General features: G+C 66.4%; 49 protein-coding genes (2 of these 49 cut by a window edge). 20 read left to right on the top strand and 29 right to left on the bottom strand.

Annotated features, from left to right (window positions below; translation table 11 throughout):
- The 3 genes from BXU09_RS14815 to BXU09_RS14805 form a co-directional block, all read left to right on the top strand.
- Window positions 1–726: the 3' end of an EAL domain-containing protein gene (locus BXU09_RS14815; protein ID WP_144012261.1), read on the top strand. Its footprint begins 3,378 nt before the window's first position; only the last 726 of its 4,104 coding nucleotides appear in the window; its start codon lies off the left edge, out of view; it ends in the stop codon at window positions 724–726.
- A 111-nt stretch (window positions 727–837) separates the two neighbouring features.
- Entirely contained in the window at window positions 838–2,532 is a 1,695-nt protein-coding gene (locus BXU09_RS14810) for a diguanylate cyclase (RefSeq protein WP_078305122.1), read from the top strand.
- A gap of 127 nt (window positions 2,533–2,659) precedes the next feature.
- Window positions 2,660–4,102, top strand: coding sequence for an ATP-binding protein (locus BXU09_RS14805; protein WP_168174626.1), 1,443 nt, complete (start codon window positions 2,660–2,662; stop codon window positions 4,100–4,102).
- Window positions 4,103–4,117: 15 nt separating this feature from the next.
- Here BXU09_RS14805 and BXU09_RS14800 read toward each other — a convergent pair whose 3' ends face one another.
- The 4 genes from BXU09_RS14800 to BXU09_RS14785 all read right to left on the bottom strand — a co-directional run bounded on the left by BXU09_RS14800 (window position 4,118) and on the right by BXU09_RS14785 (window position 8,330).
- Window positions 4,118–4,642 (bottom strand): hypothetical protein, encoded by a 525-nt coding sequence (locus BXU09_RS14800; protein ID WP_144012260.1) that lies wholly within the window; start codon window positions 4,640–4,642, stop codon window positions 4,118–4,120.
- Between the two features lie 72 nt (window positions 4,643–4,714).
- Complete coding sequence (locus tag BXU09_RS14795) at window positions 4,715–4,984, bottom strand: hypothetical protein (protein WP_078305119.1); 270 nt, start codon at window positions 4,982–4,984, stop codon at window positions 4,715–4,717.
- Between the two features lie 118 nt (window positions 4,985–5,102).
- On the bottom strand, window positions 5,103–6,740 hold the full coding sequence (locus BXU09_RS14790) for a polysaccharide biosynthesis tyrosine autokinase (RefSeq protein WP_078305118.1): 1,638 nt from the start codon (window positions 6,738–6,740) through the stop codon (window positions 5,103–5,105).
- A gap of 120 nt (window positions 6,741–6,860) precedes the next feature.
- The gene (locus BXU09_RS14785; RefSeq protein WP_078305330.1) at window positions 6,861–8,330 is read right to left on the bottom strand and encodes an exopolysaccharide biosynthesis polyprenyl glycosylphosphotransferase; all 1,470 of its coding nucleotides are present in this window, start codon (window positions 8,328–8,330) and stop codon (window positions 6,861–6,863) included.
- 243 nt (window positions 8,331–8,573) lie between these two features.
- Between BXU09_RS14785 and BXU09_RS14780 the strand changes: the two genes are divergently transcribed.
- The 3 genes from BXU09_RS14780 to BXU09_RS21970 all read left to right on the top strand — a co-directional run bounded on the left by BXU09_RS14780 (window position 8,574) and on the right by BXU09_RS21970 (window position 11,123).
- Window positions 8,574–9,104, top strand: a complete 531-nt coding sequence (locus tag BXU09_RS14780; RefSeq protein WP_078305117.1) for a hypothetical protein — start codon at window positions 8,574–8,576, stop codon at window positions 9,102–9,104.
- 106 nt (window positions 9,105–9,210) lie between these two features.
- Window positions 9,211–9,795: a tetratricopeptide repeat protein gene (locus BXU09_RS14775; RefSeq protein WP_240501383.1), complete on the top strand. Its 585-nt coding sequence runs from the start codon at window positions 9,211–9,213 to the stop codon at window positions 9,793–9,795.
- Complete coding sequence (locus tag BXU09_RS21970; protein WP_078305116.1) at window positions 9,792–11,123, top strand: O-antigen ligase family protein; 1,332 nt, start codon at window positions 9,792–9,794, stop codon at window positions 11,121–11,123. Before BXU09_RS14775 ends, BXU09_RS21970 begins: the two co-directional genes overlap by 4 nt.
- Before the next feature lie 72 nt (window positions 11,124–11,195).
- Here the strand turns inward: BXU09_RS21970 and BXU09_RS14765 are convergent, their stop codons facing one another.
- The 11 genes from BXU09_RS14765 to BXU09_RS14725 form a co-directional block, all read right to left on the bottom strand.
- Complete coding sequence (locus BXU09_RS14765; protein WP_144012258.1) at window positions 11,196–12,173, bottom strand: GDP-L-fucose synthase; 978 nt, start codon at window positions 12,171–12,173, stop codon at window positions 11,196–11,198.
- Complete coding sequence (gene gmd, locus BXU09_RS14760; protein ID WP_078305115.1) at window positions 12,173–13,219, bottom strand: GDP-mannose 4,6-dehydratase; 1,047 nt, start codon at window positions 13,217–13,219, stop codon at window positions 12,173–12,175. Before gmd ends, BXU09_RS14765 begins: the two co-directional genes overlap by 1 nt.
- On the bottom strand, window positions 13,216–13,965 hold the full coding sequence (locus BXU09_RS14755; protein WP_240501381.1) for a WecB/TagA/CpsF family glycosyltransferase: 750 nt from the start codon (window positions 13,963–13,965) through the stop codon (window positions 13,216–13,218). Before BXU09_RS14755 ends, gmd begins: the two co-directional genes overlap by 4 nt.
- A gap of 53 nt (window positions 13,966–14,018) precedes the next feature.
- The gene (locus BXU09_RS20360; protein ID WP_144012256.1) at window positions 14,019–15,170 is read right to left on the bottom strand and encodes a glycosyltransferase family 4 protein; all 1,152 of its coding nucleotides are present in this window, start codon (window positions 15,168–15,170) and stop codon (window positions 14,019–14,021) included.
- Complete coding sequence (locus tag BXU09_RS20985) at window positions 15,163–15,744, bottom strand: glycosyltransferase (RefSeq protein WP_168174625.1); 582 nt, start codon at window positions 15,742–15,744, stop codon at window positions 15,163–15,165. Before BXU09_RS20985 ends, BXU09_RS20360 begins: the two co-directional genes overlap by 8 nt.
- A gap of 482 nt (window positions 15,745–16,226) precedes the next feature.
- A complete protein-coding gene (locus tag BXU09_RS14740; RefSeq protein WP_144012255.1) occupies window positions 16,227–17,273 on the bottom strand; it encodes a glycosyltransferase family 4 protein in 1,047 nt (348 codons plus the stop codon).
- Window positions 17,274–17,341: 68 nt separating this feature from the next.
- Window positions 17,342–18,571, bottom strand: a complete 1,230-nt coding sequence (locus BXU09_RS14735) for a glycosyltransferase family 4 protein (RefSeq protein WP_078305325.1) — start codon at window positions 18,569–18,571, stop codon at window positions 17,342–17,344.
- Entirely contained in the window at window positions 18,568–19,695 is a 1,128-nt protein-coding gene (locus BXU09_RS20355; protein ID WP_144012253.1) for an O-antigen ligase family protein, read from the bottom strand. Before BXU09_RS20355 ends, BXU09_RS14735 begins: the two co-directional genes overlap by 4 nt.
- Entirely contained in the window at window positions 19,676–20,344 is a 669-nt protein-coding gene (locus tag BXU09_RS20350) for a hypothetical protein (protein WP_144012251.1), read from the bottom strand. Before BXU09_RS20350 ends, BXU09_RS20355 begins: the two co-directional genes overlap by 20 nt.
- 538 nt (window positions 20,345–20,882) lie before the next feature.
- Window positions 20,883–21,851 (bottom strand): NAD-dependent epimerase/dehydratase family protein, encoded by a 969-nt coding sequence (locus BXU09_RS14730; RefSeq protein WP_078305324.1) that lies wholly within the window; start codon window positions 21,849–21,851, stop codon window positions 20,883–20,885.
- A gap of 40 nt (window positions 21,852–21,891) precedes the next feature.
- A complete protein-coding gene (locus tag BXU09_RS14725; protein ID WP_078305112.1) occupies window positions 21,892–23,277 on the bottom strand; it encodes a UDP-glucose/GDP-mannose dehydrogenase family protein in 1,386 nt (461 codons plus the stop codon).
- A gap of 356 nt (window positions 23,278–23,633) precedes the next feature.
- On the opposite strand from BXU09_RS14725, the gene BXU09_RS20345 reads away from it, so the two are divergent.
- Together BXU09_RS20345 and BXU09_RS14720 are read left to right on the top strand one after the other, a co-directional pair.
- Window positions 23,634–23,831 carry a hypothetical protein gene (locus tag BXU09_RS20345; protein ID WP_144012250.1) on the top strand — a complete coding sequence of 66 codons (198 nt, stop codon included), beginning with the start codon at window positions 23,634–23,636 and terminating at the stop codon, window positions 23,829–23,831.
- Window positions 23,828–24,979 (top strand): acyl-CoA dehydrogenase family protein, encoded by a 1,152-nt coding sequence (locus BXU09_RS14720; protein WP_078305111.1) that lies wholly within the window; start codon window positions 23,828–23,830, stop codon window positions 24,977–24,979. The genes BXU09_RS20345 and BXU09_RS14720 overlap by 4 nt, the downstream gene beginning before the upstream one ends.
- A gap of 139 nt (window positions 24,980–25,118) precedes the next feature.
- Here BXU09_RS14720 and BXU09_RS14715 read toward each other — a convergent pair whose 3' ends face one another.
- The 9 genes from BXU09_RS14715 to BXU09_RS14675 form a co-directional block, all read right to left on the bottom strand.
- A complete protein-coding gene (locus tag BXU09_RS14715; RefSeq protein ID WP_078305110.1) occupies window positions 25,119–25,814 on the bottom strand; it encodes a histidine phosphatase family protein in 696 nt (231 codons plus the stop codon).
- Between the two features lie 133 nt (window positions 25,815–25,947).
- Complete coding sequence (locus BXU09_RS14710; RefSeq protein WP_078305109.1) at window positions 25,948–27,090, bottom strand: phosphotransferase family protein; 1,143 nt, start codon at window positions 27,088–27,090, stop codon at window positions 25,948–25,950.
- Entirely contained in the window at window positions 27,087–27,902 is an 816-nt protein-coding gene (locus tag BXU09_RS14705; RefSeq protein WP_078305108.1) for an SDR family oxidoreductase, read from the bottom strand. The genes BXU09_RS14710 and BXU09_RS14705 overlap by 4 nt, the downstream gene beginning before the upstream one ends.
- Window positions 27,903–28,055: 153 nt before the next feature.
- Window positions 28,056–28,268 (bottom strand): hypothetical protein, encoded by a 213-nt coding sequence (locus tag BXU09_RS14700; RefSeq protein ID WP_078305107.1) that lies wholly within the window; start codon window positions 28,266–28,268, stop codon window positions 28,056–28,058.
- A gap of 6 nt (window positions 28,269–28,274) precedes the next feature.
- Window positions 28,275–29,507 (bottom strand): acyl-CoA dehydrogenase family protein, encoded by a 1,233-nt coding sequence (locus BXU09_RS14695; protein WP_078305106.1) that lies wholly within the window; start codon window positions 29,505–29,507, stop codon window positions 28,275–28,277.
- Window positions 29,504–29,848 (bottom strand): hypothetical protein, encoded by a 345-nt coding sequence (locus BXU09_RS14690; protein WP_078305105.1) that lies wholly within the window; start codon window positions 29,846–29,848, stop codon window positions 29,504–29,506. Before BXU09_RS14690 ends, BXU09_RS14695 begins: the two co-directional genes overlap by 4 nt.
- Entirely contained in the window at window positions 29,845–30,270 is a 426-nt protein-coding gene (locus tag BXU09_RS14685) for a PaaI family thioesterase (RefSeq protein ID WP_230289714.1), read from the bottom strand. Before BXU09_RS14685 ends, BXU09_RS14690 begins: the two co-directional genes overlap by 4 nt.
- Window positions 30,267–30,734, bottom strand: coding sequence for a MaoC family dehydratase (locus BXU09_RS14680; protein WP_078305104.1), 468 nt, complete (start codon window positions 30,732–30,734; stop codon window positions 30,267–30,269). Before BXU09_RS14680 ends, BXU09_RS14685 begins: the two co-directional genes overlap by 4 nt.
- Window positions 30,731–31,507 carry an SDR family oxidoreductase gene (locus BXU09_RS14675; RefSeq protein WP_078305103.1) on the bottom strand — a complete coding sequence of 259 codons (777 nt, stop codon included), beginning with the start codon at window positions 31,505–31,507 and terminating at the stop codon, window positions 30,731–30,733. The genes BXU09_RS14680 and BXU09_RS14675 overlap by 4 nt, the downstream gene beginning before the upstream one ends.
- Window positions 31,508–31,725: 218 nt before the next feature.
- Here BXU09_RS14675 and BXU09_RS14670 point away from each other — a divergent pair, with 218 nt between their 5' ends.
- The 7 genes from BXU09_RS14670 (at window position 31,726) to BXU09_RS14645 (ending at window position 39,583) form a co-directional block, all read left to right on the top strand.
- Window positions 31,726–32,802, top strand: a complete 1,077-nt coding sequence (locus tag BXU09_RS14670) for an ABC transporter permease (RefSeq protein ID WP_078305102.1) — start codon at window positions 31,726–31,728, stop codon at window positions 32,800–32,802.
- Window positions 32,803–32,863: 61 nt separating this feature from the next.
- A complete protein-coding gene (locus BXU09_RS14665) occupies window positions 32,864–33,592 on the top strand; it encodes an ABC transporter ATP-binding protein (protein ID WP_078305101.1) in 729 nt (242 codons plus the stop codon).
- A gap of 398 nt (window positions 33,593–33,990) precedes the next feature.
- Window positions 33,991–34,434 (top strand): spore coat protein U domain-containing protein, encoded by a 444-nt coding sequence (locus BXU09_RS14660; protein WP_078305100.1) that lies wholly within the window; start codon window positions 33,991–33,993, stop codon window positions 34,432–34,434.
- A gap of 5 nt (window positions 34,435–34,439) precedes the next feature.
- Window positions 34,440–35,027, top strand: coding sequence for a fimbria/pilus periplasmic chaperone (locus BXU09_RS14655; RefSeq protein WP_078305099.1), 588 nt, complete (start codon window positions 34,440–34,442; stop codon window positions 35,025–35,027).
- 121 nt (window positions 35,028–35,148) lie between these two features.
- Window positions 35,149–37,368 (top strand): hypothetical protein, encoded by a 2,220-nt coding sequence (locus tag BXU09_RS20980; RefSeq protein ID WP_168174624.1) that lies wholly within the window; start codon window positions 35,149–35,151, stop codon window positions 37,366–37,368.
- Window positions 37,359–37,880 (top strand): spore coat protein U domain-containing protein, encoded by a 522-nt coding sequence (locus BXU09_RS20975; protein WP_168174623.1) that lies wholly within the window; start codon window positions 37,359–37,361, stop codon window positions 37,878–37,880. The genes BXU09_RS20980 and BXU09_RS20975 overlap by 10 nt, the downstream gene beginning before the upstream one ends.
- Window positions 37,881–38,134: 254 nt before the next feature.
- Entirely contained in the window at window positions 38,135–39,583 is a 1,449-nt protein-coding gene (locus BXU09_RS14645; protein ID WP_078305098.1) for an NAD-dependent succinate-semialdehyde dehydrogenase, read from the top strand.
- Between the two features lie 408 nt (window positions 39,584–39,991).
- On the opposite strand, the gene BXU09_RS14640 is transcribed toward BXU09_RS14645, so the two are convergent.
- Window positions 39,992–40,186 (bottom strand): hypothetical protein, encoded by a 195-nt coding sequence (locus tag BXU09_RS14640; RefSeq protein ID WP_078305097.1) that lies wholly within the window; start codon window positions 40,184–40,186, stop codon window positions 39,992–39,994.
- Between the two features lie 136 nt (window positions 40,187–40,322).
- On the bottom strand, window positions 40,323–42,119 hold the full coding sequence (locus BXU09_RS14635) for an acyl-CoA dehydrogenase (RefSeq protein WP_078305096.1): 1,797 nt from the start codon (window positions 42,117–42,119) through the stop codon (window positions 40,323–40,325).
- A 208-nt stretch (window positions 42,120–42,327) separates the two neighbouring features.
- On the opposite strand from BXU09_RS14635, the gene BXU09_RS14630 reads away from it, so the two are divergent.
- Window positions 42,328–43,302, top strand: coding sequence for an NADPH:quinone oxidoreductase family protein (locus BXU09_RS14630; RefSeq protein ID WP_078305095.1), 975 nt, complete (start codon window positions 42,328–42,330; stop codon window positions 43,300–43,302).
- Window positions 43,299–43,781 (top strand): MerR family transcriptional regulator, encoded by a 483-nt coding sequence (locus BXU09_RS14625; protein ID WP_078305094.1) that lies wholly within the window; start codon window positions 43,299–43,301, stop codon window positions 43,779–43,781. The genes BXU09_RS14630 and BXU09_RS14625 overlap by 4 nt, the downstream gene beginning before the upstream one ends.
- A 118-nt stretch (window positions 43,782–43,899) precedes the next feature.
- Here BXU09_RS14625 and BXU09_RS14620 read toward each other — a convergent pair whose 3' ends face one another.
- The 3 genes from BXU09_RS14620 to BXU09_RS14610 are packed head-to-tail and all read right to left on the bottom strand — an operon-like array spanning window position 43,900 to window position 47,662.
- Window positions 43,900–46,107 (bottom strand): xanthine dehydrogenase family protein molybdopterin-binding subunit, encoded by a 2,208-nt coding sequence (locus BXU09_RS14620; RefSeq protein WP_078305093.1) that lies wholly within the window; start codon window positions 46,105–46,107, stop codon window positions 43,900–43,902.
- Window positions 46,104–47,069: a xanthine dehydrogenase family protein subunit M gene (locus tag BXU09_RS14615; RefSeq protein WP_078305092.1), complete on the bottom strand. Its 966-nt coding sequence runs from the start codon at window positions 47,067–47,069 to the stop codon at window positions 46,104–46,106. Before BXU09_RS14615 ends, BXU09_RS14620 begins: the two co-directional genes overlap by 4 nt.
- Window positions 47,066–47,662 carry a 2Fe-2S iron-sulfur cluster-binding protein gene (locus tag BXU09_RS14610; RefSeq protein ID WP_078305091.1) on the bottom strand — a complete coding sequence of 199 codons (597 nt, stop codon included), beginning with the start codon at window positions 47,660–47,662 and terminating at the stop codon, window positions 47,066–47,068. The genes BXU09_RS14615 and BXU09_RS14610 overlap by 4 nt, the downstream gene beginning before the upstream one ends.
- Before the next feature lie 466 nt (window positions 47,663–48,128).
- On the opposite strand from BXU09_RS14610, the gene BXU09_RS14605 reads away from it, so the two are divergent.
- The 3 genes from BXU09_RS14605 to BXU09_RS14595 form a co-directional block, all read left to right on the top strand.
- Window positions 48,129–50,924 carry a DUF11 domain-containing protein gene (locus BXU09_RS14605; protein WP_078305090.1) on the top strand — a complete coding sequence of 932 codons (2,796 nt, stop codon included), beginning with the start codon at window positions 48,129–48,131 and terminating at the stop codon, window positions 50,922–50,924.
- 340 nt (window positions 50,925–51,264) lie between these two features.
- Window positions 51,265–54,015 (top strand): DUF11 domain-containing protein, encoded by a 2,751-nt coding sequence (locus BXU09_RS14600; RefSeq protein ID WP_078305089.1) that lies wholly within the window; start codon window positions 51,265–51,267, stop codon window positions 54,013–54,015.
- Window positions 54,012–57,671: the 5' portion of a DUF11 domain-containing protein gene (locus tag BXU09_RS14595; RefSeq protein WP_078305088.1), read on the top strand. It continues 1,296 nt past the right edge of the window; only the first 3,660 of its 4,956 coding nucleotides appear in the window; its start codon is at window positions 54,012–54,014; its stop codon lies beyond the right edge, outside the window. Before BXU09_RS14600 ends, BXU09_RS14595 begins: the two co-directional genes overlap by 4 nt.

Below are 57,671 nucleotides of genomic sequence, written 5' to 3'. Positions count from 1 at the left end.
GTGCGCGAAGGCGTGCTCACGGCGCAGGGCAGCGGGTACTTCCGTGGGGAGCAGTGGACGCCGGAAACCCTGCCGAGCCTGCAGGGCATCACGGCGAACATCGGGGCGCCCATTCTGTACGCCGGGGAGGTGTACGGGTTCCTGAACATCGACAGCGCCTCGGACGCGGACGCCTTCGCGGAGGACTCGCTGGAGGTGGTGCGGGCGTTCGCGGCGCAGGCGGCGCTGCTGCTGCACGAGGCGAACCTGCGCGAGCAGATTCACCTCGCGGCCCGCACGGACCTGCTGACGGGCCTCCCGAACCGGCGCGCGTTCACGGAGACGCTCGAGCGGGAGGTGTCGCGCGCGCGCCGGCACGGGGAGCCGCTGTCGCTGATCGTGGCGGACATCCGGCGGTTCAAGAGCGTGAACGATCAGCTGGGTCACCCGGCGGGCGATGAGGCGCTGACGCTGGTCGCGCGGGTCGTGCGGGCGACGGTGCGTACCGAGGACACGGTGTTCCGCTGGGGCGGTGACGAGTTCGCGCTGCTGCTGCCCCGCACGGACGCCGCGGCGGCCGTCCTGGTGCGGGAGCGGCTGCGGGCGGCGTTGCGGGCGGCGCCGTTCACGCTGGGGCCGCTGGAACTGAACATGGGCATCGCGACCCTGGCCGGCGGGCAGGGCAGCGGCGAGCAGCTGCTGCACGAGGCGGACGCCGCGATGTACCGGGAGAAGCGCGGCGCGTAGGCCTGTGCTCGCAGGCGGCCGGGCCGCGAGCCGGTTTCTCTGGGTTGCGTAAACGTCACGGTCGGTCCGGCCGTATCCACGACCTTTCGACGTGGCGTAATCTGGAATTCTATGCCTGTGCGTCGGTCCCTGGAACGGCAGCTTCTGCTGGGGTTCACCCTGCCGGTGCTGGCCATTATCACTGTGACGGTCCTGAGCCTGACCGCGTTTTACGAGTACCGCCGTCACGCCCAGACGGTCACGCACACGCGGGACGTGATCAATCAGGTCCGGACGCTGCAGATTCTGGAACGGCAGTGGCTGGTCGCGCCGACGGACGACCGGCGCGAGGCGTTCGACCGCGCCTGGGCCGAGACGTTCGCGCTGGTGCGGGACGATCCGGCGCAGCGGCGGCGGTTGCAGGCGTGGCGTGACGACCTGCGGCGCTCCGAGGGTGAGGCCCTGAGCGTGCGTCTGCAGCGGACGCTGCCGGTCGCGCAGGAGATGGTGGACGTGGAGAATACGCTGCTGGCGCGGCGGCGGGCGGTCACGCAGGAGCGGGTCGACGCGGCGCAGTGGGCGGTGCTGATCGGCCTGCCGCTCACGGCGGCGCTCGGGGCGGGCCTGGGCATCCTAATGCTGCGGCGCGTGCGGTCCCTGACGACGCCGCTGCTGCTCGCCACGGAACGCGTGCAGGCCGGTGATCTGAACGTCCGCGTGCCTGTGACCGGGCAGGACGAACTCAGCGTGATCGCCCGGCATTTCAACGACATGACCGCGTCGCTGCAACGGACCGTGCAGGAACAGCGGGCGCTGCAACGGACGCTGGAAGCGCGGGTGGACAGCCTCGTGGAGGCCAGCACCACCGAGTTGCAGGTCCTGAGTCAGCTGGGTCTGTTCATGCAGGCCTGCGAGACGCAGGGCGAGGCGGCCGAGGTGATCGCGCGGGTCGCGCCGGCCCTGTTCCCGCTGGGGGGCAGCGTGTCGCTGCTGGCCGAGTCCCGCAACATGCTCGAGCGGTTCGCGGCGTGGGGGGACGCGCCGGGAGGCGGGACGTGGCTGCCCGAGGAGTGCTGGTCGTCCCGTCTGGGCACCGATCACGCGGCCGGGCCGGGCCTGAACGCGCCGCGCTGCCGGCATGACCGGAGCGGGCTCGGCACGCTGTGCCTGACCCTGAACGCCCAGGGGGAGACGCTGGGCGTGGTGACGCTGCACTTCCCGGACGGACCGGCCGCCGCGCAGGCGCAGGCGCTGGCGCGGCGCTTCACGGACCGGCTGGCGCTGTCGCTGGCCAACCTGCGCCTCAAGGAGACGCTGCGCCACCAGAGTGTCCGTGATCCCCTGACGGGCCTGTACAACCGCCGGTACTTCGAGGAGACCGGCGGGCGGGAACTGGCCCGCGCGCACCGGCAGGGCTGGCCGCTGAGCCTGCTGATGCTGGACGTGGATCACTTCAAGCAGTTCAACGACGTGCACGGGCACGCGGTGGGGGACATGGTCCTGCGGCGGCTGGGGCACGTCCTGGGCCGGCAGTTCCGGGAGGAGGACGTCGTGTGCCGGTACGGCGGCGAGGAATTCATGGTGATGCTCCCGAACTGCTCGCCGCAGGCGGCGCTGGAACGGGCCGAGGCGCTGCGGACCGCGACCGAGGCGCTGGTGCTGGCCGCGCCGGACAGCAGCGGCCTGACCGTGACCGTGTCGGTGGGCGTGACCACCACGACCGGCGACCGCAGCGACCTGGGTGTCCTGGTGCGGCAGGCGGATCAGGCGCTGTACCGCGCCAAGGCGCAGGGCCGTAACCGGGTCGCGACCTACCGCGCGGAGTGACGGCGGCTACGGAGTGACGGCAGCTTCGGCACCGGGGTTGGGGCGGCCGTCCCTCTCCGGCACACCTGACCTGACCCGACGAGTCATACTTCAGATCATCATACTCTAGACTATGATATTCTGGAGTATGCTTCCACGTTTCGTCGGGCGTGACCGCCAGCTGGCGGCCCTGCAGACCTTCTACAACGCCCCGGACACCCACCTCGCCACCCTGCGGGGACGCCGGCGCGTCGGCAAGAGCCGGCTACTCCTGCACAGTCTGGAACCCGGCCGGAGCGCGTACCATCAGGCTGCCCAGCTCACTCCCGACAGCAACTTCGGACGGTTCCGCGAGGACATGCACGCCGCCCTGCACGCCCTGCTGCCCGACGACCTCGCCAGCGACCTGACGCACGCGACCACCTGGCGCCCGCTGCTGCTGAGCCTCGCTCAGGCCGCGCAGCACCTGGGACGCCTGAGCATCGTCATCGACGAGTTCCCGTACCTCACCCGCAGCGACCCCACGCTCGAATCCGTCCTGCAGGAAGTGCTCGGCCGGATCGAAACGCTCGGGCAACCCCTGAAACTCGTGCTGTGCGGCAGCTCCATCAGCCAGATGGAAGCGCTGCTGGAACACAGCTCTCCCCTGTTCGGGCGCAGCGACCTGAACCTCACGCTGCACCCGATGGATTACCTGGAAAGCGCCGCCTTCACGCCCGCCTGGTCCCCAGCCGAACTCCTGCACGCCCGCACCGTGTTCGGCGGCATGCCCCGCTACCTCAGCCTGCTCGACGACCGCTCGGGCGTGGGCGACAACTACGAACGGCTGGTCCTGGACCCGGACGGCGCGCTGCACGAGGAGACCACCCGCCTGCTGAACGCGGAACTGAGCGAACCGCGCGTGTACGCCTCGATCCTGATGGCGGTCTCGCAGGGCCGGACGAAAGCCGGGGAGATCATCACGGCGGCCGGCCTTCCTCCCAGCAGTCTGCAGAAGTACCTGGAGCGGCTGGAGGAACTCGGGCTGGTGCAGCGGCGGCGTTCCGTGAACGCCACGCCGGCCGCGAAGAACCTGCGTTACCGGCTGGCGGACCCCTTCATCGCCAGCTGGCACCGGTACGCCCTGCCTCACCTCAGCGCCCTGCGGGTCCGGGGCAGCCAGGGCGCCTGGGCGCGGTTCGTCGCGCCGACCATCGACCTGGACCCGGCCGCCGCGCCGGCCACGTTCGAGGACGTGAGCCGCACGTGGGTGGCCCGGCACATGGATGAATTCTGGACGGGTGAGCACGGCGAGATCGGCACGCTGATCCAGGGCAGCGGACAGCAGGCCGCCGAACTGGACGTCGCGTGCGCCCTCGGGCGCGGGCAGCAGCGGCGCTGGCTGCTCGGGGAATGCAAGTGGCAGGAGCAGCCGGTGGATCACTGGGCGCTCCGGCAGTTGCAGGACAACGCCGCCCGGCACCTGGGCACCGCCGAGGTGGAGCGGTGGCTGCTGTTCAGCAGGGCTGGATTCCACGCGAGCCTGACCGCAGCGCCGCACCTGCGCCTCGTCACGCTGGACGAACTGTACGCTCCCGCGACCGGCCCGTGATGCGGCCAGGAGCGGTCAGCGGGTGCGGGTCAGGGTGCAGGTGGGCTGGCTGATCAACGCGCCCGTGTTGATGTACAGTTGCGCGGCCCTGACGGTCGCGGGTTGCATCAGGTCGCCCGTGACGAACAGGCCGCGCTGGGCTTCGTTCAGGCGGGCGTGCGGCGTCCGGACCAGGCAACTGTAACTGGCGGGTGGGACCTTCCCGGCCGGCTGGGAGATCAGGCGGGTCGCGGCGATGAAGACCGGGTCGCGGTCCTCGGGATCGTAGAACATGTCGTCCTGGAACCGCTGGTGGCCGGCGGTGGTCACGGTCGGCTGGAAGGCCGCGCCGCCCCGCCCGACCGCGCGGGACGCGCCGAGGGTGAAGGTCACGGCGCCCGGCAGGGCCGCGACGGGCACGTCGGCTTTCATGGTCCACGTCTGCCCGGCCGCGAGGACCGGCGTAACAGGAGCGGGACCAGCCGGGGCGGGCGGCCTGGCCAGGGCGAAGGAAGCGAGCGCCAGCGCGGCGCAGGGCACACCAGGATGGAGACGGGGCATCGGTAGGGCGGAGTACCACCGTCCATCAGGGGCGCGGAGGGCCGCCAAAGCCGGACGGCGGCCCGTCCCCGGTCAGGGCGCGCGGACGGGCCGCGTTTCGGGCAGGTCGTCCCGGTGGCGGAGGTACGCCCGCCAGGTGACGCGCCCGGCGAGGACGGTGGCGGCGCCCACGCTGGCCGCGACACCCGCGAGCGGCGGGAGGGCCAGCAGCGCAGCGGTCACGCCGGTACCCGCGCCCGCCACGACGATGACCGGCAGGCGGCGACGCAGGGCGCGCTGAACGCAGCGGCGGGTGTGAGCGTGACGGCGACGGTGGTTGGATTCGAAGATGACGGAACTCACGCTGGGCAGTATGGCAGGGAACGGCGTTCCGGTCGGTTGTTGTTGACCGGCCCCGACGGCGAGCGCCCCGGGCGGGTGGGCCTGGGGCGCGTGAGGGTGGGCTGTGTTCAGGGGGCGTTCAGTTGCTGGGCGTGGCGGGCGGGGTCAGGCGGTGGTAGTTGTAGTTGTAGTAGTAGCCCTGGTTGCTGCGGTTGACCTTGTTGATCACGACGCCCATCAGGGGCGCGCCGGTGCTGGCGAAGGTGGTCAGGACGCGCTGCACTTCCGGGACGCTGGTCTCGCCGCTCTCGACGACCAGGATCATCCCGTCCAGCTGACGGCCGATCACGTACGCGTCGGCCAGCGCGAGGACGGGGGGCGTGTCGATGATGACGATGTCGTAGTTCTGGGCCCAGCGGCGCAGCAGGTCCGGCAGGTCCGGGCGGGACAGCAGGCTGGCGGCCTTACGGCCGGTCTCGCCGGCGGGGAGGACGTGAATGCCGCCGCCGACATCCAGGGCGCTGGCCTGGTTGGGATGCTCGATGGCGATGGTGACGTCGCAGCGCAGCGGGACGGTGTTGCCGGGCAGCGCGACCCAGGGGCGACCCGCGACGGACCAGTACTCCTGCTGCGATGGGCGGTGCAGGTCCAGGTCGATGACGAGGACGCGTTTCCCGGCCGAGCTGTAGGAGGCGGCGGTGGTGGCGACGACGGTGCTTTTGCCCTCGGCGGGGCGGGGGCTGGTGACGGCGATGATGGCGTTCTGCTCGGGGAGGCTCGCGGCGAGGTTCACGCGGATGAACCCGCTGGGTTCGTACAGGTCGCCGGTGCGGGCGAGGCCGACCATCGCGCCGCGTTTGGCGCGGGCGAGGCGGGGCAGTTCCCCGAGGGTGTTCACGCCGAGCTGCAGCAGGTCACTGGCGTTGCGGATGCGGCGGCGCAGCGCGTCGAGGAGCAGGGCGACGCCGGCCCCGGCGAACAGGCTGAGCAGGAACACCAGGGCGGCGTTACGGGTGGGTTTCGGCGCGACGGGCCGGCGGGGCGCGTTCGCCTCGGCCAGCAGGGTCAGGTTGCCGCTGGCGCCCTCCTCGAACACGGTCGCCTGCGAGAGGTTCAGCAGGAGTTGCCCGCGCGCGGCGACGAGACTCTGCGCTTCGAGACTGCCGGGCGTGAGCGCCCCGAGGCGGGCGTTGAGGTTGTCGAGTTGCCGCTGGAGGTTCTCGCGGGCGCGGGCGACGCCGCTGCGGGCGCGTTCGACGTCCCAGGCGAGCAGGGCGGTCGCGGCGGCGTTCGCGAGCACGCGGGCCGCCTCGGGACTCTCGGCGCTGGCCTTGAGGTCGTACACGCCGCGCTGCTGCTGGTCGAGGCGGGCCTTGACGGTCACGCGGGCGTACCGGTCGTTGGCGAGTTCGTTACTCAGGTCGGCGGTGATCTTCGCCTTGATGTCGGCCGGCAGGCCGGACTTACTGATGATGTCCGTGATGCGGGCGACACTGGCGCGCGAGTGGATGACCTCGTCCACCGCGCCCTGCGGGAGCTGGCTGGCCGTGACGGACGCGCCCTTGAGGGTGTCGTTGGACGTGTCCGGCATGCTGGACATCAGGCTGGTGCCCGCCTCGAAGGTGGGCGCCTGCCGGCTGCTGACGAGGTACGTGACGCCGGCCAGGACGACGGGCGTGACCGCCAGGGGAATCCAGGCGCGGCGCAGGGTTTCGAGCACCTGCAGGAGATCGATGTCGTCGGAGGAGCGGCGGGGCGTGTCGGGGGTCAGGGTCATGAACGGTGAGGCCTCTTGGGTGCAGTCAAGCCGCGCGGGTCGGCGGGCGTGTCGAAGTCGGGGAGTGAACCGGCGTCAACCGGGGAGAGGACAGCCGGGTGGAAGGCGGCCGGGTGGGCGTCAGTAGGCACCGGCGCTGCGCACCACCGCCCGGAAGGTCCGCAGCAGGATCACGGCGTCCAGCCACACCGACCAGTTCCGGACGTAGTACGGGTCGTGCTGGATCATGCCCTCGTTCCCGGCGTCGCTGCGTCCGGACACCTGCCACAGGCCGGTCATGCCGGGCCGCATCTCGCGGCGCAGGTGCTGCACGAACGCGGGCAGCAGGTCGTGATGGTAGGAGGGCAGCGGCCGGGGGCCGATCAGGGCCATCTCGCCCCGCAGGACATTCACGAGTTGCGGCAGTTCGTCGAGGCTGGTCTTGCGCAGGAACCGGCCAGTGCGGGTGATGCGCGGGTCGCGGCGCAGCTTGAAGTTCGCTTCCCACTCGGCGCGCAGGGCGGGATCGCTCGCGAGGCGTTCCTGCAGGACGGCCTCGGCGTTGGGCACCATGGTCCGGAACTTCCAGGTGTCGAAGCTCACGCCGCCCAGCCCGACGCGGCGCTGCAGGAACAGCGGACTCTGCCGGTCTTCCAGCCAGATCAGCAGGCCGACGAGCAGGCACAGCGGCCCCCAGACGGGCGCGGTGACGGTCACGGCCGTCAGGTCCAGCAGGCGCTTGGTGCGCCGCGCGACCGGATCGGCCAGCTTCTGGTTGAGGCGCACACCGAGAATCCCGCCCAGGTCGTGCGTGCGCGCCCACAGGGACTGCACGTCGAACAGGTCGGGAATCACGATGACGCTGCGGTACACGCTGAGCGGCCCGTCGAGCAGTTCCACCTGCCGCGCGCGGGGCGCGCCGGGCATCGCGAGAATCGCCACCGGCGTCTCGTACGTCCAGCTGCTGGTCGGACCGGCGACGGGCACGCCGTCGAGTTGCGTGCCCTGCCGGTGCGGGGCGTCGTCGAACACCGCGACCGGGTGGTACCCCAGGCCGGGCTCGTCGTGCAGGGCGCGGATGACGCGCTCGCCGGTGGCGGCCCCGCCGTACACGACGACCGGCACGCCCCACAGGCCGCCGCGCAGCAGCGCGGACTTGACGAGGCTGCGGGCGGCCAGCAGCAGCGGCGTGAGCAGCGCCAGCAGCAGCAGGTTCGGCAGTTCCCGCGCGACACTCTGGTGCGCGATGAACCCCGACAGGCCACTGCCGAGCAGCAGCAGCGCCGTGATCTGCACGGTGTAGCGCAGTTCCGCGACGATGCCCAGGCCCCAGCCGGGCAGGAGTTTCGCGCCGAACGTCAGGATGGCGTGCAGGATGAACAGCGCCGCCCAGCGGGACGCGGGCAGCGTCAGTTGAGGCGCCAGGACATGCATGAGTCCCCACGCACTCCCCCACGCCAGGAGGTTCCCGGCGAGCAGGGCGGCGGCGTTCAGGAGGCGGCGGCGCAGGAACGCGTTCGCACGGCGGGCGCGGGTCAGGTTCCGCTCACGCAGTGGAGGCCCGTCCAGCCACTCTTCGGCAGTCGATTGTGAAGGCGGCTTGAGCACCATGAAGGAAGTATAGGTGATGGGGCGGGGGTTTCTCACGTACATTGACCGCTCCCGCAGTTCATGAAGCTGTGGGGATCCCTATATCTGCCCAGGCGGCAGAGGCGCGGATGATAGACTCATGGCAGTCATGAGTGAGACGGTCAGCCCTGAAGGCACCACCGGTTTCCTCTGACGCTGCGCGCCGACCGCCGTTCCCGCCGCGCCACGCGATCCCTGACCGCTCCTGACCCTCCGAGGTACTCCATGAAGAAGTTCATCCTGTCCGCTGCCCTGCTGTCCGTCGCCCTTCCTGCCGCCCTGCCCGCCGCCCTCGCGCAGGCCACGCAGACCCGCGCGCCCGCCGCGACCGGCACCGACGTCCTGAAAGCCATCCTGAAAGCCAAGGGGCTCGTCCTGACCGACGCGCAGGTCGCCGCGATCCTCGCCGGCCTCCAGCCCGGCAGCGCCTCCGCCGGGCCGTACGCCGCCCTGCTGGGCATCTCCCCCGAATCCCTCACCTCCCTGCTGAGCGCCAAGACGACCGCCGTTCCCGCAGCCGTCGCCCTGAAGGCCGTGCTGGAAGCCGCGCGCCCCGCCCCCCGCCCCGGCGAGACGCCCAAACCCGTCAGCCTCGCCGCCGTCCAGCAGCTGCTGGCCAGCAACCCCAGCCTGTTCACGGGCTCTGTCGACTCGGTCGCGAAACTCGTGGCCGACCCGGTTGCCGCGAGCACGCTGGCCAACCGCGCCGAGGTCATCGCGAACGCCCCCGTCACGCCCCGCGGCGGCGGGAACTGACCCCCACGCACGGCTGAGCCCCCACGCCGCCCCCACCGGGGCGGTGTTTTCATGCCCCTCCCCTGCCCCTCCTGCCCTTCCTGCTCCCACGGTGGTGACCTTTCCCTTGACCCAGCGTTCCTTGACCCAGCGCAGCATTCCCTTCCCCTGGCCGGTCGCGTTCCTCGCCGCCGCCGCCCTGATCTTCCCGGCCCGGCAGGCCGTCACGGACCTGCGCACCACGGACCTCCTGACCCGCGCGCAGACCGAACAGAACCGCCTGGAATTTGACGCCTCGCTGAACGCCATCCGGCAGGCCGCCGCCCTGAACCCCCGCGACGCCCGCGTGCAGCAGCGCCTCGCCGAAGGTGCGCGCAGCCTCTGGTACTTCCGGGGCACCGACGCCCTGAAAACCGAGGCGGAAACCGCGTTCGCCGCCGCGAAACGCCTGAGCCCCAGCTGGCCCAAACCGCACTACGAGCACGCCCGCATGTACGCCTTCCGGCAGGAGTACGCCCGCGGCCTGACCCTCCTGCAGGGCGCCATCGACCGGGACCCGAACAACGCCGCGTACTGGCTGGAACGCGCCCGCTACCTCGAACTGGCCGGGCAGACCGCCCAGGCCAGGGGCGCCTACGACCGCTGCCTGACCCTGAACCGCAACGTCGGGGAATGCCGCGACGGCCTTCAAGCACTCGAGGGCCGCCCATGACCGCCCCCACCACCGACACCACCGCCCATGCGCCCACCCTGCGCGCCCGCGTCGCCCGCACCGCCGAATGGACCGCCCTGCTCGCCGCGTGCCTGACCATCGCCTGGGGTCCCCTGGCGCAGGGCAGTGCCTTCGGCTGGGGCTTCAGCGGCCTGATCCTGCTGGGCAGCGTCACCGTCGCCCTGACCCTGATCGCCACCGGCCTGCGCGGCCGCCTGGACCTCCCCAACCCCCTCATGACCCTGAGCGCCCTGGCGTTCCTGGGCTGGGTGTGGTTCAGCGCCAGCGGCGCCCCCGACCACCTGGAAGGCCTGCGCTGGGCCGGCATCTGGACCGCCACCCTCGGCACCGCCCTGTGCGTCCACGCCCTGGCCCGCACGCACGCACGGCAACAGACGGTCCTCAGCGCGTTCCTGCTGACCGGCGGCGCGGCAGTCACCCTGGCCCTCTTACAACAGCAGGGGCACCTGATCCCCGGCTTCACGTACCTGGACGGCGTACCCGAGAAGATCCTGACCGGCCCGTACTTCCACCCGAGCCACTACAGCGGCTACCTGATCACCGTCGCCGCCCTGACGGGCACCGTCCTGCTGAACACCCGCCCCGGCTGGCACACCCTGCCCATCCTGGCCCTGGCGGCCGGAGCGCAGTACACGAACCTGTTCACGGACGGCAGCTCCATCCCAGCCGTCATGCTGGCCGCCGGCGTGCCCGTGATCGTGTGGGCCTGGAAACACCGCCCCTGGGCCGGGGTTACCCTCTCGGCCGCCGCGCTGGCTGCCGCCGCATGGGTCGTGATCACTCTGACGACACCCGCCGGACAGGCGCAGTTCAACGCCCTGAAAGGCCAGTTCGGGATCGAAAGCCAGAACTTTGAAGGCTTTGTTCAGGGGCGCGAGGACATTCACTGGTTCGGCGTGTCCATGTGGGAAACACACCAGTACCGGGGCAGCGGTGTAGGCCAGTGGGGAACCGAGTACCAACGCTACCGCCCGGAACCCGCCGAGGGGATAGCCAGCACCTACGTCAACTACGCCCACAACGACGCCCTTCAGGTCGCCGCCGAACTGGGACTGATCGGCGCGGCGCTGCTGGCCGTGACCCTGCTGGTCAGCCTGATCGGGCGTGGCTGGACGCCCCTGGCCATGACCGGGGCAGCGGCCCTGCCCGTCTACCTGTTCACGGGCCTGTACGACAGCCACCTGAGCGCCATTCCCGGCACCATGATCGGCGCGTACGTGCTGATCCTCGGCGCACGAGCCCTGCGGCCTGCTCCACCCGCCCGGCCTGAAGTCCCGGCCCCGGTTCCCGTGGATCTGAGCTTCTGACCCTGTAGCCCACAGGAAACGCCGGTCACCCTTTGCAGCGGTGACCGGCGTTTCCTGTGCCCTTCGATGCGTTCAGCCGCGAATGTTCCCGGCGGCCCGTTCCTGCAGGAACCAGTCGTACGTCTGCTGCACGCCGGTCCGCAGGTCGGTGCGCGCCGACCAGCCCAGCCCTGCCAGACGCGACACGTCCATCAGCTTGCGGGGCGTGCCGTCCGGCTTACTCGCATCGAACACCAGTTCTCCCGTGAAGCCCACCACGTCCGCGATCAGTTCCGCCAGTTCACGGATGGTCAGGTCCACGCCCGTGCCCACATTGATCGGCCCCGGCTCGGACACGTGCTCCATCAGGAACAGGCATGCATCCGCCAGATCCTCCACGAACAGGAACTCCCGCAGCGGCGTGCCGCTCCCCCAGACTTCCACGGTCGCCGCGCCCGCCTCTTTCGCCTCGACCATCTTGCGCATCAGGGCCGGCAGCACGTGCGACCCCTTCAGGTCGAAGTTATCCCCCGGCCCGTACAGGTTCGTGGGCATCCCACTGATGAAATCCGACCCGTACTGCGTGCGGTAGTGGTCACACAGTTCGATCGCGGCGATCTTCGCCACCGCGTACGCCCGGTTCGTCTCCTCCAGCGGGCCGGTCAGCAACGCCTCCTCACGCAGCGGCTGCGGCGCCAGCCGCGGGTAGATGCAGCTGCTGCCCAGGTTCAACAGCTTACGCACACCCGACCCGTGCGCCGCGTCGATCACGTTCGCGGCGATCATCAGGTTGTCGTACAGGAACTGCGCCGGGTACGTGCTGTTCGCCAGGATGCCGCCCACCTTCGCCGCCGCCAGGAACACGAACTCCGGCCGCTCCTGCGCGAAGAACGCCCGCACCGCCGCCTGATCCCGCAAGTCCAGCTCCCGACTGGACCGCGTGATCGCATTCGTGAATCCCTCGGCCTGCAGGCGGCGCAACACTGCGCCCCCCACCAGACCGTTATGGCCCGCCACGTACACCCGCGCGTCCCTCGGCAGCGGACCCGACACCCACTCTGCCGCCGTCATCAGGTGTTGCCGATGCCCTTCAGGGCCACCTGATGCCCGGCGTCCAGCAGCGTCTTCTCCTGACGGGCCAGTTCCAGGTCATGCTCGACCATCTCGGTCACCAGCTCGTCGAAGCTCGTGCGGGGCGTCCAGCCCAGCACCGCGTTCGTCTCGGACGCGTCACCCAGCAGGTAATCCACTTCCGCCGGGCGGAAGTAACGCGGATCGACCTGCACGTAGTCCTCGTAGTTCAGGCCCACCTGCGCGAAGGCCTTCTGAGCGAACTCGCGCACGCTGTACGCCTCGCCGGTGGCGATGCAGTAATCGCGGGGCGCGTCCTGCTGGAGCATCATCCACATGGCTTCCACGTAGTCGCGGGCGTGACCCCAGTCACGCTTGGCGTCCAGGTTCCCCAGGAAGAGTCTGTCCTGCAGTCCCATCTTGATGCGGCCCACCGCGCGGGTGATCTTGCGGGTCACGAAGGTCTCGCCACGCCGGGGGGATTCATGGTTGAAGAGGATGCCGTTGCAGGCGTACATGTCGAACGCCTCGCGGTGGTTCACGGTCTGCCAGTAGGAGTACACCTTGGCCACGGCGTAGGGGCTGCGCGGGTGGAAGGGCGTCTGCAGTCCCTGGGGGGGTTTGGCGGCGCCGAACATCTCGCTGCTGCTGGCCTGATAGAAGCGGACCTGCTTGCCGGTGCGTTCCATGAAGTCACGGATCGCCTCCAGCAGACGCAGCGTGCCCAGGCCCACGATGTCCGCCGTGTACTCGGGCTGGTCGTAACTGACCTTCACGTGCGACTGCGCGCCCAGGTTGTACACCTCGTCCGGCTGAATGCGTTCGACCAGCATCCGCAGACCGGAGGAGTCCGAAAGGTCGCCGTAATGCAGGAACATCCGAGTGTCCGTTTCATGCGGATCACGGTAGATGTGATCGATCCGGTCCGTGTTGAAAGTGCTGGCGCGGCGGATGATGCCGTGAACCTCATAGCCTTTGCTTATGAGAAGCTCCGTCAGGTAAGACCCGTCCTGCCCCGTGATGCCCGTAATCAGTGCTTTTTTCATTGTGCCGCCCCTTTCCTGCCCAGAACTTTCTCTTTAAACAATTGCCGTGCAAACAGAGCCACAAACCGTGGGTTGTGCTTCGCATACCGTTTCCACAACCGCTTCGGCTCCATCACCAGACGGAACAGCCACTCCAGCCCCAGCCGCTGCAACACTGCCGGGGACTGTTTCACCCTACCGGAATGGAAGTCGAACGCGGCCCCCACACCCAGCATCACCAGCGGCAGCCGATCACGGTGGTTGTACATCCACCACTCCTGCTTCGGGCAACCGATCCCCACGAACAGAATGCGGGCGCCCGAATCCAGGATCTCCTGGGTGTACGCGTCGTCCTCTTCCTGCGTTAGCGCCCGGAACGGCGGGGCAATGGCACACGCAATCTGAATACCCGGGTACTCGTGGTGCAGGAACGCCTTGAAGTCCAGCAGGCTCTCAGGCGTCCCACCATACAGGCCTATAGCCACACCTTCACGTGCGGCGGCTTCGCACACATGTAGAGTCAGTGTAGGACCATAAACACGTGCGGCCTCCTTATGACCAAGGAGTTTGAGTGCCCAGACCAGTGGAACACCATCTGGCAGAACTAGGTCCGCGGTATTGATAACTTTTTGAAATGCAGAATTATCATAGCCTTCCATAAGCATATGGACATTCGCAGCATGGACTCTTATTGATATAATCTCATTTGCCTGTTTTAAAATATAGTTAGCAATACTCGCATATTCGTGTTTTTCAAATCTTGTCATTGTAGATTTTATCAGCATAATATGATAATTTGATGATCTAGAGAAGTTATTCATTATATTATTCCCGATACATTTGAATAGATTTCGATTAATGATTTCAGATTTTTATTATTTGTATAATTCATTTCATACTTCCTTTTTGCGTTGGCCGAAAGAGACTCCCTTAAATCAGCATCGTCAAGAATACCCCTTATTCTGTCGATAGTTTTACTATCCATTTTGTCAAAAACCAATCCATTTACTGCATGATCAACGATTTCACTCAAGCCGCCTATATTTCTACAAACAACCGGCAATCCGCAGGCAAATGCCTCTAATATTGTCATAGGCATTCCCTCATACCATTCAGATGGGAATATAAGAAGCTTTGCCGATCTCATAACTTTAGGCACCTCACTGGGATCTAAAGAGCCTGCATATTTTATATACTCACACTCAGCCTCTTTGACCGTATCAATAAGTGGACCATTACCAAAAACTGTCAATCTTATGTCAATACCCTCTTCCTGCCAGAATTTAATGAGATTGCTAATGCCTTTTTCTTCCGATAGTCTACCAATATATACTAAATCAATTTTTTCTTCTATTGTTGTATTTTTGTTATCAATCGTCGTAGAGTTTGGCTTGATTCTTATTTTATTATCCGGGATGCCATTTGAGACAAGATAATTCTTTGAGAAGCTTGTTAGCGCTACGTATGTATGAATTATTTTACTCACATTTAACATTTCATTGAATTGGGATATGAGCACCGCGCCCAATGACGTCAAATACTTTTCTCTATAGCATTTGTTTTTCACAGCGCTTATCTTGTTTACACGCGTGCAATTCAAACATAACGCACCGTTCCTATAATGAGTACCTTTTATGCAAGTTAGTCGGAAATTGTGGACAGTTTTGATTACAGGGACTCTGTTGAGTTTCGCAATTAGATAAATAGACGATGATAAGTAAGGAAAATCATTGTGCACATGTATAAGTTTAGGCCTGTGCTCTCTAATCATTTTCCATACTCTGCCCGCTTCTCTAAAATTAAATATAGATTGCAGAAAAGATATTAGAGGGTTATTTGATAATTGATGATTAGACGTGTCGTACTTAATTACTTCAAAGTAAGAAGCCAGGATTTTAGTCTCGGAGTCGAATACTGCATCCTCTCCGCCATATTGAGTATATCTATTATGGACTACAATAATCTTATTCATTAAATGCCTCTCTTATGGTCTCAACGATTTTTTCCGCATTCCATAGAATATTTGGGTTAACCTCATGTACCACTTTATCAATTAGCATTTCTAAGGCTTTATCTATGGCTTCATCGTTGAGTGGGTCAAATCTGTTTTCTGGCGGCAGAAGATCGAGAGCGCCTCCCGCATATATAGATGCCATAACCGGAATCTTGAATTGAATAGCTTCGTTAATAATCAAGCACCAAACATCTTCTAAAGTTGGGGCTATTAATCCGTCGGCATTATTATATACTTCCCGCATATTTCCATATGGAACGCCTGATTTAAATGAAATAAATTTTTCATATCCAGAAATTTGGGATACAAAGCTATCGAATAATGGTCCGTCACCTATTATAGTTAGTACAAAATCTCTATTAGCTGATACTCTTTTCGCAGATTCAATTAACTGACCGATACCCTTCCTATCTATTAATTGTGCTACATAGATAATATTCGGCACACTATTATCTATCTTATGATCGAACTTTTCTGATAAATCATTGACGCGAGAATAATTTTGTATCTCTATAATTTTATTTTTTTTCACTCCTAATGACATAATATATTCACTAGATGATGGGCCGTACGTTATGATCGAATTATTAAATTTTACTATAAATCTCCGGAGTAATTTTTTCAATTTTCCGATATCCCGCTCAGTGTGCATAGTTCCGCCCCACCATATAGCAAAATCAACGGAAAACAGACGGCTATATAGTAAACAGACTAATGATCTAAAACCAAATTCATTAGATATTATATATCTGGGTCGAAGTCTATATAAGTAGAAAAATAGCAAAGGATTTAAATGAATATACCTATAATTATATATCGTATTATTTTTTATGATAGGAATCGGTATCGTGAAACCCGGAACCTTCCTTCCAATTCCACTGTACCATTTCTTACGATTATCCTCCCTTCCCGTAAACAGTATTTCAGTATTGAATTGCTTCATAAATTCAACATATATATCAACTTTGTATGGTGCGACTATATTAGTTACTATAACCATTTTATTCCGCTGTTTCATTTTACTGTTCTCTTAAACATTGACAGGTATGATTTATATATTTCCGAATTATCAATCATTTTTACTGACAACTGGCAGTTAGTCTTCAATTGGCCCATTTCTCTATCAGATATGTTCACAATGTTATTAAGGCACCTTTCTAAGGATTCATAACTGTAAGGATCAAAGATCCATCCATTGTTTTGATTAATCAACTCGCTTACAGCTTGACTTCTATTGCTACCGAGAACTGGAACACCTAAGCTTAGCGATTCATTTACTACTAGACTCCAGCTATCAGCAATTGACGGCACAACGCACACATCCTGATGCGATAGAATTTCCTCTATTTCGAGCGATTGTCTAAAACCATAGAATGAGATTTTAATTTTCTCTGTTGCAAATTTTTTGAGATCAGCATGTTTGAAATCAGCTTCCTCGCCAATAATAGAAATAACAAACGACCTATCTGACTGCATGCTGTACCTATAGAGATGCTCCAAAAAATTATATATACCTTTTCTCTCAGAGAGAGAGCCAATATAAATAAACTTTGGAGACTTTGGATCCCAATCCTCCTTATTAATATGGGTTTTAAAATTATCGCATGAATAATGTATTTTATCAATCTTGCTTGCTGCCTGAGGGTAAAGACCTATTATATATTTTTTGCCATCTTCGCCATTTACCAATATTTTGCTTGCTTGCTTTATCATAAAGACTCTAAGGGCCCTTATGAATAAGTTATCGATTTCGGTATATATTGAACCGTCAAAATGTATTATAACCGAACAAGACTTGTTGAAAATCGCAAATAAAATTACAAATAACGTCCGCAATCCCATTTCTGCCGAGAAAACTACGTCAGCTTTCAGTTTTTTGAGTAAAAATATTTGTCCTATTGGAATGTAAAAATAGGATGAGTATTTAAATCCCGACTTATGCCTTCGACTCCTTTTTATCGATAAGCCCATCTGCTTGATTACATTTATGCTAGGATTTTCTTTACTCCACAATCTGTTCTTCTCGACATCAGTATTAACAATTACAATCAACTCCTCCACATGCGCCGCTATATTCTCTAGCAGCGTAGTTCTGTATGGAGGAATAAAGTTCGTTAACCATACTACTCTCACTTTCGCAATACCTTAATTAATCTAATAGCTCTCTTGGCAAGTATATTAGATCTCATAATTTTCGAAAGAATTATTGCCTTTATCTTAATACTACTTCTAACACATTCTTTGACAAGAATATTAGCTCTTCTTGCATCACTATTAATATATTGCTCTCCATTAATTATTGATTTAAATGTACTTAATGCCTTATCGGTAACATCTAGTAAATTATAATTCTTCAATACAAATTTTCTTGAAATCGAACCTATTCTTTGCATTTCCCCTTTATCGGATATTATTGATCCAATATTATTTAAAAGCTCTGTCCTATTTTTGCAATAAAGCCTGTCATCAACACTCGACAGTATTTCATATTGTGCATTATTTCTCCAAATATTGCCGATCGAAAAAACGGGAATCTCACACATCATAGCCTCAATAATCACTAGTCCGAAAGATTCACCAATTCTAGCTGAGTGAACAAAAATATCCATAGCGTTATAGCATTCCAGCAAACTGCTATCGTCATTAATGCGATCAATCAAAATAATTCTATTTCTAAGCGAATTATCGAGACCACGAATCTCGCTAAGAATGCTAGGCGGACTTCCTACCAGAAGAAGCCACACATCCAAATTCATTTTTGCAATTTCTTTGAATATATATACTATATCTGGAGTCCATTTAGCTTCAATAGCTTGGCCCACACGGCCAATTACAAACGCATCAAGCGGAATACCAAAATCTTTTCTAAAGGATTCCCCCTTGTCTTTATCACTATAGAAAACAGTTGTGTCTATTGGGTTTGGCAGAACGCTACATCTGTTTTCGCTTTTAGATATATTCAACCACTCCCACATAGACCAATATGAAACATGGAAATGATGTGCGAAAGATTTTCCTATATTGGTATTATCAGACCAACCAAAAACATTTGTCTCAATAAGATGAGTATCCGGCATTAATTCTTTAATTGTGGCGACTATCGCATCTGAATAACCGCCATTGCACCCTTCACGGTGAACATGCACAATGTCATAATTAAAATTATTATTTTCTATAAATTCATCTAGAGTAAAAACTTTTACACCACTAGAAATAAGCTGACTGTGTCGGACTCCACTTTTATCTGGTGTAATTATAATACTTTGATGACCTTTTCTAAGATAGTTGGTTGCAAAATTCTGCGCTGTTCTCTGCGTACCACCAATACCTAGGTCAGAAACTAAGGTAATAATATTCATAATTCAGAAACCTCCCTTTTTTTAAGTCCCATCCCTATTACTATTCCTAAAGGAATCATCACGAAGCTATATACAATGGTGTTATCTGTTATCATGGATATTAAAAAACCTCCTACTGAATATAAAGCTATACTAGAATAAGTATTTTCTGATTTATATAGCCTTATTATAATTGATATTAAGAAAATAAAGTAAATTCCAAGACCTAGGATCCCAAAATCATTCAATAGCCTAAGATAGTCATTATGCCCCTGCTCTGTGTAAAAATTTGCTGACATTATAATCTCGGTGTCTCCAATTCCATTGCCAAGATATCTGTTTTCACTCCATCTGGATAAAATCAGATCCCAGAAATTACTTCGCCCTTCTCCATTAATAGCAATACCTCCATAGTTTAGACTAGTATCTCCACTTATAAATCTTTCAGAGAATCCAAAAAATATCTCTGCATTCCAGTAGAATAGAATCGCAGCCAAAAATATTACAATTGATAATCTATAAAAAAATGTTTTAAAGCCAGTCACCAAACTTTGAAACAACAGCATAAATAAAGCTATCACAAAAACAGTGCGCGATCCGCTAACAAGTATTGAAAATATGTACAGCGATATTATCAAAACACTTCTTATATTATTAGTGGCCCTTATTAGAATAAATGGAAAGAATATAATAGATGTGAGCGCAATACTCCTAATGCCAATGAAATTCAAGTCGTAATTTCGGAGAATACTAAATAGGATAGTTATTAATGAAAGAATTATAATATAAATCTCTATATATCCCAAACCATACTTACGTCTATTAATTACAGAAAAGTAATATTCGAAATTCCAGATACCACTTAAAATTGCACCAAAAAACACTAGGTAAGCCAAAAGATTTTGCAAAGAATTACTATTTAGTGACTTAAAAGACAAAACGGCATACGATATGAACAAAAGATAAAACAGCGCAATCGCAATAAATTTTTTAGGATATTTGTAATCTAATACTGAAACAAGTACAAGCAAAATTAAAACCAGAACAAGCAAACTATTTATTGATATTTCCCCGATTCTATATTTTGTCAAATAATCGGAAAGAAGAAAAGACAGAATCATTATATTAGGAATGAATTTTTTCATATGCTTCCTTCGAAATAAAACTATTCTTTCTGAAAACTAAGACACCTTTTACGATTTCAGCAAACAGTCGTGCTATCGCAATACCGTATATCCCAAATAAAATACAAAGCGGGGGAAGTAAAATTATACAAGCAATAGTACTTATTAGTTGATACCTTGCAACTAGATTGGGGTATCCGAGTGAACTCAATATAACACCTTCTATTTGCGATAAAACTAAGGCAACACTGGTTAATCCGACAATTGGTATTAAATTGGCATAATTGGCATAATTCACGTTATCAAAATAGAATCCTACAAAAATACCTCTGTTTAGGGTTATTATAGCAACAATGATAATTAGACAGGTTATAGCTATTATATAGATGCTGCGTATATTAAAAATTAACTGGACGAGTTTAGACTTCTCACTTTTTGGAATCTGAGAGTAGGTAAAATTTCCAATGCCCGTCATAACAGGATTCATAAACCCAAATAGATTAATCATAGCTTGTAAAACACCGGCTCCGGTCGTACTGTCTACTATCTTACTAACCCAAACTAAAAACTGACTCGTCAAAATCATGTAAATTACAGTCAGAACGTTAGATCTACCAGATATAAATCCTGACTTTATATATTTAACATCAAATTCCAGCTTAACATTCACGTACTTTCGTATTCCCAAAAAGTAGACTATTGATGCCATCGTCATCGCAATAAAATACGAGAATGCGACATCATTAATTGTTTTCTGTGAATAAAAAACGAGGGAAAGGCTAGTAATTGCGACTAGGAAATCGGAAAAAACAATGAGCTTGTATAAATTAAGGGAGTTAGCAATTTTTCTTAGGGAATCTAGGAGTATATATACGAATGCAAGCAGAAAAAAGGCAATTTGACTTCCAGGACTATATATCCACGCAATTATACCGACGAGCCCAGAAGATACGAGAGCCATAAAGGAAATTGACCCAATGATTTGGCCATAACGTTCATTATCTGAGAAAAAGTCGAAATTTTGCTGAAAAAAGTATATAGCCGTCGCTGAAATGAAACCATTAGAGATTAATATTATGCCAAAGATGATATAATAATGGCCGAGATCTTCACCATTAAAGCTTCTGGCTATCAAGATACCTATTAGAAAGTTGGCCGCACTGACAAGTCCTTGAGCCAGTACAGAAAGTAGAGCTCGTAGTTCTCGATTAATTATTTAAATCACCAATCATATTTTCAATTCCGGAATTCAAGGGTTTAGCAAGAAACTCCCCGATAACTTCGCGCCTACGCATTAGGCATGGCCTACGCTTGACTGGATCATCAGAAGGGAGTAAATGAAAATCATGATGAAGAGGTTTTTGGAGTACATCCCTCAATATCTCAATCAGTTGCAGCATCGTAAATTCTTCATCATTGCCTAAATTCACCGGCTCGTGGTATTTCACCATCATCAAACGGCTAATCCCTTCCACCAGATCATCTATGTATTGGAAGCTTCTGGTCTGGCTACCATCGCCGTACACAGTGAGCGGTTCGCCGCGCAGGGCCTGGTGGACGAAGTTGGTGATCACGCGGCCGTCGTCGGGGCGCATGCGGGGGCCGTAGGTGTTGAAGATGCGGATGATGCGGGTGTTCACGCCGCGGCTGCGGTGGTACGCCATGGTGATCGCCTCGGCGTAGCGTTTGGCCTCGTCGTAGCAGGAGCGCACGCCGATGGGGTTCACGTTGCCCCAGTACGTCTCGGGTTGCGGGTGCACCAGGGGGTCACCGTACACCTCGCTGGTACTGGCGAGGAAGAACCCGGCGCCGTGCGCGTGCGCGAGTTCCAGGCCGTTCTGCGTGCCCTGCGCGCCGACCATCAGCGTCTCGACGGGGAACTGCTGGTAGTGGGGGGGGCTGGCGGGGCTGGCGAAGTGCATGACCCAGTCGAGCTTGTCGCCGGTGTAGGGGATACCGTGGCTGACGTCCGCCTCGATGAACGTGAAGCGCGGGTGCTCACGGAACAGGTCGGTGTTGCTGACCTGCCCGCTGATGTAGTTGTCCACGCCGATGACGGTGTGCCCCTCGTTCAGGAAGCGTTCGACGAGGTGGCTGCCGACGAAGCCGGCGCTGCCGGTGATCAGGATGCGCAGCGGGTCGCTGGTGGCGGTGCTGGGGACGTGCGTTTCGGGCATGGGGTCAGTGTGCTGGGGGTCTGTCATTGGCGTACCTGCTTCAGGTGGTGAGGGTGCGGCGTTCGCCGATGGGGGCGTCCCGGCCGATCTGTTCGACGTGCGCGTCGACGGGCGTGCGGATGATGTTGCGGGCGTCGATGATCAACCGGGTGCGCATGCCGCCCAGGTGGGCGTTCCAGTCGAGGTCGCGGTAGTCGCGCCATTCGGTGGCGATGATCACGGCGTCCGCGCGGTGCAGGGCGTCGGGGATGCTGGTCGCCTCGCGGTACGTGAGGTGCTGCCATTCACGGGCGGCGCGGGGCATGGCGATGGGGTCGTGGGCGGTGACGGTCGCGCCCAGCTGGTGCAGGCGGGCGATCAGGTCGTGGGCGGGGGCGTCGCGCAGGTCGTCGGTGTCGGGCTTGAAGGCCATGCCGAGGACCGTGACGCGTTTGCCCTTCAGGGTGCGCATCTGGCGCATGAGTTTGTCGATGATCACCTGCCGCTGGCGGGTGTTCACGTCGATGGCGGCCTGGAGGATGGGCATGTCGTAGCCGTGTTCGCGTCCGGCGCTGATCAGGCCGGCGGTGTCCTTGCCGAAGCAGCTGCCGCCCCAGCCGGCCCCGGCGTTCAGGAAGCGGTGCCCGATGCGGGTGTCCATGCCGATGCCGGTGGCGACCTCCTCGATGTCGGCGCCGACGCGTTCGCACAGGCCGGCGATCTCGTTCGCGAAGCTGATCTTGAGGGCCAGGAAGGCGTTCGCGGCGTACTTGATCATCTCGGCGCTCTGGAGGGTGGTGGTGACCAGGGCGGGGCGGGTGTACGCGTGCGGGCGGGGGGCGACGGCGGGCGGCGTGAACGTCTGCTCGATCAGCGGGGCGTACAGGCGGGCCATGAGGTGCAGGGCGTCCGGGTGGCCACCCAGCACGATCCGGTCGGGGTACAGGCTGTCCTGCAGGGCGGTGCCTTCGCGCAGGAATTCGGGGTTGCTGACGACGCGGTGGCGTTCGTGGTCGTAGCCGGGCGCGTGGTCTTCCAGCAGGCGCTGCACGTAATCGCCGGTGCCGATGGGCACGGTGGACTTGTTCACGATGACCTGCGCGTGCCCGTTCAGGTGCGGGGCGATGCTGGCGGCGGCACTCACGACGTACTGCAGGTCGGGCGTGCCGTCCGGGCCGGGAGGCGTGCCGACGCAGATGAAGATCACGTCCGCCTCGTGGACGCTGTCGTAACTGGTCGTCCAGGTGAGGCGGCCCTGCACGCTGGCGAGCAGGTCGTCCAGGCCGGGTTCGTGGATGGGCACCTGCCCGGCGCGGAGCAGGTCGATCTTGTCCTGGCTGATGTCGATGCCGGTGACGGTATGCCCGATGTGCGCGAGCAGCGCGGCCGTGCCGAGGCCGACGTAGCCGGTTCCGATCACGGCGACTTTCATGGAGTCATGGTTCATGGGGTTCCTCCGGTGCTGGGAAGTGGGGAGGGTAAGGGGGAGCACTTGTGTGGTAGGTCCGCTCAGCCGTCTATCCGCAGGGATGAGTCGTTGCGTAGCGGCGCATGAACGATCCCTTCATGTACGGCAGATTAACACTGTGTGATCGGCAAAGGTAGGTAAATGTGTGCATTTGGAACCCGGGGGGCCTTCATGAAGGCTTTCCCGCATGGCGACGGTGTTTCCGGGTCGCCAGACGGGCCGTTGGGTGATCCTCGGGTCAGCTGGAATCGGTCCGGTGAGGGCTCATGCCGGTGATTGTGCAGGGTGGGGCGTTAAGGAAGCGTTAGGGGCCGGGCTGAGGGCTGGGGCGCGGGGTGAGGCGGCGTTTCGCGCAGCGTGCCGAGGCCGGCGCTGACCGTGACGGGCCGCAGCAGGACTTCCTCGTCGCTCCAGCGGATGGCGGCGCCGCCCGGGGTCAGGTCGGCCTGGGTGGCGAGGTGCGGGATGTCCTGGGCAGTGGTGGCCCGGCGGGACGCGCGGCCTGCCGCCTGAACGCTAGCCTGCAGGCATGATCTTCCCCGAGTTCACGGCCGAGCAGGCTGAGGTGGTGACCCGCGCTGTCCGCGCCGTTCAGGAGCACGCTCCGGCGTGCGAGGCGGCGCAGGACGTGACGCCGGGGGCGGCGCTGGCCCTGTCGAACAGCGGGTACACGCGCCTGACCGTGCCCGCGCAGGCCGGGGGGTTGGGTGCGGGCCTGGGTGTGTTCGCGCGCGCGCAGGTAGAGGTGGGCCGCGCGGACGCCAGCCTGGCGCTGATCCTGGCGATGCACGGGCACGTGACGGGCGCGGCGTTTCAGGGGCGCAGCCTGCCGCCGCATCTGCTGGACGCCGTGGCGGGCGCGGGTGTGCGCGGTGAGTTGCTGAACGCGCTGGCGAGCGAGCCGGAGCTGGGCAGTCCGTCGCGTGGGGGCCTGCCGCGCACGGCGGCGACCCCGGACGGCAGCGGCTTCGAGAGTGGCGTGTGGTTCGTGACGGGCCGTAAGACCTGGAGTACCGGCGCGCGGGCGCTGCGCTGGGCGCTGGTGTCGGCCGCCACGCCGGACGGGCGGGTGGGCCGGTACTGGGTGGACCTGCGTGGTGAGGGCGTGCGGGTCGAGCCGACCTGGCAGGGCGCGCTGGCCCTGCGCGGCAGCGGCAGTCATGACGTGGTGTTTGACCGGGCGCCCGCTGCGCTGCAGGCCCCGCCGGCTGTGTCTCATCCGGCGAGCAGCGCGTGGTTCTGGACGGCGGTGGCCGCCACGTACCTGGGTGTGGGCGAGGCGGCGCTCGGCGCCCTGCGCCGCTACGCGCACGAGCGGGTGCCGACCGCGCTGGGCGCCCCGATTGCCACGCTGCCGCGCGTGCAGGAGACGGTGGGCCGCATCGGGGCGCAGTTGCTCTCGGCGCGGACGCTGCTGGCACACGCGACCGCCACCTGGGACGCGCAGCCCGGCGCGGGGGCGGTTCCGCTGATCGGGGCGGCCAAGGCGGTCTGCACGAACGCCGCCGTGGACGCCGCGGACCTCGCCATGCGCGCGGCCGGGGGCGGGGCGCTGACGGCCGCGTTGCCGCTGGGGAAGCTGCTGCGGGACGCCCGCGCGGGCCTGACGCACCCGCCGGGCGAGGACGCCGCGTTCACGGCGTACGGCGCGGCGCTGCTGGACGCCCCTGACCGGGCGTAGGCGTCATACGGATTCCGTTTGTTTCGCCAACAATCCGGAATTTCACCGGATTGCCGGCTCCACGTCCGGAACCCGTTTCTCTCCTGCTCGCATCCGCTCGGATTGAACGGGCTTTGCAGCCCATTCAATCGGAGTCCTATCAGCGCCAGGAGTGCAGGTCGGGCGGCAGGTGGTGCGTCTCGTTGAAGGAATCGAGGCTGACGCGCCCCCCGCCGAAGGTCAGGCGGGTGACCGAGGCGTTCTTCACGCGCCAGTTCAGGGCCAGTGCCGAGGCGTCCGGGGCGTCCAGCGCGAGCGCGACGGTCAGGCCGATCACGCCGCCGCTGGTGAAGGCCAGCACGGTCGAGCCGCCGCTCAGGCGCAGCACGTCGGCCAGCGCGGCCCGCACGCGCGCCCGGAAGTCCGCCCACGGTTCGACCCGGCTGTCGGTGAGGGTCCCGGCCTGCCAGGCGGCGGCCAGCGCTTCGAGGTACTTCTGGAAGGCGCGGTTGCGTTCCGGGCCGCCGGTCTGTGCGGCCAGGTCGGCCGCGAGGGCCGCGAAGGTCGGGTCCCGCCCGGCCAGGATGGGCGCGAGGTGGCCCACCAGTCCGTCCCCGTCGAATTCCGCCAGTCTGGCGTCGAGGGTGGGGTCGGGCCAGCCGGGCTGGCGGGCCAGTTGCGCGCTGCGCCGCTGCCGCACGAGCGGGCCGTGCAGGACGTGCGTGGGGGTCACGCCCGCCGCGTGCAGGGCCGCGCCGACCGTCCAGGCCTGCTGCTCGCCCAGCGGGGAGAGGCGGTCAGTGTCCGCTTCGAACGGCGTGGCCTGCCCGTGGCGGATCAGGATCAGTTCGCTCATACGGACTCGGATTGAATGGGCTTTGCAGCCCATTCAATCCGAGCAGATGCGAGTAGGAGAAAAACGGGTTCCGGACGTGGAGCTGGCAGATCGGTGGTGTTCCGATCTGCCAGCGAAACAAACGGAATCCGTATCACGCGCGGGCGTCCTGCTCCCGGATGCGCCGCCACGCCTCGCGGATCAGCCATTCGGCCTGACCGGCCAGCGGGGCGAAACGCGGGTCGCTGGTCTGCCCGGCGCGGTAGCGCGCGAAGATCTGGATGACGATCACCGCGAGTTTGAAGTGGCCCAGTACCTCGTACCACGGCAGCGCCTGTTCCAGCGCCGCGAGGTGCGACTCCGGGTCGCTCGTCACGTGACGAGCAGCGCGCGCGGCGTACCGGGCAACCAGTTCGTCGCGGCCCAGGAAGCCCGGCGAGGCCGCGCCGACCTCATTGGGCGCGCCGCCCGGCATCTCGGGCATGGTCCAGTAGGTCAGGGTCAGGCCCAGGTCCACGAGGGGGTCGCCCACGGTGGTCATCTCCCAGTCCAGCAGCGCCGTCACGCGGCCCGGATCGGCCGGGTCCAGCATCAGGTTGTCCAGCTTGAAGTCGTTGTGCACCAGCGTGTGCGCGCTCTCGGGAGGCGTGTAGGCCTCCAGCCACGCGATAACGCGCTCGTCGTTCAGGTCGTCCGGGGCGGGCAGGTCGCCCGTGTCCCGCAGCGCCTCACGCGCGCGCCGCCAGCGCCCGGCCCAGCCGGACACCTGCCGCGCGTTGAAGCCCTCGGGCTTCCCGATCTCCCGCAGGCCTGCCGCGTCGATATCGACCGCGTGCAGGTCCGCCAGGGTGTCGGCCAGCGCGCCGGACATGCGCCGCGCCGCGTCCGGAAGGTCCCGGTACTCGGCGGGCAGGCGCGTGCGGACCACCGTGCCGTGGCGGCGTTCCATCAGGTAGAACGGCGAGCCGATCACGGCCGGGTCCGCCACGATCAGCGCCGGGCGGGGCGCGACCGGCAGGACCGGGTGGATCTTCTCCAGCAGGTGCGCCTCACGGACCATGTCGTGCGCGCCCTTCGGGACCGGCCCGAGCGGCGCGCGGCGCAGCACGTACTCCTGCCCGCCCCGCGCCGGATCCCCAGCCCGCACGAGGTACGTCAGGTTCGAGAACCCGCCCGGGAACTGCAGGGCGCTCAGGTCATCCACGTCGCCCGCCACGCGGCCGCGCATGGCTTCACGCAGCGCGTCCAGCGGCAGTTCCTCACCCGGCCGGACCGGGGCCGTCTCGGGTCGGGTCACGCCCGCGACTCCTCCGGGTGACCCGCATTGGACTGCGCCGCGAATGCCTGCCCGTCGAGCAGTTTCATGGCCTTGCCGCGCAGGTGCCGCATCTTGCTGATCCACTCCTCGTAGTTGTTCGCCTTGTTCTGGAAGGACTTCAGGGTGCTCGGGTGCGTGGTCACCAGGAAGCCGTCGGCGCGCAGGACTTCCAGGGTCTTCTCGACGAGTTCGTCGGTGGTGATCGCGGTCTGCTGAAGCAGCGGCGCGTTCTGGATCATCGGCGTCCACACGCCCTCCGGGCATAGCGCGGCGACCTTGATGCCCCGGTCACCGTACGTGATCGCCAGCCACTCCGCGAACGCCAGCGCCGCGTGCTTGGTCACCGCGTACGGCGCGGAGTGCAGTTCAGTCAGCAGACCCGCCGCCGACGCCGTGTTCAGCAGATACCCCTCGCCGCGCTCCAGCATGTGCGGCAGCACGTGACGGGCCGCCCACACGTGACTCATCACGTTCACGCGGTGAATCAGGTCCCAGTGCTTGTCACTCGTCTCCGGTCCCTCCCCGATGGCGATCCCGGCGTTCGAGCACAGCAGGTCGATGCGGCCCTCGTTAGCCAGCACGTCGTCGATCAGGCCCTTGACGCCCGCCTCCTGACCGATGTCGGCCGGCAGGAACCGCGCGCCCATCTCGGCCGCCTTCGCCGCGCCGACCTCCGCGTTCCGGTCGGACGCCACGACCACCGCGCCCTCCTTCACGAACCGCTGCGCCAGCGCCAGCCCGATCCCGGACGCCGCTCCCGTCACCACAATCACTTTTCCGTTGAATTCCATGGTTTCGCTCCTCAGTGTTGTTGAATCGATGTCCCAGCGACCTGCTGGTCAGTGAAGAGCAGCCGTGACGCTCGGTCGCTGCCTGGACAGCCTCTTCCGGCTTCATGTCCCACGCGGTTTAACTGCAGATGACGACAGGGTACCTGATCACCGTCACTCGCCGTCACCGAGGCGGTGCAGAAGACCGGACTTCTCGGTGAACAGCCGGGTGGCCGCCTCGCCGAACGTGAAACCGACAGGTCGGACCTTCACGCCACCGGTCACCGGAACTAGCTCCACGACGCGTCCCGGCTCGTAGGCCTCTCCCAGACCCTCGGGCAGAAACAGCACCCGTTCCCCGGATACCGTCTTCAGACTGACCTTCATCCGCCTTCAGCCCTGGCGGGCGGCGTGGCGTTTCATCTCGACTTTCGCGACGGTTTCGGTGTGCACGATGTCCGGGCCGTCCGCGAGGCGCAGCGTGCGGGCCTGGGCGTACATCATGGCCAGCGGCGTGTCCTGGCTGACGCCCGCGCCGCCGTACACCTGAATGGCCCGGTCGATGACGCGCAGCGCGACGTTCGGCGCGACGACCTTGATGGCCGCGATCTGCCCGCGCGCCTCCTTGTTGCCCACGGTGTCCATCATGTGCGCGGCGTTCATGGTGAGCAACCTCGCCTGGTCGATCTCCATGCGGGAGTGCGCGATGGCCTCGCGGACGTGCTGGTGGCCGCCCAGGGGTTTGCCGAAGGCGGTGCGCTGCCCGGCGCGCTGAATCATGAGTTCCAGGGCACGCTCGGCCTGTCCGATCAGGCGCATGCAGTGGTGGATGCGGCCCGGCCCGAGGCGGCCCTGCGCGATCTCGAAGCCGCGGCCCTCGCCGAGCAGCATGTTCGCGGCGGGCACGCGCACGTCCCGGAAGGTCATCTGCGCGTGGCCGTGCGGGGCGTCGTCGTAGCCGAAGACGGTCAGCATGCGTTCCTTGGTGACGCCCGGCGCGTCCAGCGGCACGAGGATCATGCTCTGCTGGAGGTGCTTGGCGGCCGTGGGGTCAGTCTTGCCCATGAAGATACTGATCTTGCAGCGCGGGTCGCCGGCGCCGCTCGTCCACCACTTGTCGCCGTTGATGACGTACCCGTCGCCGTCGCGGACGATGCTGGACTGGATGTTCGTGGCGTCGCTGCTGGCCACGTCCGGTTCGGTCATGGAGAACGCGCTGCGGATCTCGCCGTTCAGCAGCGGAATCAGCCACTGCTCCTGCTGTTCGGGCGTGCCGTACCGGGCCAGGACTTCCATGTTGCCGGTGTCGGGCGCCGAGCAGTTGAAGACCTCGGGCGCCCACCAGACGCGGCCCATGATCTCGCACAGGCCGGCGTACTCCAGGTTGTTCAGGCCCGCGCCGTACTTCCCGTCACGGCTGCTGGCGGGCGGCAGGAACAGGTTCCACAGGCCCGCCTCCTGCGCCCTGGGCTTGAGCTGGTCGATCAGGGGCAGGTGCTCCCAGCGGTTCCCGGTGTCGATCTGCCGGTGAACCTCGGCGTCGTTCGGGTAGATGTGTTCCTGCATGAACGCGGTGAGGCGTTCACGCAGGTCGCGGGCGCGGGGGGTCACGTCGAATACGGTCATAGGGGTTCCTCCTCGGGAGTCAGGGGGCGGAAGCTGGCGCTCCCACCCTCGATGCTGATCAGAAAGGTGCGGTACCCGGTGTTCCCGTCGCCGCGCAGCACGAGGTTCAGGGCCAGCAGGCTCTCCTGGATCGCCCCGGCCTGCTCCAGCAGCGCCGGGTCGTCGTCATGGACGATCAGGTGCGCGTAGCGGGCGTCCTCGTCGAACAGCACCCGGTACGGATCGAAGGCGGGCGTGGGTTCGAAGGTGGCGTCCACCGCGAACGGCCCGGCGTCCGTGACGGTCAGGGTGCCCAGGACCTCTGCGCCCCGCTCCAGGGTGTAGATGGCGCCGAGGTTCACGGCACGTCCGCGCGGGCGATGGTGCCCAGCGCCGTGGCGACCAGTTTCTCCTGCCCGCCCTGCGCGGCGTAGATGTCGCAGCGGGTCACGGCCTGCCGTTTCCCGGCGCTCAGGACGCTGCCGCGCCCGATCAGGGTGTCGCCCTGCGCGGGCCGCAGGAAGTTGATCTTGAACTCACTCGTCAGGACGCTGGGGCCCAGCGCGGCGGCCCCCATGAACGTCAGGGTGATGTCCGCCAGGGTCGCCTGGAGGCCACCATGCGCGAAGCCGTGATGCTGCGTCAGGTCGGGGCGCAGCGCGAGGCTCACCTCGACCCCTTCGGGCGTGAAGCGGGTCGCGCGGGCGCCCACCAGGGTGCTGAACGGCTGGGCGTCCAGCACACCCTGCGCCATGGCGAGCATGTCGGCCGGGGCACTGGTCACAGGTAGACCCGGAAGACGCTCTCGGCGGTGCAGGCGGGCTTGTCGGCCCCTTCGATCTCGATGGTGTTGGCGACCGTGATCTGCACGAAGCCCTGGCCCGGCTCGGCGGACTGGAGGACGGCGCGGTTGCGCAGGCGGGCACCGGCGCGGACGGGGGCGATGAAGCGCACGCGGTTCAGGCCGTAGTTGACGGTCAGGCGCGCGCCGTCGATGTGGGGCGCGCCGCCGTGGGTCATGAACTCCCCGGCCAGCAGCGAGAGGGTCAGGAAGCCGTGGGCGATGGTGCCGCCGAACGGGCCCTGCGCGGCCTGCTCCTGGTCCACGTGGATGAACTGGTGGTCGCCGGTGGCGTGCGCGAAGGCGTCGATGCGGGCCTGGTCGACGGTGATCCAGTCGGACAGCGCGACCTGCGTGCCGACGTGCGCGGCCAGCTCGTCCGGCCGGATTCCGGCGGGGGCGGTCATACGACGCCGGCGCCGCCGTCCACGGCGATGTTCTGGCCGGTCATGTAGGCGCTGGCGTCACTGGAGAGCAGCAGCGCGAGGCCCTTGAGGTCCTGGTCGGTGCCGAGGCGGTGCATGGGCGTGGATTCCAGGATGGACTGCTCGCCGTACGCCAGGGTGCCCTTGGTCATCTTGGTGGGGAAGTAGCCGGGGCAGATGCTGTTCACGGTGACGCCCTTGTCAGCCATCTCGGCAGCCAGGGCGCGGGTGAAGTTCACGACGGCGCCCTTGCTGGTGTTGTACGCGACGGTGGGCGCCATGCGGGGGTCGTTGCCCTGGAGGCCGGCGACCGAGGCGACGTTCACGATGCGGCCCTTCCCGGCGGGCAGCATGCAGCGTTTCAGGACGCTCTGGGTGATGAGGAACAGGCCGTTCACGTTGACGTTCATGACTTTCATCCACGCGTCGAGCGGGTGGTCGACGGTGGGTGAGCCCCAGGTGGCCCCGGCGTTGTTCACGAGGATGTCGATCGGGCCGACCTCAGCGTGGATGCGCTCCACGAGGGGGTCGATGGTGTCGAACGCACCGAGGTCGTTGGCGTACACGTGCGCGGTGATGCCCAGGCCCGCGAGGTGGGCTTTGGCCTCGTCGAGTTCGTGCTGTTTTCGGGCTGTCAGGACGACGGTGGCGCCGTACTCGCCGAGGGCTTCGGCGATCTGCAGGCCGAGGCCGCGGCTGCCTCCGGTGATCAGGGCGGTCTTGCCGGTCAGGTTGAACAGATCTTTCAGGGCCATGGGGTCCTCCGGGTGGAAATGAATGGGGGTTGCCCGGCCAGCATAAGCGAAAGTTTACGTGCGCGTCAATTTTGAACGCGCGGGGATATTTACGGTGTCCCGGCGGGACGGGAGAACTACGCAACAGGCTGGTCACATTGACTTTGCACCTTACCTACCGTACGGTAAGGAATGTGCTTACCGACCGGTAAGTCAAGCCTCAAGTCAAGGGAGATGCTATGTACCTGGCCCTGCGCGAACTCCGCCACCACCGCCTCCGCTCGCTGCTGATCGGCGGCATCGTCACCCTGATCGCCTTCATGGTGTTCATGCTCACCGGCCTCACCCGCGGCCTCGCCCACGACAACGCCGCGCTCCTCATCGAGACGCCCGCCACGCACTTCGTGACCACCCGCGACTCCGGAGGCGTCTTCACGCGCTCCTTCCTGACGCCCGACACCGTCACGCGCCTTCAGGCCGTCGCCGGCGCGGAAGCCACGCCCCTCGCGCAGAGCTTCGCCACCCTCAGCCGCGGCGACCAGCAACTCAGCGGCGTCCTGATGGGCGTACAACCCGGCAGCTTCATGAACCCCACCGCCCAGCAGGGCCAGCCCCTGAGCGCCGGCAGCACCGGAGCGGTCGTCGACGAATCCCTGCGCGAAGACGGCGTGACCCTCGGGGACACCCTCACCCTCAAACCCGGCGGCGAGACCCTGCAGGTCATCGGCTTCACGCGCGCCGCCCGCCTCAACCACCAGCCGGTCGTGTTCGTCACCCTGCAGCACTGGCAGACCCTGAACCCCCGCCTGCAGGGCACCGTGAACACCGTCGCCCTGAACGCGCAGGACGAAGCGGCCGACCGCGCCGCGCAACTGGCCGGCGTGACCGTCCACACGCGCGCCGCCGCCCTCCAGGAACTGCCCGGCTACCGCGAGGAACAGGGCAGCCTGATCATGATTCAGGTGTTCCTGATCGTCGTGGCCGCGTTCGTGCTGGCCGTGTTCTTCTACGTCCTGACCCTCCAGAAGACGCCGCAGTTCGGGCTGCTCAAGGCCATCGGCGCCAGCACCCGCACCCTGGCCGGCAGTCTCGTGGCGCAGATGATGATCCTGAGCGTCCTGGCCGTCACGGCGGCCGCGCTGGTCACGCTCGGCGCCGCCGCCCTGCTCCCGGCCGGTCTGCCGTTCACACTGACGGTCCCCACCGTCCTGGGCGCGTCGGCCCTGCTGATCGCGGTCGCGGCACTCAGCAGCCTGCTCAGCCTCGGCAGCATCGCCCGCGTCGACCCGCTGATCGCCATCGGCGCCTCCACGTGACCGCCCACGTGACCCGCCCCACCAGCCGCCTCTCCCCCACCCGTCCGCCCAGGAGACCCGCATGACCGCCCCACTGCCCACCCAGACCCAGCCCACCCAGCCGCACACTTCGCCGCCGAACCCGCCCACGCTGTCGCTGCGCGCAGTCAGCAGAACCTACGGGGACGGCGACGGTACCGTCACGGCCCTGCACCCGACCACGCTCGACGTGCGGCCCGGCGAACTCGTCGCGGTCAGCGGCCCCAGCGGCAGCGGCAAGAGCACCTTCCTGGCCCTGGCCGGCGCCCTGCTGCGGCCCACCACCGGACAGGTCCTGATCGCCGGTCAGGACGTCACGGCGCTCCCCGCCGCCGCGCTGCCCGCCTTCCGCCTCAAGCACCTGGGATTCGTCCTCCAGAGCAGCAACCTGATCCCGTACCTGACCGTGCGCGAGCAACTGACGCTGGTCACCCACCTCACCGGGCAGGACGCACACGCCGGCCGCACCCGCGCGGACGCCCTGCTGCGCACCCTGGGCCTGGGCGACCGCGCCGGGCACTACCCGGCGGCCCTCAGCGGCGGGCAGCGGCAACGGGTGGCCGTCGCGCGCGCCCTGATGAACGACCCGCAACTGATCCTGGCCGACGAACCCACCGCCAGCCTGGACGGCCCGCGCGGCCGTGAAGTCGTGCAGATGCTCGCGCAGCAGGTCCGGGAACGCGGCCGGGCCGCCGTGATGGTCACGCACGACGACCGCGTCCTGGACCTGTGCGACCGCGTGGTGCACATCGTGGACGGCCGCCTGAGCTGAGGCCGGGTCCGTGAGACTGGCCCGGACCGCATCCGCTCCGCAGCCCCTGCGGTTGCGGATGCCCGGACGGAATAGCCCCTGAACATGGGCACCGGAACCCGTATGACACAATCCTCACCTGACCGCCCGTGAAGCTGTGCAGCACACACAAACCCGTTCCGGCAACCAGACCGGCCCGCCAGAGCAGAAGCCGTCAACCGTCCGCCGCAGGGCCTCCGGAGGCACATTTTTTCGTGTTTGACACGCCAGAAAGTCGGAACGTCACACCAGAACCCGGCTGACCCGGTCTTCATCTGGAACGCTGTGACAGGCGCGAGACCGGCCCCCCGGCACACTGACTCTCAAGTTGCACTCCCTGACCGGAACGGTCGGACGGCCGGTGCATCGGGAGGCCCCTCATGAAACAGTTCCTGACGACTGCGCTGCTGCTCTCCGGTTCCGCCCTCGCCGCCACCAGCACCGGCACCCTCACCATCAACGCCACTGTGAACGCCTCGTGCACCCTGGCCAGCACCACCCTGAACCTGGGCAACTACAACTTCGTTTCCGGCAGCGCCGGCACCGCCAACCTGGCAGTCACCTGCAACGTCCCCACCCTGTTCACGGTCACCGCCGACAACGGCCAGAACTACAGCGGCGGCCTGCGCATGAAGCACAGCACCCTCGACAAGTACCTGAACTACACCATGGTCACCACGCCCGTCGGATTCGGGGTCGGTGCCGTGCCGCTGGTGGGCGGCGACTTCTCCACGGACGTCACGGTACTCGTGACGGCCACCGGCGCGCAGGTCGCCAGCGCCGGCACCTACACCGACGTGGTGACCCTGACTCTGGAATACTGAGGCGCATGATCCGACTCCGCCCAGAACGCAGCGCCCTCCGGTCCCGGACCGGGCGGCGCCTGCTGCACGGCGCCCTGCTGGGGCTGCTGACCCTGGGCGCTCCCGTGGCGGCGCAGGGCGCGCCGGGCAGCTTCGCCCTGACGGTCAGTCCGACCACGCTGACCCTCGCGCCCGGCGCGCGGACGGTCAGCGTGACCGTCTCGAACTCCGGCACGCAACCCGTCGTGTTCAGCGCGCAGCTGCTGCGCTGGACGCAGTCCGGCACCGACGCCCTGAACCCCACGCCGGACATGATCGTCGCGCCCGCACAGGTCACCCTGCCCGCCGGTGGACGGCAGGTGCTGAGGCTCGCGAGACTGGGCGCCCCCCCCACCGGTCAGCGGGCCTACCGACTGCTGCTGACCCAGCAACCCACGAGTGGCGGGACCGGCGTGCAGACCCTGCTGCGCCTGAGCGTGCCGCTGTTCGACGGGCCGCGCGGCGAGCCGCAGGTGCAGGCCCGGCAGCAGGGCCGCGTCCTGACCCTGCACAACACCGGCAGCGGGCACGCGAAACTCGGAAGCTGGCCGGCAACTGGGTCGCGCTGGGCCTGACGTACGTGCTACCTGGCGCGCAGCGCACCCTCACCCTCCCGGCCGAGGGAACCGTGACCGGCCTGCGGTACCTCACCGAGGACGGCCGCGTGACCGGGCTGCCACTGGACCCGGCCCGCCCGTGACCCGCCGGGCCGGCCCGCTGGCCCACCTGCTGTTCACGCTGCTGCTCGCGGGCGTGCCCGGCGCGGGGGCCGCGCCGGCAACCCCGCCACCGGCCCCCCCGTCCGGCACCGCCTCCGGGTGCGTGAGCGTCCCGGCCGACAGGCAGCTCCCGGTGGAACTGACGGACAGCCGCGCCGTGCTGGGCGAGACGCTGGCCGCCCAGATAGACGGGCAACTGCTGATCCTCGCGGCCGACGCGCCGCTGATCGGCCTGACCAGCGACTGCGCCCCGGAACTGTTCACGCCCCTGAACGTTCCCGCCCGGCTGGACCCGGAAACCCTGACCCTGACCGTGCAGCCCGGCGCGGCCTTCTACGGCGACCGGCAGAGCGGCGAGCCGGCCATTCCCGCGCAGCCCGCCGGCGGCGCGGTCCTGCACTCCAGCGTGGCCGTGCAGACGACCGGGCCGGGCGACCTGAGCGTCAGCGCCGCCCTGAACCTCGAAGCGCAACTGCCCGGCGGGGCGGGCGTGGTGGCGGCGGTCAGCGGCGCGCTGCCCCTGTCCAGCCCAGAGCTGTCCAGCCCGAACCCGGCGGTCAGCCCGGCCCCGGCGGCCGACGCGGGCAGTCCGGCCGGAACGGGTCAGGTCGGGGCCGGGTACGTGTTCCTGCGTCACCCGGACGCGGCGGGCGGCACCTGGGAGATCCGGGGCGGCCTGCTGCCCGGCCTAAGCGGCAGCGCGCTGGGCTTCGGCGTGCAGCGCCGCGCGCCCCAGCCGCCCGTGCCGGACGTGTGGATCGAGTCCGCCACGCCCGCCACGTACGTCCTGCGGATCGGGGAGGCAGTCCTGACGGCCGGCACGGTCCCGGCCGGGCGCACGCAACTGCGGGACCTGCCGTTTCCGGCGGTGGCCGGGACCGCCACGCTGAGCGTCACGGACGCCGCCGGCACCCGCGAGCAGCGCCTTTCCTTCGACGCGCGGGCCGGGCGGCGCGCGCCGGGCGAGATCGAGGGCCGCGCCGAGTACCGCCGGACGACCCGGCACGAGTGGGACACGCAACTGCGCTGGACGGCCCGCGAGGTCGAGTACACCCTGGACGCCAGCCTGGGCGCCCAGGACCGCGCGGGCCTGAGCGCCCAGGGAACCGTGACCGCCGCCGGGCAGCCCGTGACCCTGAACGGCCGGGTGGCCGTCCTGCGCGGCGAGACCGGCCCGGCCCTGAACACCGAGGCGGGCGTTCAGGGCGCGCGTGGCAACGTGCAGTTCGGCACGCGCGCCCAGGGCCACTGGACGCCCGACGGACTGGACCGCTGGCAGGTGCAGACCACCGCCAGCTGGCAGGGGCCATGGGGGGCGGCGCAGGCGCAGCTCGGCGGCGGTCACGGCAGCGCCGGCCCGGAGCTGAGCGCCTCGGCCCGCACCGCCCTGCCGCGCCAGTGGCTGCCCGCCGGCTGGAGCGCGCGGCTGGGCGTCACGGCGGCCCGCACGGGCGATCAGGTCACCGGACAGCTGCTGCTGACCCTCAGCCACGCGCAGCCGGACCTGACCGTCGAGAGTGGCGCCCGCCGCGACGGGAACGGCAGCGTCCCGGTGCTGAGCGCGCAGGGACCGCTGTACCTTCCGGGCTGGAACGCCTCGTACCGCGCCGACATCCTCCCGGACCCGGCCATGACCGTCAGCGCCAGCGGCCCGGTCTCGCTGCGCCTGAGCGGCACGCTCGGCCCGCCCGGCACGCTGGCCGCCGCGCTGGGCAGCGCCCTGGCCCTGACCCCGACGCCCGCCCTGCTGCCCAGCGGGTTCAGCGGGCTGCTCCGGGTGCAGGTGGGTCAGCCGGGCGTGCCGCTCAGCGCCAACGGCGCCAGCGTCACCAGCGACGCGCGGGGCGTGGCGCACCTGCCGTTCCTGGCCGGTCAGGAGTTCCTGACGGTCAGCGTCGACATCGACCGGCTGCCGCTGGGCGTCACGGCCCGGCGGGACAGCGTGCGCGTGCAGCTGGGCCGCGCGACCGTGCAGGTCGTAGACCTGAGCGGCGAGCTGCGGCGCGAACCGCTGCGCCGCCTGCCCGTCCCGCCGGACGCGGCGGTCACGCTGCGCGGGCAGCCCGTCCCGCTGCTCGGCGGCGGGTTCGTGCACGTCCCGGACGCCCGCGACGGCGACCCGCTGCTCGTGACCCTGCCCGGCGGGGAGCAGCGGACCTGCGTGTGGGGACCGGCGGAGGAACTCCCGTGCCGCTGACCTCCGCCCGGCACTTCCTGCCCTGGAGGCGCGGCCTGACCCTGGTCGCCGCCACCCTGGTCGTCTCCACCCTGGGCGGCGGGGCGCAGGCGGCCGTCACCTGCCTGCTCAGCGCCTCTCCCCTGTCGTTCGGCGCCTACGACGCGACCCGCCTGACTCCCACGGCGGCCAGCGCGCCCATCAGCGTGTCCTGCCGGGCCACCTCCCTGCTGGACGCGCTGACCGTGCCGTTCCAGGTGTCGCTGGGGCCCGGCCAGGGCGGCAGTTACGCGGCGCAGGCGATGCTGGGCAGTCCGTCGGGCCGCCTGAACTACGGGCTGTTCACGCCGCTCGGCGCCCGCTGGGGCGACGGCAGCGACGGCACGTCCACCGTGGGCGGCGCGGTCCTGCTGCCTGCCCTGCTCGGCTCGCTGGGAACCACCCTGCTGACCGTGAACGGCGTGATCCCCGCCGGACAGCGGCCGTTCGCCGGAACGTACAGCGACGCCGTGACCATCACCGTCGAATTCTGAACCGCCGCCAGCGCGGTCCAGACAGGGAGATCCGCCCATCCGGACGGCCCGACGCAGCCGGTCGAGGCTGGCAGGTCCCAGCCACTATCATCGGGCCGACCCACCCGTCTCCCGGCCCGGCCTCCGCTGCGCCGTCCCTGCCAGCGCGGCTCCCTGCTGTCCCCCGACTTCTGCTGTCCCCCGACTTCTGCTGTCCCCCTGACTTCCCGCCACTCTCCCGCACCGGCGCGCCCGGCCCTTTTCCGGAGGTTCCCATGACCACACTGCTGAACGATCCCGTCACCCGCTCCGAGGCTTACTTTGAGGGCGCGTGGCACGCCACGCCGAACACCTTCGAGGTCATTCATCCCGGCACGCTGGAACCCATCGGGTCGGTGGCGGACTGCACGGCCGACGACGCCCGGCGCGCCATCGACGCGGCCGAGGAGGCCCTGAAGGACTGGCGGCGGGTCAACCCGTACCGGCGCGGGCAGATCCTGCGGAAATGGCATGACCTGATGCTGGAGCACCGGGAGCCGCTGGCGCGCCTGATGACGCTGGAGATGGGCAAACCCATCACGGAAACACGCGGCGAGGTGCTCTACGCCGCCAGTTTCATCGAGTGGTGCGCCGAGGAGGCCAGCCGCATCGGCGGGGAGCGCGTACCCAGCCGCTTCGACCACAAGCGCGGTTTCACCGCCAGCGAACCGGTCGGCGTGGTGTACGCCGTGACGCCGTGGAACTTCCCGGCCGGGATGATCACCCGCAAGGCCGCGCCCGCACTGGCCGCCGGTTGCGTCATGATCCTCAAACCCGCCGAGCAGAGCCCCATGACGGCGCTGTACCTCGCGCAGCTGTGGCTGGAGGCCGGCGGCCCGGCGAACACGCTGCAGGTGCTGCCCACCAGCGACGCCGCGGCGTTCAGCGCGCCGTTCATGGCGGACAGCCGCGTCCGGAAACTGACCTTCACCGGCAGCACCGCCGTGGGCCGCCTGCTGTACGGGCAGGCCGCGCAGACCCTCAAGCGCGTCAGCCTGGAACTCGGCGGGCACGCGCCGTTCCTGATCTTCGCGGACGCGGACCTGGAACGCGCGGCGCGTGAGGTGATCGGCAGCAAGTTCCGGAACGCCGGGCAGACCTGCATCAGCACCAACCGCGTGTACGTGCAGCGCGACGTGGCCGCCGAGTTCACGGCCATCCTGTCGCGCCTGACCGGGGAACTGGTGCTGGGCGACCCCTTGCAGGACCGCACGAACGTGGGGCCGGTCGTCGAGCAGGCGGGCCTGGACAAGGTCCGCGCGCAGGTCGAGGACGCCCTGGCGCGCGGCGCGCGGGCGACGGTAGGCGGCACGCACCAGGGCGGGCTGTACTTCCACCCGACGGTCCTGACGGACGTCCACCCGGACTCGCTGATCCTGCGTGAGGAGACCTTCGGGCCGGTCGCGCCCGTCGTGGCCTTCGACACCGAACAGGAAGCGCTGACCCTGGCGAACGACAGCGAGTACGGGCTGGCTGCGTACGCCTACACCCGCGACCTGTCCCGCGCGTTCCGGGTGGCCGAGGCGCTCGAGTACGGCATCGTCGGCATCAACGACGGTGGCCCCAGCGCGGCCGCGCCGCAGATGCCGTTCGGCGGCATGAAGAACAGCGGCGTGGGCCGCGAGGGTGGTCACTGGGGCCTGGAGGAATACCTGGAAACGAAGTACATCAGCCTGGGCCTGTGACCGACCGGGAAGGGCCATCTCTGACAGTTTTCTGACAGGTGCCCCGGTCTGACGGGCCGCCGCGCAGACCATGAGAACCGGACGCCTGTATCAGGGCGTCCGGTCTGTGGTGTCTGTACTGTGGGTTCTGTTCGGCTTCATTCGTGTGCGGCGGCCTGTTCGGGGCGGGCGGGGTACAGGACCGGAACGGCGAGGAGGGGGACGGCGATGGCCAGGACAGCGAAGAGGAGTTCCATGTCTCTCAGTGTGCCGCCCGGCGGCCCGGCGCTGATGACAGCGGTCTTGAGTTGCCGTGGAGCGGAGCTTGAACAGGTGCCAAGGTGCCCTTAGGGTCAGACAGAGTCGGTTCTCATGCGGCGGGCGGCCAGCGGGGCTACCGGGCGCAATCCGGGCGCCGGGCGGGGGCGCTCAGCTGAAGTGCGTGTCGTGCCGGACCCGCTGTGGGGCGGGCGCGGCGCTGCGGGCCGGTTCGGGCGCCGGGATCAGGTCGGCGGCGTCCGGGTCGCGCGGGCCGCGCCAGCTCAGGTAGGCGCACACCAGGCCGAATCCGACGCCCAGCAGCACCTGAAGGATGATTCCCCACATCAGCAGTTCCAGAAGCATGCCTCATGCTGACCGGCCGCACATGACAGTTTTGTGACAAACTTCTCGGTCGCCGCGCGGCAGGGCACCGGGCAACTCCAGGCCCGGCACCCGCTTCTCTTCAACTCGCTCTGCGGCGCAGCTCTCCGGGTTCGGATCAGAACCAGTCGGTGTGCATGTCGGTGGTGGTGCGGTCGGCGCTGGCGAGCAGGTCAGCGTGCGCGCGGACTTTCGGAAGTTCGTGCGTGGCGTAGAAGCGCGCGGCGTGCAGTTTGCCCTGGTAGAACGGCTGGTCGCTGGGGCGCGCGCCGGGCAGGGCGCGGGCGGCGGCGGCGGCCTGCCGCAGCCACATCCAGCCGACGACGGTGTGGCCCAGCATTTCCAGGGCGCTGTTCGCGTTCGCCAGCAGCAGGTCCGGGCCGAGTTCGGCGGCGCGGGGCAGCAGGGCGCTCAGGGCGGACGAGCACTGGATGACGGCGGTGCGCAGCGCGGCGCGGATGTCGTCCAGGCCGTCCAGGTCGTCGCTGGCGTTCAGGTCGGCCTGAATGCGTTCCAGCAGCACTTCCAGGCCCCGTCCGCCCGCCTGGGTGAGCTTGCGGCCCAGCAGGTCGTTGCCCTGGATGCCTTCCGTGCCCTCGTGGATGGGGTTGAGGCGGTTGTCGCGGTAGTACATCTCGACCGGGAAGTCGCGGGTGTACCCGGCGCCGCCCATGACCTGAATGGCGTCGCTGAGGGCTTCCTGGCTATATTTGCTGGGCCAGCTCTTCACGATGGGGGTCAGCAGGTCGAGCAGCAGGCCCGTGTCGGCGCGCTCGTCTTCGGGGCCGGTCTGAAGGTCGTCCACGAGGCGGCTGGCGTACAGGCCGAGTGCCAGTCCGCCCTCCACGAAGGCCTTCTGGCGCAGCAGCAGGCGCCTGACGTCGGCGTGCTCGATGATCGGCACGGGCGCGGCGTGCGGGTCCTTGTTGCTGGCGTGGCGGCCCTGGCGGCGGTCGCGGGCGTACTCCAGGCTGGCGAGGTACCCGGCGGTGCCGAGCATGACGGCGCCCATGCCCACGCCGATGCGGGCCTCGTTCATCATGTGGAACATCTGCGCCAGTCCGCGCCCGGGTTCGCCGACGATCTCGCCGACCGTCTGGCCGCCCTCGCCGAAGTTCAGGAGGGTGTTGGTGGTGCCCCGGTAGCCCATCTTGTGGTTCAGGCCTGCCAAGACGACGTGGTTGCTCTCGCCGACGCTGCCGTCCTCCTGCACGCGGTAGCGCGGGACAAGGAACAGGCTGATGCCCTTCACGCCGGCCGGGCCGCCCGCGATGCGGGCCAGGACGAGGTGCACGATGTTCTCGCTCAGTTCGTGCTCGCCGCCCGAGATCCACATCTTGGTGCCGCTGATGGCGTACGTGCCGTCAGCGAGGGGCGTGGCGGTGGTGGTGATGTCGGCCAGTCCGGACCCGGCCTGCGGTTCGCTGAGGGCCATGGTGCCGAACCAGCGGCCTTCCAGCAGCGGCAGCATGTACTTCTGCTGCTGTTCGGGTGACGCGAAGATGCGTTGCAGATTGGCGTTCCCGATGGTCAGGAAGGGGTAGCCGCTGCTGCCCACGTTCGCCGCCTGGAAGTGCGCCTGCACGGCCTGCATGACCACCCACGGCAGTTGCAGGCCGCCGAGTTCCTCGTCGTGGTGGGCGCTGAAGAACCCGGCCTCGCGGAAGGCGCGCATGGCGTCCCCGACGGCGGCCGGGAGTTGCACGCGGCCCCCCACGACGTGCGGTTCGTTCAGGTCGCCCTCGCGGGTGTGGTTGGCGAAGTAGCGGTCGGCGACGGTGTACGCGACGTTCAGGATGTCCTCGTACACCTCGCGGCTGTGCTCCGCGAAGCGGGGGCGGGCGGTCAGGGCCTCGGTGTCGAGGGCCTCGAACAGCTGGAATTGCAGGTCGCGTCGGTTCAGGAAGGGGGCCATGCGGGTCGCTCCTCGGGTGCTGGGAAGGGGGAAGGTGGGGGCGGGCGGGCTCCGCCGGTCGGGGCTGCCCCGCGCGTCTGTGGATACCCAGAGCCTACCGACAGTGAACGTACACGTCAACTTTGAACGTGTGCGTCAAGACGGCTGGGTTAAGATGGGCGCACGGCCCCAATCCATCCACGCCCCACCCTTTCCCTGGAGGAACCCCATGCGCGCACTCACCTGCACTGCCTTCGACCAGCCCGAAACCCTGACCGTCCTCGACACGCCCACGCCCGCCCCCGCTCCCGGCGAGGTCACCATCGAGGTGCACGCCGCTGGCGTGAACTACCCCGACGCGCTGATGGTCATGGGCCAGTACCAGGTGCGGCCGCCGCTGCCGTTCACGCCGGGCGCGGAGGCCGCCGGGATCATCACGGCCGTCGGTGAGGGCGTGCGCGGCCTGAGCGTGGGCCAGCGCGTCGCGGCGTTCACGGGCACCGGCGCGTTCGCCACGCACCTGAACGCCCCGGCCGCTGCCGTCATGCCCCTGCCGGACGGCATGGACCTCGGCGTGGCCGCCACGCTACCCCTGGCGTACGGGACGGTCATGCACGCCCTGATCGACCGTGGGCAGGTCAGGGCCGGCGAGACGCTGCTGGTCCTGGGGGCCGCCGGGGGCGTGGGACTGGCCGCCATCATGATCGGCAAGGCACTCGGCGCGCGCGTGATCGCCGCCGCCAGCACCGACGAGAAACTCGAACTGGCCCGCCAGCACGGCGCGGACGAGGTCATCAACTACGAACAGGCCGACCTGAAGGACGCCCTGAAAGCATTGACCGGCAAACAGGGCGTGGACGTCATCCTCGACCCCGTCGGCGACCGCTGGGCCGAGAGTGCCTTCCGCAGCATCGCGTGGGGCGGGCGGTACCTCGTGATCGGCTTCGCGGGCGGCGAGATCCCGCGCCTGCCGCTGAACCTGCCGCTCCTGAAGGGCGCGTCGGTCGTGGGTGTCTTCTGGGGCGAATTCGCGCGCCGCGACCCGGCTGGGAACGCCCGCAACCTCGCCCGGCTGGCCGGGTGGGTCATGGACGGCACGGTGCGCCCGCTGGTCAGCGAACGCTACGCGCTGGAGGACGGCCCGCGCGCCATGCGCGACCTGCTGGAGCGCCGCGTGACCGGTAAAGTGATCATCACGCCGTGACCGACCCAGCCCCGACCCCACCCGCCCCGCCACAGCCCGCCCCGACCTTCTACACGACCGCCGAACTGGCCCGCGAGGCCGGCGTGACCCGCCGCACCGTCATGCACTACGCCGAACTGCACCTCCTGACACCCGATCAGGTGACCGCGTCCGGCCGGGCGCTGTACGGCCCGTACTCGCTGCGGCTGCTGCGCGACCTGATCGACCTCCGCGCCCTGGGCATGACCCTGGAGGAGGCGCGGGACATGGTCATCCTGCGCCGCGCCACGCACGACATCCACGGCCACTACCGCCGCGACTGGACCCGCGCCGACATTCCCCTCGACGACGCCCGCCTGAAAGCGCTACACACCCGCCTGCGCGCCATCAACGCCGCCTTCGAGCGGCAGGCGAACAACATGGCCCGCTTCGACCGCTGGCTCACCAAACGCTTCACCGGCGGCGACCTGCCCGCCTCGACCCCCGACCCGGACGGGTAATCCAGGCCGGGCAGACAGAAGAGGAGCGGCTTCCGGGTGCGAGAGAACACACCCGGAAGCCGCTCTGCCTGGTTCAGAGGCCCTGAGGCGTCCCCCCGGCGGCCCCTGAACACGGCCGTCAGTCGTCCCAGCCGGCCAGGATCTTGTCGAGCGTGATGGGGAAGTCGCGCACGCGGACGCCGGTCGCGTTGTACACGGCGTTCGCGACGGCCGCACCGACGCCGCTGATCCCCAGTTCCCCGAGGCCCTTGGCGCGCAGCGGGCTGGAGGCGTCGTCGAGTTCGTCGATGAAGATCACGTCCATGTCCGGAATGTCCGCGTGGACCGGCACGTGGTACTCGCCGAGGTCGTGGTTCACGAACAGGCCCAGGTCGTGGTCCACGTGCAGTTCCTCCATGAGCGCCGAGCCGATGCCCATGGTCATGCCGCCCAGGCACTGGCTGCGGGCCGTGATGGGGTTCAGGATGCGTCCGGCCCCGACGACGCTCAGGGCGCGGTTCACGCGGATCTCGGCGGTGCAGGCGTTCACGCGGACCTCCACGAAGTGCGCGCCGAAGCCCGCCTGCGCGAACTGCTCGTCCAGGTCGCCGTACGTCATGCTGCCGGTGGCGCTCACGCCTTCCTTACCGGCGAGGTCGCTCAGTTCGGTGCACTCGGCGCCCTGCCAGACCTTCCCGTTGCGGAAGACGGCGTTCGCGTACGGGTACCCGGCCTTTGCCGCCAGGTCGCGGCGCAGCGCGTCGCAGGCGGCGTACACGCCGGCCGACGCGCTGTTCGCGCCCCAGGAGCCGCCGGACCCGCTGGACGCCGGGTACTCGCTGTCGCCCAGACGCACCTGCACCTGTTCCAGGGTCAGGCCCAGCATCTCGGCGGCGACCTGCCCGAGGATGGTGTAACTGCCGGTGCCGATGTCGGTCATCTGCGTCTCGACGGTCAGGGTGCCGCCGGGTTCCAGGCGGATGGTCGCGCCGGACGGTTTGACGAGGTTCGTGCGGAACGCGGAGGCCACGCCGTACCCGATCAGCCACTCGCCCTCACGGCGTTCTTTCGGCGTGCGGGGGCGCCCCTCCCACCCGAACGCCCGGGCGCCGGTCCGCAGGGACTGCGCGAGCTTGCGGGACGAGAACGGCCGTTTCGGGCCTTTCTCCGGGTCGAACTGTACGTCGTTCATCAGGCGCAGTTCGACCGGGTCCACGCCCAGTTTCTCGGCGAGTTCGTCCATCGCGCCCTCGATGGCGAGCATCCCGACGGCCTCGCCGGGCGCGCGCATGCTCGCGCCGGGCGGCAGGTCCAGTTCGGACTGGCGGGTGCGGATCTGGCGGTTCGGGCCGGCGTACAGGTACTTCGTCTGTTCGCAGGCGGGTTCGCTGTCCCCGCCGGGCAGGTTCCCGGTCCAGGTGTCGTGCCCGACGGCCGAGAGGTTCCCGGCGTGGTCCGCGCCGAGCCGGACGCGCTGGATGGTCGCGGCGCGGTGAGAGGTGTTGTTGAAGATCAGCGGGCGTTGCAGGGTCGTCTTGACCGGGCGGCCCAGCACTTTCGCGGCAGCGGCCGACAGCACCGCGTCCGAGAAGAACAGCAGTTTCGTGCCGAAGCCCCCGCCCACGTACGCGCTGATCACGCGGACGTTCTTCTGCGGGATCTTCAGCGTCATGGCCAGTCCCCGCCTGACCCAGTGGACGACCTGATGCGCGGTGTGTACGGTCAGCCCCTCGCCGTCCCAGTGGGCGATGGTCGCGTGCGGTTCCATCGGCGCCTGCGACTGGTCCGGCGTGGTGTAGGTCAGGTCGACCGTGACCTCGGCCGCACCGAAGGCTTCCTCGAAGTCCCCGACCACGCTGTCGGCGGCGTCGTCCGGTTCCTGGCCGTCTTCCACGGTGTCCGCCAGCGTGAACTGGCCGGGCGCGGTCTCGTACGTGACCTCGATCAGGTGCGCGGCCGCGCGGGCCTGCTCGAAGGTTTCCGCGACCACGAACGCGACCGCCTGGTGGTAGTGGCGGACCTCCGGCCCGGCCAGTTGTGGGGACGCCTCGTCCTGCTGCGGGACCGGCGTGTCGGACTCACCCTGCGCGGGCATGTTCTCGTGCGTCAGGACCAGCAGCACGCCCGGCGCGGCCTCGGCGGCGGCCGTGTCGATCGCCGTGATACGTCCCCTGGCGATGCCCGCGCCGACCACGAAGCCGTACGTAGGCGCCTCGGGCAGCTGGTACTCGTAGGCGTAGGGCGCCTGCCCCGTGACCTTCAGCGGCCCCTCGATGCGGGTGTGCGGGCGCGTGACGACGCGCTCCTGATCGATGGGGTTGGGTGTGGCGGGCTGATCGAACTTCATTTCTCCTCCCCGGAGGCCTGCGCCAGCACGGCGCTCAGGGTGCGGCGCAGCAGTGGGATCTTGAAGGCGTTCTGTTCGGTGGGACGCGCGCCTGCGAAGGCGGCGTCGATCACGGCGCGTGCCTGCGACTCGGGCTCGCTGCCGGCGGCGCCCTCGGCTTCCTCCACACGCCACGGGCGGGGCGCAACCCCCCCGAACGCGAAGCGGGATTCCCGGCCGTTCACGATCGCGGCGACCGACACCAGCGCGAACGCGTACGACGCGCGGTCGCGGACCTTGCGGTACACGTGCGTGCCGCCGACCGGGGGGGGCAGCGTGACGCCCGTGATGAGCTCCCCGGCTTCCAGCGTGGTTTCCAGGTGCGGCGTGTCCCCCGGGAGGCGGTAGAAGTCGTCCAGCGCCAGCGCCCGTCGGGTCCCGTCGGCCTGCAGGGTGTTTACCCGGGCGTCCAGCACACGCATCGCCACGGCCATGTCGGACGGGTGCTGCGCGATGCAGGCGTCCGACGTGCCGATCACGGCCAGCGGGCGGCTCAGGCCGGTCAGGGCCGCGCAGCCGCTGCCCGGCTCGCGTTTGTTGCACGGCAGGTTGGTGTCGTAGAAGTACGCGCAGCGCGCCCGTTGCAGCAGGTTCCCGCCGGTCGTGGCCTTGTTGCGGATCTGCCCGGACGCGCCGGCCACGATGGCGCGCGACAGCACCGCGTAGTCGGCCTTCACGCGCGGATGGCTGGCGAGGTCGGTGTTCGTGACGAGCGCGCCCACGTGTAGCCCGCCGTCCGCGGTGTCCTTAACCGCGTTCAGCTCCAGGCGGCTGATGTCCACCAGATGCTCAGGGCGCTCAATGTCCAGTTTCATCAGGTCGAGGAGGTTCGTGCCGCCCGCGATGAACTTCGCGCCCTCGGCCAGGGTCGCCCCGGCGGCCGCCTCGGGCGTGGTCGCCCGCTCGTAGGTAAAGGCCCTCACTGCGCGGCCTCCTGCGTGGCGGCCCCATTCTGCGCGGCTTGCACCTCGCTGACGGCCGCGATGATGTTCGGGTACGCGGCGCAGCGGCAGAGGTTGCCGCTCAGGCGCTCACGCAGTTCGTTGGCGCTGAAGCTCACGTCGTTCAGGTCATCCGTGACGTGACTGGGCACGCCGCGCGCGATCTCGTCCAGGGTCCCCACCGATGAGCACAGTTGCCCCGGCGTGCAGTATCCGCACTGGTAGCCGTCGTGACGGATGAAGGCGTCCTGCAGCGGGTGCAGGTCGTCCGGTGTGCCGAGGCCCTCCACGGTCGTGACCTCCTGACCGTCGTGCATGACGGCCAGCGTCAGGCAGCTCAGGACGCGCTGACCGTCGAGCAGGACCGTGCAGGCCCCGCACTGTCCGTGGTCGCAGCCTTTCTTGGTGCCGGTCAGGTGCAGGTGCTCGCGCAGGGTGTCGAGCAGCGACACGCGCGGGTCCAGGTTCAGGGTGCGTTCCTGCCCGTTGACGGTGAGGGTGACGGGCAGCTGGGCCGGGTCCGGCCGGGGCTGGCCTGAGGGCGCGGCCCCCTGGGAAGCGGTGGGTGGGGTCATGGGTGATTCCTCCGGGAGGGGAGCGGTGCGGGATGGAGCGGGCGGCCACTGGGTGGCGGGGGCGGTTCGTTCACTGCGCAGCATGGGGGGCCGGCACTCCGCGTACGCGGCATTTTCGTGAAGTGCGGTTCATGGTCGTGCCGGTGGGGGCGCGGTCTGCCCTGAAGGCTGCCTGTCAGCCCGCCGGTCGGAGGTGGGATCAGGCCGCCGGCCCAGGGTCTGTCGTTCACAGAGACGCGCAATGCAACATGAGAATCATGGCAGCAAACGTGCGAGGTTTTTCACGAAAATCCCCGGCAGGTGTGAGGTTCTTCGCGCATTGGGGGTACCCGACTTCATGTGAGAAGCGTGTAAGAAAGCTGTCATTAAGGTGAAGCCGTGTAGCAGGTGCCGTGTGGAACCGCAGCAGGGACTGACCCGAGACGACCACGCAAGTTCCGAACCCCACCTCATTTCAAGGAGATCCATGAAACACCACGCGTTACTGTTAGCTGCCTTCCTCTCGCTGGGCGTCGCCTCCGCGGCCGGCACGAAAGCCGGCACGCAGATCACCAACCAGGCGAGCGCCGCCTACCGCGACTCCACCGGCACCAGGCTGGACGCGAACAGCAACCAGGTCAGCACCCTGGTCAAGCAGGTCGGCGGCGTCACCATCTCGCCCGACGGCACGCCCGCCGCTCCCGGCCAGCAGCAGCAGGCCGTGCCCGGCGCCGAAGTGGTCTTCCCGTACACCCTGACCAACACCGGGAACGGCACGGACTCCTTCCTCGTGGACACCATGGTGGACTCCAGCGTCACGAACACCGTCGCGCCCGCCACGCGCGTCGTGTACATCGACGCCAACGGCGACGGCATCCTGCAGCCCGGCGAGCGCGTCGCCCTGCCGCAGAGCGGCGGGAAATCCGTGTTCCAGAACGTGCCCGCCGACAGCGCCGTGAAGTTCTTCGTGGTGCTGCAGGTCCCGGCCAGCGCCACCAGCGTCAACAAGGTCATCACGCAGCCCACCGCCACCAGCACCTTCGACGCCACCAAGACCGACGGCGTGAGCGGCAGCACCAACTACTCGCAGGTCAACGTCGTGCAGGACGCCGTCCTGAGCGTCAGCAAGAGCGTCGTGTCCACCACCACCGAATCCAACGGTGACCTGACCGTCGTGTACCGCGTGCAGTCCACCAACACCGGCACGCAGGCCGCCAGCAACGTCATCCTGGCCGACGACATCATCAGCGCCACCAGCACCCTGCCGACCGGTTCGGTCGTCGTGGCCAGCAGCGCCGTGATCTCCCCCACCACCGGCACGGTCACCTACCCCGACACCGACGGTGACGGCAACGCCAGCGATCAGGTGCAGGCCTTGTTCGGCAGCGTCGCGCCCGGCCAGTCGGTGCAGATGACCTTCACGGTCACCATCCCGGCGTCCGCCGCGCCCACCAACGGCCAGAACCCGTACTCGAACGTCGCGACCGTCACGTACACCGGCTCGACCGGCACGACCACCACGACCTCCTCGAACACCGCCGACGTGACCAAGGCCGCCACGGCCGCCGTCGCCATCGGCCCGAACGGCGACCCGCTCGGCGCAGCCGATACCACCACCGGCGCCGCGTACACGACCGCCGAGGGCCTGACCGTCACGCCCGACAACGCCGACACGCAGACCGTGGCGTCCCTCGCGGCCGGCAGCAGCGTCACCTTCGCCCAGTCGGTGCGCAACACCGGCAACAGCACCGACGTGTTCGACTTCACGGCGGCCCTCTCGGACCTGCCGGCCGGCACGACCGTCGACCTGCTGCGTGACGGCGTGCCGCTGCCCGACTCCGACGGGGACGGCGTGCCCGACAGCGGCCCGCTGGCGCCCGGCCAGACGGCCGTGATTCAGGTGCGGGTGCGGGTGCCCGCCCAGGGCGGCGCGGACGCCAACGGCGGCAGCGTCGTCGTGACGGCCACCAGCTCGGTCGACACCAGCAAGAAGGACACCACCACCGACCGGATCGGGACGGTCACGGCGCCCAGCGTCAGCATCGGCGACACCAGCAGCAGCAACGGCGGCACGCCCGCCACGCCCGGCAACGAGCCCGTGATGCCCGGCATGCAGGCCGTGTTCCCCATGGAAGTCGGCAACAACGGCGCGCAGGTCGACAACTATAACCTCAGCGGCACTGTGACCTTCCCGGTCAGCGGCGGCGGTCTGCCAGTGCCGGTCTCGGTCGTGTACTACAAGGACCTGGACGGCGACGGTGAACTCGACCCGAACGAACTGGCCGCCGGCCCCATCACGAACACTGGCACCATCCAGCCCGGACAGGAAATCAAGCTGCTGGCCGTCGTGAATACCCCCGACAACGCGCTGCCCGGCCCGGTGACCGTCAGCCAGACGGCCCAGAGCCCGGTCACGAACACCAGCGGCACCGACACCAACAACACCGTCACCGTGCTGCAGGATTACGACGTGGCCCTCACGCCCGACCGCAGCGGCACGACCACCAGCCCCGGCACAGCCCTGTACGAGCACCAGTTGCAGAACGACGGGAACACTTCCTTCGGCCCGGCCGACCTGTCCTTCACGAGCACGCCGGCCGGCGCCACGACCGGCTGGACGTACCTGTACTCCTTCGACGGCACCACCTTCTTCGCCTCCATCAGCTCGGCGTTCAGCGACGCGGCCACCCGTAACCTGCTGGGCAGCAGCGGCCCCGCCACCCTCGATCCGGGAGAGCGTGTCACGCTGTCCGTGAAGATCAACGTGCCGGCCGGCGCGCCCACTGACAGCGTCAACCAGCTGACGCTGACGGCTGTCGCCAGGGAAGCCGTGATCCGCGATCCGAATGTCAGAGTTCCCAGCGTGACCGACACCACCCGCGTGGTCGGCGGGAAGCTGGCCATCGACAAGACCGTCGACAACTGCGGCGTGCTGGTCAGCTGCAACACCGTCAAGAGCGGCGCGGACGCCTTCCCCGGCGAGTACCTGCGCTACACCCTCAGCGCCCGCAACCTGTCCACCGAGACCCTGACGGAAGTGGTGCTGCGCGACACCGTGCCCGCCAACACCGTCCTGGCCGGCGTGACTGGCCCCACCGGCGGCTTCTACCGCATCGCCGGCGGCGGGTGGACGTCCGTGGCGACCGCGCCGGTCGCGCAGACGGCCGGCACGCTGGTGGAATTCGCGGTGGACTCGAACGGCAACAACATCATCGACACCGACGAGACCAGCCTCAGCAGCGGCGCGAGCGTGACCTTCACCATGACCGTCCGCGTGAACTGAAGCCCGGCCGGCCCGCTCCCACCCGATTTCGGGGAGCGGGCCCTTCCGGGGGCCGGGCGGCCCTCTGCGCGCCGCCCACGCCCCCACTCCACAACACCAGAAACGCCTCTGATTTGCCAGAAACGCCTCCGATTTGACTGTGCCCCTTTTGCTGCTCCCCTGCCCTTTTTCTTCCGCCCTCCCCCCCCTGACCGTTCCAGACCGCTGCGCCCACTGATTTCCAATGTCTCGGCGCCGCTGCATGACCTTCCGCTCCGGCTGATCGTTTCCGTTTTCCCTTCCGCGCCGATCACCGCGCTCCCTTCCCCCGGCCACCGCCGGTCGCCCAGGAGTCCCGCCCGTGCCCTCTGAATCTGCTCTTACCCCTTCCCGCCGCTGCGCGGCGCTGCTCGCGACGCTGCTGACCCTGCTGGGCCAGCTGGCGGGCGCGGCCGGAACTCCGGCCGGCACGGTCATCAGCAACCAGGCGAGCGCCACGGCGGCCGGTGAACTGTACCTGAGCGCCCCGGTCGAGACGCTGGTCCGGGCGCGCTGCGCGCTGAACGTCACGCCGGACGGCAGCGCCGCCGCGCCCGCCTACCGGGTCGGGATCGCGCCGGGCGGCGAGAGCGTCCTGCCGTACCGGCTGGTGAACAGCGGCAACGTGGCGGCCCGTTTCGTGTTGTCGTGGCAGGTCGCGCCGGGCAGCGCCTTCATGCCGGGCGGCGCGCGGGTCGTGCGGGACGTGAACGGCAACGGCCTGCTGGACCTGGGCGAACCGGTCGTGCATGACCTGAACGTGCCGGTGGACGCCGCCGCGGACCTGCTGCTGATCGTGCAGGCACCGGCCGGGGCAATGGGATCGGCCTTCATGGGCCTCACGGCGGGCTGCGCGGACGGCGCGGCGAGCGACACGGACAACGTGGCGGCCGTGCAGGTCAGCGGCGGAGCGGAACTGCAGATCGAGAAGCAGTTCACGCCGGCCGTGCTGAGCCCCGGTGAGAGCACGCTAGTGACGCTGCGCGTGCGGAACCTTGGATCACAGCCGAGCGGCGAGGCCGAGGTCAGCGACCTGCTCAGCATCCCGGAACTCGAGGGGCTGACGCTGGTGCCGGGCAGCGCCGCGAACCCGCTGGGCCGGCTGTCGGTCGCGGCCGGGGCGGACACCGGCGCCCTGTCGTGGCGGCTGCCGCCGCTGCGGCCCGGTCAGGTGACGGACCTGACGTTCCGCATGCAGGCCGCCGCCGACGCCCGGCCGGGTGAGCGCGTGAACACCGCGTACCTGAGTCAGACGCCGGGTGTTCCCCCGCTGAAGACCGAGGCGTCCGTGCTGATCCGCCCCCGCCTGGGCGTCCTGATCGGCCCGGCCGGGAACGCCGCCGCCGAACCGGGCGGCGAGGACAGCGCCGACGACCGGCAGACCCGGACCTTCGGCGTGCAGGGGCAGGCGACGTGCTTCACACACGCGGTCCGCAACACCGGGAACGTCGCCGACCGGTTCACGCTGGGCGGGCAGTTCACGCTGGGCAGCGGACTGATCGTGTGGCGGGACGCGCAGGGAGCGGCGCTGCCCCAGCCGCTGCCGCTGGCAGCCGGTGAGGAGCAGTCGGTGCAGGCCTGCCTGACCGTCACGGCCCGCGAGGGCGTCTCGGCGCGGGTGCGGCTGAGTGCCAGCAGCGAACTGGGCGCCACTCCGAACCACACCGAGAACCTGCTGACCCTGGTGGACCCGCGCACGCCGGAACTGCTCAAGACCGTGACACCCGCCGGGACGGTCCCGGTCGGCGAGCTGCTCACGTACACCCTGAGCGCCGTGAACCCCTACGAGTCGGGGCTCACGAACGTGGTGCTGCGCGACACGCTGCCGGCCGGCCTGACCTTCGTGAGCGCCTCGGACGGCGGGACCTTCGACACGTTCACGCGGACCGTCACGTGGCGCCTCCCGGCCCTGACGCCCGGCGGCCGCCTGAGCGTGACCGTGCAGGCGCGCGTGAACGCCGACGTGCCCGACGACACCCGCCTGGAGAACACCTTCTCGCTGGGATCGGACGAACTGCCCAGCCCGGTCGCCAGTGCGCCCGCACCGTCGAACGTGTACTCCAGCGCGCTGCTGCTGAGCAAGGCCGCGACCCCGCAGGCAGTGGTGGTCGGGGACCGCGTGACCTTCACCGTCACGCTGCGCAACGCCAGCCGCGTGGCGGCCCTGCAGGGCGGCACGCTGCTGGACACGCCCCCCACCGGCCTGACGTACCTGCCGGGCACCGCCACCGTGGACGGCCAGCCCGGCCCGGACCCGCAGCCGCAACCCGGCGGGGCGCTGCTGTGGCCCGTGGCGGCCATGCCGGCCGGCGGCACCCGCACCCTGACGTACGCCATGCGGGTCACGCCGCACGCCGCGCCGACCCAGGTGAACGTGGCCTCAGCGCGCATGCAGGCCCCGAACGGCGCGGTCACCCGCAGCAGCGAGGCGCGCGCCAGCGTGCAGGTGCAGCCCGGCGTGTTCGCCGCGCAGGCGGAACTGAACGGTCAGGTGTTCGTGGACCGCAACCGCGACGGGACCTTCACGCCGGACCTCGACACGCCGGTCGCCGGGGCGCGCGTGCTGCTCGCCGGTGGGCGCAGCGCGCTGACCGACGCGGCCGGCCGGTACCACTTCGCGGCCGTCCCGCGCGGCCAGCAGGCGCTGCGGCTCGACCCGCAGAGCGTGCGGAACGCGCCGCTGAGCGTCCCGCAGGACGGCGGACTGCCCGGCAGCCGCTCGGTGATGGTCCTGAACCTGACGAGCGTGGATTTCCCGCTCGCGCCGGCCGGCGGGGACGCCCACTCGGTGCGCAGCACGACCGTCACGCGCGGCGACGTGACGCTGCGCAAGCAACTCACGTGGCTGGGTGACGACCGGTACGCCGCGCAGCTGACCCTCAGCGCGCCGCGCGCCGTGCCGGGCCTGGAGGTGGCCGACCCGCTCCCGGCCGGCGCGGTCCTGACGTCCGGGCAGGCCGGTTTCGCCGTAGACTTCGCAGGCGGCTCCATGACGATCTCCTACACCTTCACCTTCAGCGGTACGCCCGAACAGGCCGGCACCGATCCGTTCCTGCGCTGGAGGCTCCCGTGAGCCGCCGGCCGCGCGTGCTGGCGCTGCTGAGCCTGGGCGTGGGCGGCGCCGCGCTCGCGCAGGACGCCGACCTGACCCGCCTGAGCGGGAGCGGACCGCACCCGGAACGCACCAGCCGGCCCGTCACCAGCGTCGGCCAGGACCTGCAGTGGGCGGTCGGGGACGACACCTTCAACCTGCAGGTGCATCAGCGCGGCCCGGTGCGGCTGGACCTGTACTCGGCGTCGTTCGATCCGCGCGACTACCGCCAGCCGGACTCGGTGGGCGACGAGCAGTACGGCGGCGCGGCGGTCGTCACGACCTTCACGCTGCTCGGCCCGGACGGGCAGGCCGTCCGCACGCTGCGCGCCCCGGACGCCCCCAGCGACTGGGTGACGGCCTTCGAGGGCGTCCTGGAGCCCGGCACGTACACCCTGCGGGTGAGCAGCGAGGGACGCGGGAAGAACACCTTCGCGGCGCGCATCGAGGCGGACGCCGCCAGCCTGAGCGCCACGCGCGTGAACGTCACGGTACGCGGCGCCGCCTGGACGCCCGCCCTGACCCTGAACGCCCGCGCCGGGGACCGCCTGCGCCTGTACGACGGCGACGGCCCCGGCGAGATGGACGTGCGCGTCATCGACGCGAGCGGCGTGGTCACGCCGCTGCCGATCAGCGGACCGCTGCAGTGGGTGGACCTGCCGCTGCCGGCCGCCGGCACGTACCGCGTCGAGCTGCGCCAGCCGGAGGGCGCGCGGCAGTACTCGAACACCGTCGGGCTGGCCTTCAACCGGGGCGGCGCGGACCAGCGCATCACGCTCGCGCAGACCGACCGGGTCGGGCAGGTGCGCGTGCAGGCGCAGCTGGTGCAGCCGGGCGGCGAGATCAGCCCCACCAGCCTGACCGTCACCCTGGACGGCGAGGCGGTCCCGGTGGACGGCGAGTGGACCGCCGAGCGGCCCGCCGGCACCCTGGACCTGCAGGTCACCGCCCCGCCTGGCACGGTCGTGGACGCCCCCCGGCAGGTCACGGTGCCCGAGGACGGCCTGGCGGACGTGGCGGTGCAGGTGCGCCCGCAGGTGCAGCTGACCCTGACGCAGGACCGCCCGGCCGTGTGCGTGGGCGACGTGGTCACCTTCCACGCGGTCGCCAGCACCGACTACGACGGCGTGGTCAGGACGCCGGTCGAGGTGGTCCTGCCAGGCGGCCTGCGCGCCCTGACCCCGACCCGCCTGCAGGGCGCGGCGCAGGCCGGGCAGCCCGCCACGCTGGAAGTCGTCGCGCAGGCCGAGCGGCCCGGCGAGGCGCGCGTCACGGCCACCCTGCCCGGCACGCAGGCCGCGGCGACCGTGCAGGTCAGCCCGCACCGCGCGGCGCTGCAACTGCGGCGCGGCGCGCTGCCAGCCGCGCGGCCCGGCGACACCGTCACCGTCTCGCTGCACCTGACGAACGCGGGCGAGGACAGCGTCCCGTACCTGCTGAGCGACACGCCCGGCGAGAGCCTGACCGCCCTGGACAGCCCGGACTTCGAGGGCACGCTGCGGCCCGGCGAGGCCCGCACCCTGACGTACCGCGCGCGGGTCGACGCGACTGGCGGGACCGTCTCGCTGGGCGCGGAACTCGTCACGGACTGCGCGGACACGCAGACGGCGCAGGGCAACCTGAGCGTGGAGCCGCTGGTGGTGGCCGCGCCGCCCGCGCCCGCCAGCACGGCGCCCGTCGCCAGCCCGGCCCTCACTCCCAGCGCCGCCCCCACGCCAGCCGAACCGGCGCCTGAGGCGCCCCCGGCCGCGCTGCCGCCCGTCACGCGGATCAGCGACATTCACGCCAGCATCACGAGCACCGGCGCCGGGCAGGGCCTGATCTACGCCCAGCGCCTCCCGGACGGCGCGGAGTACCTGCCGGGCAGCGCCCGCTACGACGCGCGGCCCATCCCGGACCCGCTGCAGGGACCGGGCGGCACGCTGTACTGGACGCTGCCCGCCCATCCGGGTGACCTGCGGTACTCGGCCCGTCACGACGCGCCGCTGCCCGAACTGCCCGAACCCACGCTGGTCGCCACCTACGGCCAGGGACAGCGCGAGACGCTGCGCGGCCGCCTCGACCCCGGCGACCTGGCCGCCGCGCGCCCGCTGGACGCCCCGGCCGTCCGCACCGATCAGGCCATCCAGTCCCCGCCGGACGGGCAGGTGTACCGGGACCGCGACCAGGTGACGGTGATCGTGCAGGGACCGGCGGACGTGCCGCTGGACGTGACCCTGAACGGCGTGGACCTGCCGGGCAGCCTGATCGGCACCCGCAGTTTCGACCCCGGCACGAACATGCAGCGCCTGGAGTACGTCGGCGTGCGCCTGACGCCCGGCCGGAACGTGATTGAGGCGCTGGGCGAACGGACGACCGTGACGCTGGCGGGCCGCACCACCAACCTGCGCGTGCTGGGCGAGCAGGTCATCGCGGACGGCGTGACGCCCGTCGTGCTGCGCGTGCAGGCCGTGGACGAGCGCGGGGTCACGACCGCGCTGCCGTTCCTGACGGTCCGCACGTCGCTGGAACCCACCACGCCGGACGCCAACCCGCTGGAAGCCGGGTACCAGGTGCGCCTGAAAGACGGCGAGGGCGAACTGACCTTCGCGCCGCAGGCCGCGCCCGTGCGCGTGGAAGTCGAGGCGGACCTGGGTGACGGGCAACCCATCCGGGCCTCGCAGCGCCTGGAGGCCGGCCGGAACGCGGTCGCGACCGGCCTGCTGAGCGCCACCGTCAGCGGCGCGGGCCTGACCGTCACGGCGCGCGGCACGCTGGAAGCCCCGCTGGGCGACGGGCACCTGATCGCCGCCGCGAACAGCGACGGCCTGGACGCCGCCGAGGCGTACGCCGGACTGTACGCGGCGCACGGGGACCGCAGCGCCGCGAGCGTGCCGCTGAGCGGCCTCGACCCGGTCGCGTTCCGCTACGACCACCCGGACTTCACGGTGGCGTACATGCAGGCGCCCGCGCCGGTCCGCACCCTGAGCGTGCCGGGCCTGCCGACCGCGCTGAGCGTCGTCACGCAGGGCGCGCCCGGCGCGCCCACCGTCAGCGGGTTCGTGGCGGCCCTGCCGGTGGCCACCCGCACCGAGACGGTCACGCCGGACGGCACGCGCCTGCTGCGGCTGGGCGGCGCGGCCGTGCCGGGCAGCGAGACGGTGGACCTGCTCGTCAGCGGCCCGGACGGCGACACCGAACGCCGCCTGGAGCGCGGCCTGGACTACACCCTGGACGGCCCGGCGGGCCTGCTGACCCTCGCGCGGCCCCTGAGCGCCGTGACGGTCGAGGGCGGCCTGCTGGTCACGCAGGCCCTGCGCGTCAGCTACCGCCTGGAAGGCAGCGGCGAGCGGCAACTGGCCTTCGGTGCCGAGGTCCGCGTCGAGCGCGGCGCGCTGAGTGCCAGCGCCGCCGCCGTCAGCCTGCCCGGCACCGGCAGCGGCGCGGGCCTGACGGCCGCCGCGCGCGCCGGGTACGACACGCCGGACCTGAAGGTCACCAGCCTCGCGGCGGTCAGCGGGCAGGACGTGCTGCTCAGCGCCGCCGCGCAGGGCCGGCTGCCGGGCGGCACGCGCGCGTCCCTGAGCGTCTCGCATCAGGATGACGCTTACGCGGGACTGAACGCCACGCAGCCCGGCACGCACGCCACCGTCAGCGCC

The sequence above is a fragment of the Deinococcus sp. LM3 genome (assembly GCF_002017875.1).
In the GTDB taxonomy this organism is placed as follows: Bacteria; Deinococcota; Deinococci; order Deinococcales; family Deinococcaceae; genus Deinococcus.
Note: the sequence above shows the minus strand (reverse complement) of the source record. Positions and strands in the feature narration are given on the sequence as shown.

Coding starts and splice junctions, on each gene's coding strand:
- BXU09_RS14810 (WP_078305122.1), top strand. CDS start 838: ATGCCTGTGCGTCGGTCCCTGGAACGGCAGCTTCTGCTGGGGTTCACC.
- BXU09_RS14805 (WP_168174626.1), top strand. CDS start 2,660: ATGCTTCCACGTTTCGTCGGGCGTGACCGCCAGCTGGCGGCCCTGCAG.
- BXU09_RS14800 (WP_144012260.1), bottom strand. CDS start 4,642: ATGCCCCGTCTCCATCCTGGTGTGCCCTGCGCCGCGCTGGCGCTCGCT.
- BXU09_RS14790 (WP_078305118.1), bottom strand. CDS start 6,740: ATGACCCTGACCCCCGACACGCCCCGCCGCTCCTCCGACGACATCGAT.
- BXU09_RS14785 (WP_078305330.1), bottom strand. CDS start 8,330: ATGGTGCTCAAGCCGCCTTCACAATCGACTGCCGAAGAGTGGCTGGAC.
- BXU09_RS14780 (WP_078305117.1), top strand. CDS start 8,574: ATGAAGAAGTTCATCCTGTCCGCTGCCCTGCTGTCCGTCGCCCTTCCT.
- BXU09_RS21970 (WP_078305116.1), top strand. CDS start 9,792: ATGACCGCCCCCACCACCGACACCACCGCCCATGCGCCCACCCTGCGC.
- BXU09_RS14765 (WP_144012258.1), bottom strand. CDS start 12,173: ATGACGGCGGCAGAGTGGGTGTCGGGTCCGCTGCCGAGGGACGCGCGG.
- gmd (WP_078305115.1), bottom strand. CDS start 13,219: ATGAAAAAAGCACTGATTACGGGCATCACGGGGCAGGACGGGTCTTAC.
- BXU09_RS14755 (WP_240501381.1), bottom strand. CDS start 13,965: ATGACAAGATTTGAAAAACACGAATATGCGAGTATTGCTAACTATATT.
- BXU09_RS20360 (WP_144012256.1), bottom strand. CDS start 15,170: ATGAATAAGATTATTGTAGTCCATAATAGATATACTCAATATGGCGGA.
- BXU09_RS14735 (WP_078305325.1), bottom strand. CDS start 18,571: ATGAATATTATTACCTTAGTTTCTGACCTAGGTATTGGTGGTACGCAG.
- BXU09_RS20355 (WP_144012253.1), bottom strand. CDS start 19,695: ATGAAAAAATTCATTCCTAATATAATGATTCTGTCTTTTCTTCTTTCC.
- BXU09_RS14730 (WP_078305324.1), bottom strand. CDS start 21,851: ATGCCCGAAACGCACGTCCCCAGCACCGCCACCAGCGACCCGCTGCGC.
- BXU09_RS14725 (WP_078305112.1), bottom strand. CDS start 23,277: ATGAACCATGACTCCATGAAAGTCGCCGTGATCGGAACCGGCTACGTC.
- BXU09_RS14720 (WP_078305111.1), top strand. CDS start 23,828: ATGATCTTCCCCGAGTTCACGGCCGAGCAGGCTGAGGTGGTGACCCGC.
- BXU09_RS14715 (WP_078305110.1), bottom strand. CDS start 25,814: ATGAGCGAACTGATCCTGATCCGCCACGGGCAGGCCACGCCGTTCGAA.
- BXU09_RS14705 (WP_078305108.1), bottom strand. CDS start 27,902: ATGGAATTCAACGGAAAAGTGATTGTGGTGACGGGAGCGGCGTCCGGG.
- BXU09_RS14700 (WP_078305107.1), bottom strand. CDS start 28,268: ATGAAGGTCAGTCTGAAGACGGTATCCGGGGAACGGGTGCTGTTTCTG.
- BXU09_RS14695 (WP_078305106.1), bottom strand. CDS start 29,507: ATGACCGTATTCGACGTGACCCCCCGCGCCCGCGACCTGCGTGAACGC.
- BXU09_RS14680 (WP_078305104.1), bottom strand. CDS start 30,734: ATGACCGCCCCCGCCGGAATCCGGCCGGACGAGCTGGCCGCGCACGTC.
- BXU09_RS14675 (WP_078305103.1), bottom strand. CDS start 31,507: ATGGCCCTGAAAGATCTGTTCAACCTGACCGGCAAGACCGCCCTGATC.
- BXU09_RS14670 (WP_078305102.1), top strand. CDS start 31,726: ATGTACCTGGCCCTGCGCGAACTCCGCCACCACCGCCTCCGCTCGCTG.
- BXU09_RS14665 (WP_078305101.1), top strand. CDS start 32,864: ATGACCGCCCCACTGCCCACCCAGACCCAGCCCACCCAGCCGCACACT.
- BXU09_RS14660 (WP_078305100.1), top strand. CDS start 33,991: ATGAAACAGTTCCTGACGACTGCGCTGCTGCTCTCCGGTTCCGCCCTC.
- BXU09_RS14655 (WP_078305099.1), top strand. CDS start 34,440: ATGATCCGACTCCGCCCAGAACGCAGCGCCCTCCGGTCCCGGACCGGG.
- BXU09_RS14645 (WP_078305098.1), top strand. CDS start 38,135: ATGACCACACTGCTGAACGATCCCGTCACCCGCTCCGAGGCTTACTTT.
- BXU09_RS14640 (WP_078305097.1), bottom strand. CDS start 40,186: ATGCTTCTGGAACTGCTGATGTGGGGAATCATCCTTCAGGTGCTGCTG.
- BXU09_RS14635 (WP_078305096.1), bottom strand. CDS start 42,119: ATGGCCCCCTTCCTGAACCGACGCGACCTGCAATTCCAGCTGTTCGAG.
- BXU09_RS14630 (WP_078305095.1), top strand. CDS start 42,328: ATGCGCGCACTCACCTGCACTGCCTTCGACCAGCCCGAAACCCTGACC.
- BXU09_RS14620 (WP_078305093.1), bottom strand. CDS start 46,107: ATGAAGTTCGATCAGCCCGCCACACCCAACCCCATCGATCAGGAGCGC.
- BXU09_RS14610 (WP_078305091.1), bottom strand. CDS start 47,662: ATGACCCCACCCACCGCTTCCCAGGGGGCCGCGCCCTCAGGCCAGCCC.
- BXU09_RS14605 (WP_078305090.1), top strand. CDS start 48,129: ATGAAACACCACGCGTTACTGTTAGCTGCCTTCCTCTCGCTGGGCGTC.